Origin of the sequence: Pseudonocardia sp. (assembly GCF_029263155.1) — a bacterium.
GTDB lineage: Bacteria > Actinomycetota > Actinomycetes > Mycobacteriales > Pseudonocardiaceae > Pseudonocardia.
The window spans coordinates 57,672-113,471 of record NZ_JAJCYB010000056.1; the positions used below are offsets into that span (position 1 = coordinate 57,672).

The 55,800-nt window shown below is 73.7% G+C and carries 62 protein-coding genes (2 of these 62 running past the window's edge); 14 read left to right on the forward strand and 48 right to left on the reverse strand.

What is annotated here, in order from left to right; genetic code table 11:
• The 3 genes in view from Q1K26_RS11080 to Q1K26_RS11090 are tightly spaced (at most 6 nt apart) and all read right to left on the reverse strand, a layout consistent with a single transcriptional unit that may run on beyond the window.
• On the reverse strand, positions 1–525 hold the 5' portion of the coding sequence (locus tag Q1K26_RS11080) for a GntR family transcriptional regulator (RefSeq protein ID WP_300010101.1). The gene continues 144 nt to the left of window position 1, outside the view; the window shows 525 of its 669 coding nt (coding positions 1–525); the start codon lies at positions 523–525; its stop codon lies off the left edge, out of view.
• A gap of 6 nt (positions 526–531) precedes the next feature.
• Positions 532–1,239 (reverse strand): maleate cis-trans isomerase, encoded by a 708-nt coding sequence (locus tag Q1K26_RS11085; RefSeq protein WP_300010104.1) that lies wholly within the window; start codon positions 1,237–1,239, stop codon positions 532–534.
• Complete coding sequence (locus Q1K26_RS11090; protein WP_300010106.1) at positions 1,236–1,733, reverse strand: DUF3830 family protein; 498 nt, start codon at positions 1,731–1,733, stop codon at positions 1,236–1,238. The genes Q1K26_RS11085 and Q1K26_RS11090 overlap by 4 nt, the downstream gene beginning before the upstream one ends.
• Positions 1,734–1,896: 163 nt before the next feature.
• Between Q1K26_RS11090 and Q1K26_RS11095 the strand changes: the two genes are divergently transcribed.
• Positions 1,897–2,790, forward strand: coding sequence for a D-2-hydroxyacid dehydrogenase (locus Q1K26_RS11095; protein ID WP_300010324.1), 894 nt, complete (start codon positions 1,897–1,899; stop codon positions 2,788–2,790).
• Positions 2,790–4,196, forward strand: coding sequence for an amidase (locus Q1K26_RS11100; RefSeq protein ID WP_300010109.1), 1,407 nt, complete (start codon positions 2,790–2,792; stop codon positions 4,194–4,196). The genes Q1K26_RS11095 and Q1K26_RS11100 overlap by 1 nt, the downstream gene beginning before the upstream one ends.
• 28 nt (positions 4,197–4,224) lie before the next feature.
• Here the strand turns inward: Q1K26_RS11100 and tatB are convergent, their stop codons facing one another.
• The 4 genes from tatB to sigE all read right to left on the reverse strand — a co-directional run bounded on the left by tatB (position 4,225) and on the right by sigE (position 7,664).
• Positions 4,225–4,632, reverse strand: a complete 408-nt coding sequence (tatB, locus tag Q1K26_RS11105) for a Sec-independent protein translocase protein TatB (protein WP_300010112.1) — start codon at positions 4,630–4,632, stop codon at positions 4,225–4,227.
• A gap of 17 nt (positions 4,633–4,649) precedes the next feature.
• Positions 4,650–6,140: a trypsin-like peptidase domain-containing protein gene (locus tag Q1K26_RS11110; RefSeq protein ID WP_300010115.1), complete on the reverse strand. Its 1,491-nt coding sequence runs from the start codon at positions 6,138–6,140 to the stop codon at positions 4,650–4,652.
• 108 nt (positions 6,141–6,248) lie between these two features.
• Positions 6,249–6,893, reverse strand: coding sequence for a zf-HC2 domain-containing protein (locus Q1K26_RS11115; RefSeq protein WP_300010118.1), 645 nt, complete (start codon positions 6,891–6,893; stop codon positions 6,249–6,251).
• 150 nt (positions 6,894–7,043) lie between these two features.
• Positions 7,044–7,664, reverse strand: coding sequence for an RNA polymerase sigma factor SigE (gene sigE, locus Q1K26_RS11120; RefSeq protein WP_300010121.1), 621 nt, complete (start codon positions 7,662–7,664; stop codon positions 7,044–7,046).
• Between the two features lie 226 nt (positions 7,665–7,890).
• On the opposite strand from sigE, the gene Q1K26_RS11125 reads away from it, so the two are divergent.
• Entirely contained in the window at positions 7,891–8,541 is a 651-nt protein-coding gene (locus Q1K26_RS11125) for an O-methyltransferase (RefSeq protein ID WP_300010124.1), read from the forward strand.
• Between the two features lie 100 nt (positions 8,542–8,641).
• Positions 8,642–9,100, forward strand: a complete 459-nt coding sequence (locus Q1K26_RS11130) for a hypothetical protein (protein ID WP_300010128.1) — start codon at positions 8,642–8,644, stop codon at positions 9,098–9,100.
• Positions 9,101–9,151: 51 nt separating this feature from the next.
• Here Q1K26_RS11130 and Q1K26_RS11135 read toward each other — a convergent pair whose 3' ends face one another.
• The 9 genes from Q1K26_RS11135 to glgC form a co-directional block, all read right to left on the reverse strand.
• Positions 9,152–9,661: a hypothetical protein gene (locus Q1K26_RS11135; RefSeq protein WP_300010131.1), complete on the reverse strand. Its 510-nt coding sequence runs from the start codon at positions 9,659–9,661 to the stop codon at positions 9,152–9,154.
• The gene (locus Q1K26_RS11140) at positions 9,658–10,944 is read right to left on the reverse strand and encodes a hypothetical protein (RefSeq protein ID WP_300010136.1); all 1,287 of its coding nucleotides are present in this window, start codon (positions 10,942–10,944) and stop codon (positions 9,658–9,660) included. Before Q1K26_RS11140 ends, Q1K26_RS11135 begins: the two co-directional genes overlap by 4 nt.
• Positions 10,937–11,764 carry an ABC transporter ATP-binding protein gene (locus Q1K26_RS11145; RefSeq protein WP_300010139.1) on the reverse strand — a complete coding sequence of 276 codons (828 nt, stop codon included), beginning with the start codon at positions 11,762–11,764 and terminating at the stop codon, positions 10,937–10,939. The genes Q1K26_RS11140 and Q1K26_RS11145 overlap by 8 nt, the downstream gene beginning before the upstream one ends.
• On the reverse strand, positions 11,761–13,464 hold the full coding sequence (locus tag Q1K26_RS11150; protein ID WP_300010142.1) for a dipeptide/oligopeptide/nickel ABC transporter permease/ATP-binding protein: 1,704 nt from the start codon (positions 13,462–13,464) through the stop codon (positions 11,761–11,763). The genes Q1K26_RS11145 and Q1K26_RS11150 overlap by 4 nt, the downstream gene beginning before the upstream one ends.
• The gene (locus Q1K26_RS11155; RefSeq protein WP_300010145.1) at positions 13,461–14,447 is read right to left on the reverse strand and encodes an ABC transporter permease; all 987 of its coding nucleotides are present in this window, start codon (positions 14,445–14,447) and stop codon (positions 13,461–13,463) included. The genes Q1K26_RS11150 and Q1K26_RS11155 overlap by 4 nt, the downstream gene beginning before the upstream one ends.
• A complete protein-coding gene (locus tag Q1K26_RS11160) occupies positions 14,444–15,028 on the reverse strand; it encodes a hypothetical protein (RefSeq protein WP_300010148.1) in 585 nt (194 codons plus the stop codon). The genes Q1K26_RS11155 and Q1K26_RS11160 overlap by 4 nt, the downstream gene beginning before the upstream one ends.
• A complete protein-coding gene (locus Q1K26_RS11165; protein WP_300010151.1) occupies positions 15,025–15,672 on the reverse strand; it encodes a hypothetical protein in 648 nt (215 codons plus the stop codon). Before Q1K26_RS11165 ends, Q1K26_RS11160 begins: the two co-directional genes overlap by 4 nt.
• Before the next feature lie 9 nt (positions 15,673–15,681).
• On the reverse strand, positions 15,682–17,346 hold the full coding sequence (locus Q1K26_RS11170; protein WP_300010154.1) for an ABC transporter substrate-binding protein: 1,665 nt from the start codon (positions 17,344–17,346) through the stop codon (positions 15,682–15,684).
• Positions 17,347–17,640: 294 nt separating this feature from the next.
• On the reverse strand, positions 17,641–18,852 hold the full coding sequence (gene glgC, locus Q1K26_RS11175) for a glucose-1-phosphate adenylyltransferase (protein WP_300010327.1): 1,212 nt from the start codon (positions 18,850–18,852) through the stop codon (positions 17,641–17,643).
• A gap of 239 nt (positions 18,853–19,091) precedes the next feature.
• Between glgC and glgA the strand changes: the two genes are divergently transcribed.
• A complete protein-coding gene (gene glgA / locus Q1K26_RS11180; protein ID WP_300010157.1) occupies positions 19,092–20,252 on the forward strand; it encodes a glycogen synthase in 1,161 nt (386 codons plus the stop codon).
• Between the two features lie 223 nt (positions 20,253–20,475).
• Here glgA and Q1K26_RS11185 read toward each other — a convergent pair whose 3' ends face one another.
• The 10 genes from Q1K26_RS11185 to Q1K26_RS11230 all read right to left on the reverse strand — a co-directional run bounded on the left by Q1K26_RS11185 (position 20,476) and on the right by Q1K26_RS11230 (position 27,239).
• Positions 20,476–20,643, reverse strand: coding sequence for a DUF3117 domain-containing protein (locus Q1K26_RS11185; RefSeq protein WP_084211001.1), 168 nt, complete (start codon positions 20,641–20,643; stop codon positions 20,476–20,478).
• 168 nt (positions 20,644–20,811) lie between these two features.
• Complete coding sequence (locus Q1K26_RS11190; protein WP_300010160.1) at positions 20,812–21,546, reverse strand: hypothetical protein; 735 nt, start codon at positions 21,544–21,546, stop codon at positions 20,812–20,814.
• On the reverse strand, positions 21,543–22,430 hold the full coding sequence (locus Q1K26_RS11195; protein WP_300010163.1) for an ATP-binding cassette domain-containing protein: 888 nt from the start codon (positions 22,428–22,430) through the stop codon (positions 21,543–21,545). Before Q1K26_RS11195 ends, Q1K26_RS11190 begins: the two co-directional genes overlap by 4 nt.
• A complete protein-coding gene (locus tag Q1K26_RS11200) occupies positions 22,427–23,077 on the reverse strand; it encodes an ATP-binding cassette domain-containing protein (RefSeq protein WP_300010166.1) in 651 nt (216 codons plus the stop codon). Before Q1K26_RS11200 ends, Q1K26_RS11195 begins: the two co-directional genes overlap by 4 nt.
• Positions 23,074–24,591 carry a hypothetical protein gene (locus Q1K26_RS11205; protein WP_300010169.1) on the reverse strand — a complete coding sequence of 506 codons (1,518 nt, stop codon included), beginning with the start codon at positions 24,589–24,591 and terminating at the stop codon, positions 23,074–23,076. The genes Q1K26_RS11200 and Q1K26_RS11205 overlap by 4 nt, the downstream gene beginning before the upstream one ends.
• Positions 24,588–25,007, reverse strand: coding sequence for a hypothetical protein (locus tag Q1K26_RS11210; RefSeq protein WP_300010172.1), 420 nt, complete (start codon positions 25,005–25,007; stop codon positions 24,588–24,590). The genes Q1K26_RS11205 and Q1K26_RS11210 overlap by 4 nt, the downstream gene beginning before the upstream one ends.
• A gap of 21 nt (positions 25,008–25,028) precedes the next feature.
• A complete protein-coding gene (locus tag Q1K26_RS11215; protein ID WP_300010175.1) occupies positions 25,029–25,541 on the reverse strand; it encodes a hypothetical protein in 513 nt (170 codons plus the stop codon).
• Positions 25,538–26,161: a stage II sporulation protein M gene (locus tag Q1K26_RS11220; RefSeq protein ID WP_300010178.1), complete on the reverse strand. Its 624-nt coding sequence runs from the start codon at positions 26,159–26,161 to the stop codon at positions 25,538–25,540. Before Q1K26_RS11220 ends, Q1K26_RS11215 begins: the two co-directional genes overlap by 4 nt.
• Positions 26,158–26,454 carry an uberolysin/carnocyclin family circular bacteriocin gene (locus Q1K26_RS11225; RefSeq protein ID WP_300010181.1) on the reverse strand — a complete coding sequence of 99 codons (297 nt, stop codon included), beginning with the start codon at positions 26,452–26,454 and terminating at the stop codon, positions 26,158–26,160. Before Q1K26_RS11225 ends, Q1K26_RS11220 begins: the two co-directional genes overlap by 4 nt.
• Positions 26,455–26,600: 146 nt before the next feature.
• Positions 26,601–27,239: a hypothetical protein gene (locus tag Q1K26_RS11230; RefSeq protein WP_300010184.1), complete on the reverse strand. Its 639-nt coding sequence runs from the start codon at positions 27,237–27,239 to the stop codon at positions 26,601–26,603.
• A gap of 139 nt (positions 27,240–27,378) precedes the next feature.
• On the opposite strand from Q1K26_RS11230, the gene Q1K26_RS11235 reads away from it, so the two are divergent.
• From Q1K26_RS11235 to Q1K26_RS11250, 4 genes are read left to right on the forward strand one after another with little or no spacing between them, the layout of a single operon-like run.
• Positions 27,379–27,804, forward strand: coding sequence for a helix-turn-helix domain-containing protein (locus Q1K26_RS11235; protein WP_300010187.1), 426 nt, complete (start codon positions 27,379–27,381; stop codon positions 27,802–27,804).
• 53 nt (positions 27,805–27,857) lie between these two features.
• On the forward strand, positions 27,858–28,406 hold the full coding sequence (locus Q1K26_RS11240) for a hypothetical protein (RefSeq protein WP_300010190.1): 549 nt from the start codon (positions 27,858–27,860) through the stop codon (positions 28,404–28,406).
• Positions 28,399–29,598, forward strand: coding sequence for an MAB_1171c family putative transporter (locus tag Q1K26_RS11245; RefSeq protein WP_300010193.1), 1,200 nt, complete (start codon positions 28,399–28,401; stop codon positions 29,596–29,598). Before Q1K26_RS11240 ends, Q1K26_RS11245 begins: the two co-directional genes overlap by 8 nt.
• On the forward strand, positions 29,595–30,383 hold the full coding sequence (locus tag Q1K26_RS11250; protein WP_300010196.1) for a class I SAM-dependent methyltransferase: 789 nt from the start codon (positions 29,595–29,597) through the stop codon (positions 30,381–30,383). The genes Q1K26_RS11245 and Q1K26_RS11250 overlap by 4 nt, the downstream gene beginning before the upstream one ends.
• On the opposite strand, the gene Q1K26_RS11255 is transcribed toward Q1K26_RS11250, so the two are convergent.
• The 9 genes from Q1K26_RS11255 to Q1K26_RS11295 all read right to left on the reverse strand — a co-directional run bounded on the left by Q1K26_RS11255 (position 30,373) and on the right by Q1K26_RS11295 (position 36,478).
• A complete protein-coding gene (locus Q1K26_RS11255; protein WP_300010198.1) occupies positions 30,373–30,927 on the reverse strand; it encodes a DNA-3-methyladenine glycosylase I in 555 nt (184 codons plus the stop codon). The two genes, Q1K26_RS11250 and Q1K26_RS11255, sit on opposite strands and share 11 nt — an antisense overlap.
• On the reverse strand, positions 30,920–31,384 hold the full coding sequence (locus tag Q1K26_RS11260) for an SRPBCC family protein (RefSeq protein WP_300010201.1): 465 nt from the start codon (positions 31,382–31,384) through the stop codon (positions 30,920–30,922). Before Q1K26_RS11260 ends, Q1K26_RS11255 begins: the two co-directional genes overlap by 8 nt.
• Positions 31,381–31,722: a DivIVA domain-containing protein gene (locus tag Q1K26_RS11265; protein WP_300010204.1), complete on the reverse strand. Its 342-nt coding sequence runs from the start codon at positions 31,720–31,722 to the stop codon at positions 31,381–31,383. Before Q1K26_RS11265 ends, Q1K26_RS11260 begins: the two co-directional genes overlap by 4 nt.
• The gene (locus Q1K26_RS11270; protein ID WP_300010207.1) at positions 31,707–32,666 is read right to left on the reverse strand and encodes a glucosyl-3-phosphoglycerate synthase; all 960 of its coding nucleotides are present in this window, start codon (positions 32,664–32,666) and stop codon (positions 31,707–31,709) included. The genes Q1K26_RS11265 and Q1K26_RS11270 overlap by 16 nt, the downstream gene beginning before the upstream one ends.
• Before the next feature lie 48 nt (positions 32,667–32,714).
• Positions 32,715–33,527 carry a dihydropteroate synthase gene (gene folP / locus Q1K26_RS11275; protein WP_300010330.1) on the reverse strand — a complete coding sequence of 271 codons (813 nt, stop codon included), beginning with the start codon at positions 33,525–33,527 and terminating at the stop codon, positions 32,715–32,717.
• A gap of 181 nt (positions 33,528–33,708) precedes the next feature.
• Positions 33,709–34,260 (reverse strand): TIGR00730 family Rossman fold protein, encoded by a 552-nt coding sequence (locus Q1K26_RS11280; RefSeq protein ID WP_300010210.1) that lies wholly within the window; start codon positions 34,258–34,260, stop codon positions 33,709–33,711.
• 38 nt (positions 34,261–34,298) lie between these two features.
• Complete coding sequence (locus tag Q1K26_RS11285; protein WP_300010214.1) at positions 34,299–35,063, reverse strand: TIGR00730 family Rossman fold protein; 765 nt, start codon at positions 35,061–35,063, stop codon at positions 34,299–34,301.
• A 26-nt stretch (positions 35,064–35,089) separates the two neighbouring features.
• Positions 35,090–36,151, reverse strand: coding sequence for a succinyl-diaminopimelate desuccinylase (gene dapE / locus Q1K26_RS11290; protein WP_300010217.1), 1,062 nt, complete (start codon positions 36,149–36,151; stop codon positions 35,090–35,092).
• A 123-nt stretch (positions 36,152–36,274) separates the two neighbouring features.
• Entirely contained in the window at positions 36,275–36,478 is a 204-nt protein-coding gene (locus tag Q1K26_RS11295; RefSeq protein ID WP_300010220.1) for a zinc-ribbon domain-containing protein, read from the reverse strand.
• Between the two features lie 527 nt (positions 36,479–37,005).
• On the opposite strand from Q1K26_RS11295, the gene dapD reads away from it, so the two are divergent.
• Positions 37,006–37,941: a 2,3,4,5-tetrahydropyridine-2,6-dicarboxylate N-succinyltransferase gene (gene dapD / locus Q1K26_RS11300; RefSeq protein WP_300010223.1), complete on the forward strand. Its 936-nt coding sequence runs from the start codon at positions 37,006–37,008 to the stop codon at positions 37,939–37,941.
• Between the two features lie 90 nt (positions 37,942–38,031).
• Entirely contained in the window at positions 38,032–38,997 is a 966-nt protein-coding gene (locus Q1K26_RS11305) for a CHAD domain-containing protein (protein ID WP_300010226.1), read from the forward strand.
• Positions 38,998–39,069: 72 nt separating this feature from the next.
• On the opposite strand, the gene Q1K26_RS11310 is transcribed toward Q1K26_RS11305, so the two are convergent.
• From Q1K26_RS11310 to fdxA, 3 genes are all read right to left on the reverse strand, one after another.
• On the reverse strand, positions 39,070–40,254 hold the full coding sequence (locus tag Q1K26_RS11310) for an MFS transporter (RefSeq protein ID WP_300010230.1): 1,185 nt from the start codon (positions 40,252–40,254) through the stop codon (positions 39,070–39,072).
• 61 nt (positions 40,255–40,315) lie between these two features.
• Positions 40,316–41,398 (reverse strand): succinyldiaminopimelate transaminase, encoded by a 1,083-nt coding sequence (dapC, locus tag Q1K26_RS11315; protein ID WP_300010233.1) that lies wholly within the window; start codon positions 41,396–41,398, stop codon positions 40,316–40,318.
• A gap of 31 nt (positions 41,399–41,429) precedes the next feature.
• Complete coding sequence (gene fdxA / locus Q1K26_RS11320) at positions 41,430–41,756, reverse strand: ferredoxin (RefSeq protein ID WP_300010333.1); 327 nt, start codon at positions 41,754–41,756, stop codon at positions 41,430–41,432.
• Positions 41,757–41,869: 113 nt separating this feature from the next.
• On the opposite strand from fdxA, the gene Q1K26_RS11325 reads away from it, so the two are divergent.
• Positions 41,870–42,871, forward strand: coding sequence for a GNAT family N-acetyltransferase (locus tag Q1K26_RS11325; protein ID WP_300010236.1), 1,002 nt, complete (start codon positions 41,870–41,872; stop codon positions 42,869–42,871).
• A gap of 13 nt (positions 42,872–42,884) precedes the next feature.
• On the opposite strand, the gene Q1K26_RS11330 is transcribed toward Q1K26_RS11325, so the two are convergent.
• The 8 genes from Q1K26_RS11330 to Q1K26_RS11365 all read right to left on the reverse strand — a co-directional run bounded on the left by Q1K26_RS11330 (position 42,885) and on the right by Q1K26_RS11365 (position 50,853).
• On the reverse strand, positions 42,885–43,643 hold the full coding sequence (locus Q1K26_RS11330; RefSeq protein ID WP_300010239.1) for a hypothetical protein: 759 nt from the start codon (positions 43,641–43,643) through the stop codon (positions 42,885–42,887).
• 18 nt (positions 43,644–43,661) lie between these two features.
• Positions 43,662–44,039 carry a hypothetical protein gene (locus Q1K26_RS11335; RefSeq protein WP_300010242.1) on the reverse strand — a complete coding sequence of 126 codons (378 nt, stop codon included), beginning with the start codon at positions 44,037–44,039 and terminating at the stop codon, positions 43,662–43,664.
• Positions 44,036–44,920: an N-acetyl-1-D-myo-inositol-2-amino-2-deoxy-alpha-D-glucopyranoside deacetylase gene (mshB, locus tag Q1K26_RS11340; RefSeq protein WP_300010245.1), complete on the reverse strand. Its 885-nt coding sequence runs from the start codon at positions 44,918–44,920 to the stop codon at positions 44,036–44,038. The genes Q1K26_RS11335 and mshB overlap by 4 nt, the downstream gene beginning before the upstream one ends.
• A 193-nt stretch (positions 44,921–45,113) precedes the next feature.
• Positions 45,114–46,217, reverse strand: coding sequence for a dipeptide ABC transporter ATP-binding protein (locus Q1K26_RS11345; protein WP_300010247.1), 1,104 nt, complete (start codon positions 46,215–46,217; stop codon positions 45,114–45,116).
• On the reverse strand, positions 46,210–47,238 hold the full coding sequence (locus Q1K26_RS11350; protein ID WP_300010250.1) for an ABC transporter ATP-binding protein: 1,029 nt from the start codon (positions 47,236–47,238) through the stop codon (positions 46,210–46,212). The genes Q1K26_RS11345 and Q1K26_RS11350 overlap by 8 nt, the downstream gene beginning before the upstream one ends.
• Before the next feature lies 1 nt (position 47,239).
• Positions 47,240–48,193: an ABC transporter permease gene (locus Q1K26_RS11355; protein WP_300010253.1), complete on the reverse strand. Its 954-nt coding sequence runs from the start codon at positions 48,191–48,193 to the stop codon at positions 47,240–47,242.
• Entirely contained in the window at positions 48,186–49,109 is a 924-nt protein-coding gene (locus tag Q1K26_RS11360) for an ABC transporter permease (RefSeq protein ID WP_300010256.1), read from the reverse strand. Before Q1K26_RS11360 ends, Q1K26_RS11355 begins: the two co-directional genes overlap by 8 nt.
• A 118-nt stretch (positions 49,110–49,227) precedes the next feature.
• Complete coding sequence (locus Q1K26_RS11365) at positions 49,228–50,853, reverse strand: ABC transporter substrate-binding protein (protein ID WP_300010259.1); 1,626 nt, start codon at positions 50,851–50,853, stop codon at positions 49,228–49,230.
• 707 nt (positions 50,854–51,560) lie between these two features.
• On the opposite strand from Q1K26_RS11365, the gene Q1K26_RS11370 reads away from it, so the two are divergent.
• Positions 51,561–51,806 (forward strand): hypothetical protein, encoded by a 246-nt coding sequence (locus tag Q1K26_RS11370; RefSeq protein WP_300010262.1) that lies wholly within the window; start codon positions 51,561–51,563, stop codon positions 51,804–51,806.
• Positions 51,806–52,183, forward strand: a complete 378-nt coding sequence (locus Q1K26_RS11375; RefSeq protein ID WP_300010265.1) for a MerR — start codon at positions 51,806–51,808, stop codon at positions 52,181–52,183. The genes Q1K26_RS11370 and Q1K26_RS11375 overlap by 1 nt, the downstream gene beginning before the upstream one ends.
• 16 nt (positions 52,184–52,199) lie before the next feature.
• Here Q1K26_RS11375 and Q1K26_RS11380 read toward each other — a convergent pair whose 3' ends face one another.
• Positions 52,200–53,948: an ABC transporter family substrate-binding protein gene (locus tag Q1K26_RS11380; protein WP_300010268.1), complete on the reverse strand. Its 1,749-nt coding sequence runs from the start codon at positions 53,946–53,948 to the stop codon at positions 52,200–52,202.
• Positions 53,949–53,986: 38 nt separating this feature from the next.
• Positions 53,987–55,800, reverse strand: the 3' portion of a protein-coding gene (typA, locus tag Q1K26_RS11385; protein ID WP_300010335.1) for a translational GTPase TypA. It continues 76 nt past the right edge of the window; 1,814 of the gene's 1,890 nt are visible here — the last part of the coding sequence; its start codon lies beyond the right edge, outside the window; its stop codon occupies positions 53,987–53,989.

Sequence of the window (55,800 nt, forward strand, 5' to 3'; positions counted from 1 at the left end):
CGCGGTCTGCTGCAGCGCGGCCAGGCACATGCGCGTCTCGACGAGCAGCCCGTCGGCCATCCGCCGCAGCCGAGGGCTTCCCGAGGCGGCGACGAACTCGGTGTGGAAGGCGTGGTCGGCATCGGCGACGGCGGCCGGATCGCCCGTGGTGGCGGCGACCTCCAGCGCGCCGAGCGCCGCGACGAGCCGGTCGGCCGCGGCGGCGCGGTCGCCGTCGACCAGCAGCAGCCCCGCCGCCCGCTCCACGGACGCGCGGGCGTGGTAGATGTCGCGGACGTCGGTGGCGTCCAGATCGCGGACGAACAGCCCGCGGTGGCGCTCGCTGCGCAGCAGGCCCTCCGCGACCAGTCGCTGCATCGCCTCCCGCAGCGGCCCGCGGCTCACCCCGAGCCGCGCCGCCAGCTCCACCTCGCCGAGCTGGGTGCCCGGCGGGAACGTGCCGCGCATGATCGCGGTGCGGATGCGGTCGGCCACGATGGCCGCGGTGGAGCGACGCTCGACCGGCTCCATGTCCGTGAGGTCCATGCGGGCCTACCCCGCGAAGAGGCGGCCGAAGCCGGGGCGCGGGCCACCCGCCCCGGCGAGGCGCAGCCCCTGCCAGATGCTCACCTGGTTGGCCGTCAGCACCGGCTTGCCGACACGCGCGTCGAGCTCGTCGAGCAGCCCGATCGTGTGCAGCGCGGTGTCGGGCAGCAGCAGGGCCTGCGCGTCGGGGTGGTCGGCCGCCGCCGCGAAGTCCAGCACGTCGGCCGCGGGCAGGGTGCCCACCTCAGCCGCGGTGATGATCCCCCGTGCGGAGAGCTGCACGACGCTGACCCCGGCCCGGGCGAGGAACGCGACGAAGCGCTCGGCCACGTCGTCGGGGTAGGTCGCGCCGATCGCGACGCTCGTGACGCCCAGGTGCGCGCAGGCGTCGGCGAACGCGAACGAGGTGCTCGACGCCGGCACGCCCGCCGCCTTCCCGAGCGCGTCGACCTGCGCGGCCGCCCCGTCCCAGCCGAACACGAAGCTGCCGCTCGTGCAGGCCCAGACGATCGAGTCCAGCGGCTGCGGGAGCGCGCGGGCGCCGGCGGCCAGCACCTCGTCACCGCCGATGTCGAGCAGCGCGTCGACGCGGTGGGCGTCCTCGCGCATCTCGGTGTGCACCAGCGGGAGGCGAGGGCCGTCCAGCATCTTCTCGGCCCGCGGGTAGTCGTCCTGCGCCGAATAGCCCGGGTACAGGATCCCGACGGCGGTCATGACGCGCGCTCGTAGACCAGGCGCTCGCCCACGCTCCCGGAGCGCCACACGTCGTGACACGCCTGCGCCATCACGTCGAGCCCGTCGCGGATCGCGCCGAACACGTTGCCCGGCACCCAGCCGACGTCGCCGTTGATCAGCAGGTTGTTGCGCCCGTAGAAGATCGCCAGGTCGATCGCACCCTCGGCCTGGTCGATGCCCTGGTCGGCCTTGAACGCCGTGTCGAGCATGCCGCCCGCGAAGTCGAACAGGCACACGTCACCCGGGATCGGGGTGACGGTGGTGTTCTCCCGGCCGATGCCCCCACCGAAACGCGGCACCATCGTGTAGACCTCGTTGCGCGCGTACTTGGCGTGCTGGGCGGGCCCGGCGAGCGGGCCGCCGGCCAGCGCGTCCCACACGGCGGCGCAGGTCCGCGGGGCCTCCTTCTCCAACAGCTCGGCGGTGCAGGAGACCCCCCGACGTTCGAGGGAGATGCGGACGAGCTTGGTCATGGTCACCTCGATCTGTTCGATTGTTGACAATCATACGAGCGCTTCCTAGCGTGTCAATCGTCCGCCGCCGTCCCTGGAAAGGATCACGTCTGTGCCCGTCTCCCGAGATCAGGGGCACGATCCCGTCATCACGATCCTGCACTCCGCCGACCGTCCCAAGGGCCTGGACGGGCCGCGTGTGCGTTTCGCCACCGACGAGACGTTGGCGGCGAACCTGCCCGGCACCGAGGTCCTGCTCGTGTGGGACTTCCTGTCCACGGCCGTGCGCGAGGCGTGGCCCGCGGCCGACGCGGTGCGCTGGGTGCACACCGCGAGCGCGGGCGTCGACCGGCTGACCTTCCCCGCCCTGCTCGACTCCGACGTCGTGCTGACGAACTCGCGCGGGGTGTTCGACACGCCCATCGCCGAGTACGTCACCGGCCTGGTGATCGCGATGGCCAAGGACCTGCCGGGCACGCTGGCCGCGCAGTCCCGGCGGGAGTGGCGGCACCGGGAGAGCGAGCGCGTCGGCGGGCGCACGGCCGTGGTCGTCGGGAGCGGGCCGATCGGGCGCGCCACCGCGGCGATGCTGGCCGCCGTCGGGATGCGGGTGGAGCTGGTCGGGCGCCGGGGGGGCGACGGCGTGCACCCGAGCGGCGCGCTGCCGGAGCTGCTCCCGCGCGCCGAGTGGCTGGTGCTCGCCGCACCGCTGACCGACGCCACCCGCGGCATGCTCGACGCCGCCACGCTGGCCGCGCTGCCACCCGGAGCCCGGGTGATCAACGTGGGCCGGGGCGCGCTGGTCGTCCAGGACGACCTGGCGGACGCGCTGGCGTCGGGCCACCTGGGCGGCGCGGCGCTGGACGTGTTCGAGCGCGAGCCGCTGCCGGCCGACTCCCCGCTGTGGGGCCTGCCGGGTGTGATCGTGTCGCCGCACATGTCGGGTGACATCCTCGGCTGGCGCGACGAGCTCGAGGCCCTGTTCGTCGACAACCTCGCCCACTACCGGGCCGGCGAGCCGCTGCGCAACGTGGTGGACAAGACGCTGGGCTTCGTTTCCTCGACCGGGAGTGCATGATGAGTTCCGCTGACCTGTCCGCCGTCGAACTGCTCGCCGCCTACCGCGCCGGGGAGCTCTCGCCCGTCGAGGCCACCCGCGACGCGCTGGACCGCATCGACACCTACGACGGGATCGTCAACGCGTTCTGCCTGGTGGAGGCCGACGACGCGCTGACGGCGGCGAAGGAGTCCGAGGCCCGCTGGCAGCGCGGCGAGCCGCACGGCCTGCTCGACGGCGTCCCGACCTCGGTCAAGGACCTGCTGCTCACGGCGGGCCGGCCCACCCTGCGCGGCTCGCGCACCATCGACCCGGCCGGGCCGTGGACCGTGGACGCGCCCGCCGTCGCGCGGCTGCGCGAGCACCACGCCGTCGTCATCGGCCGCACCACCACCCCGGAGCTCGGGTGGAAGGGCGTCACCGACTCCCCGCTCACCGGGGTGACCCGCAACCCCTGGGACCCCACGCGCACCGCGGGTGGGTCCAGCGGGGGCAGCGCGGCGGCCGTGGCCCTCGGGATGGGCGCCCTGTCGCTGGGCACCGACGGCGGCGGCTCGGTCCGCATCCCCGCCTCGTTCACCGGGACCACGACGATCAAGCCGACCTACGGCCGCGTGCCGAACTGGCCGGCCAGCCCGTACGGCACGCTCGCGCACGTCGGTCCCATGACACGCACGGTGGCCGACACCGCCCTGCTGCTCGACGCCGTCTCCGGCGCCGACCCCCGTGACCCGTGGGCGCTGGCCCCCGCGGGGCCCACCAACGGGCGGCTGGGCGAGGCGCGGGTGGCCGGGCTGCGGGTCGCGGTGAGCGCGACGCTGGGCTACGTCGACGTCGATCCGGAGGTGGCGGCCGCCTTCGAGTCGGCCTGCGACGTGTTCGCGACGCTGGGCGTCGTGCTGACCGACGCCGATCCCGGCTTCGCCGACCCGGTGGCCGCGTTCGAGACGCTGTGGTTCACCGGGGCCGCGAAGTCGATCGAGCACCTGGGGCCCGAGCAGCGGGCCCTCATGGACGCGGGGCTCGTGGCGTCCGCCGAGCAGGGTGCGCGGATGAGCGCGCTGGACTACCTGACCGCGATGGCCGTCCGCAACGACCTCGGGACGCGGATGGGCGAGTTCCACACCCGGCACGCGCTGCTGCTCACCCCGACGATGCCGATCCCCGCGTTCGAGGCGGGCGTCGAGGTGCCGGCGGGGTCGACTCGGGAGCGGTGGACGTCGTGGACGCCGTTCAGCTACCCGTTCAACATGACCCAGCAGCCCGCCGCGAGCGTGCCGTGCGGCTTCACGCGCGGCGGGCTGCCGATCGGTCTGCAGATCGTGGGCCCCCGGCATGCCGACGCCGCCGTGCTGGCGGCCGCGCACGCCTTCCAGCAGGCGACGGACTGGCACCTGCAGCGACCCCGCCCGGCCACGGGACGGTAGGCCGCCCGGGCGTCGGAGCCCGCCGACGTCAGGTGGCGTCGGGGTCGATCGGGGGACGCTCGCCCTTCGACAGGATCTCGGGCACCGCGCCGGTGGCGGGGTGCACCTGGGGCGCGCCGTTCTTCGTCAGGCTCGGCGGCGGCGCGAAGCCGTTGGGCTTCGGCGCGGGTGGGTCGTCGAACAGGGCGCGGGTGGCGGCGGTCCGCGGGTTGAAGTTGCGCAGGCCGCGCAGCTCGTCCAGCGGCTTGCGCAGCTCCTCGAACTCCGGGCCGAGCTCGCCCTTGAGCTGGTCGCGGGCGCCCGTGGCGTACTCCTTGGCCTTGCGGATCGCCTGACCCAGCTGGGCCGCCGCCCCCGGCAGCCGCTCGGGGCCGAGGATGAACAGCCCGGCCACGATCAACACGAGGATCTCGCCCCAGCCGACACTGTCGAACACGGGACCATCGTACGGGGTCAGTCCGAGGCGAGGACCACCGACACCGTCAGCGGCCGTCCCTCGCGGATCAGCTCCACCGGGACCCGCGCCCCGGGGTCGTACTCGCGCACCGCGACCTCGAGCTCGTCGGCCCCGGCGATGCTGCGCCCACCGAGCCGGACGATCACGTCGCCCTCGACGATCCCGGCGGCCGCCGCGGCGCCCCCGACCTGCACGTTCTGCACCTGCGCGCCGGAGCTGGTGTCGTCCTCCACCGAGCGCGCGTTCACCCCGAGCTCGGCGTGGCGCACCGCCCCGGTCCGGATCAGCTCCTCGGCGATCACGCGGGCGTCGTCGATCGGGATGGCGAAGCCGAGGCCGATCGACCCGCCCTCGACGCCGCTGACGCTGCTGATCGCGGTGTTGATCCCGACCACGGCACCGGTGGCGTCGACCAGCGGGCCGCCCGAGTTGCCGGGGTTGATCGCGGCGTCGGTCTGGATGGCGTCGATGACGGCGTTGACCTCGCCACCCTCCAGGCGCACCGGCCGGTTCACCGCGCTCACGATGCCGTCGGTGACGGTGCCGGCCAGCCCGAGCGGCGAGCCGACGGCGATCACCCCGTCGCCGACGGCGAGCGAGGACGACGACCCGATCTGCGCCACCACCGGATTGGTGACGCCGACCCGGATCACCGCGAGGTCGGTCTTCGGGTCCCGGCCGACGATCTGGGCGCGTGTGCGGGTGCCGTCGGAGAAGACCGCCTCGATCGTGGCCCCCTCGACCTCGGCCGCCGGGGCGACGACGTGGTTGTTGGTGAGCACGAACCCGCCACCGTCGATCATGACGCCGGAACCGGTGCCGCCCCCCTCCCCGACCCGGACCTCGATGGAGACGACGGCCGGGACGACCCGCTGCGCGATGTCGGCCACCGAGCCCGGGGGGCGTTCCTTGGCCTCGCTGGTGGCGGTGAGCGTGGCGTCGGGCTGGGTGAGCGCGCCGGCGCCCTCGGCGGTGGCCCGACCGACCAGGCCGCCGACCGCGCCGATCAGCAGCGCCGTGACGGCCAGCAACGCCAGCGCCTGCGGCTGCACGCGCCGGCCGAACAGCACCTCGCGCAGGCTCAGCCGGGCACCCTCGCCCGCTGGCGGCGCCGGCGTCGGCGCCGGGTCGGCAGCGGGCGGCCCGAGCGACACGCCGCTTCCCGGGTCCCGCCACGGGTCGGCCTCGCCCCCCGCCCACAACGGGTCGGCCTCGCCGTCGCCGCGCCGGGTGCCGTCCGGGGCCCGCTGCAGCGAGCCCGCCGCGTCGGCCGGGCGACCGAACGCGGCGGCGAGCGCGGCGGGAGCGGGGGCGGCGAGCGGGGGCGACACGGTCCGGTGCGCGGGCTCGCGCGCGAACCCGCCGTCGACGTCGGACGGCCTGCCGAACACCGAGGCCGCGCCGGGATCGGCGGCCGGACGTTCCAGCGGGCGGGGCGTCAGCCGAGGCGGCCCGTCACCTCGGGACGCGTCGTCCACGTCGGTCATCGGGGGTGATTCATCGTGCAGACGGCTCCTGAGGACGCGGACGGGCCGCGTCGAGCCTGCCCGAGCAGGGGTGAAGTCCGTGTACCGGGCCCCGGCGGGTGTCGAGCCTCAGTGCGTGCCGGGCCCCAGGAACGTGTGCGGCATGCGTGACGACCTCTCGGTGAGCCGCGCGTCGACATCGGCCGCGGTCCGCACCTCGGGCTCGACGCCGAGCCGGGCGATCCCGGGCGAGAGGACCGGACCGCCGAGCACGCCCCGCTCCGGTTCGGTGGCGACGGTGGTGTCCGCGGGCAGCGCGCCGACCCCGAGCGTGAGCGCCCCGATCGCCAGACCGGACACGGCGGCCCCGGCTCCGAAGCGCATCCGCCACGACGACGGATGCCGACGCCCGTCCGCCGGGGCCTCCGCGGGTGCCGTGCGCTCGGGTCGCAGCACCGAGACCAGCCGTCCCTCGGCGGAGACCGCGAGACCGGCGGGCGGGGGCGGGAGCTCGGTGTCCTCGGGGATCGAGCGCAGGCTCGACAGCAGCGACGACGGCAGCGACGGGCAGGAGGCCCCGCGCAGCGCGGTGCGGGCCTGGCGCTGCGCCACGACCTCGGCCGCGCAGTCCGCGCAGCTGTTCAGGTGCGCCGCGGCGCGTGCGTGCGGGCCGTGCGCCAGCTCGCCGTCGACGAACGCGACGACGGCGTCCGACGACAGGTGGGCGGGCCCCCAGTCGGGAGTCGTCACCGTGAACCGCCGACGCTCGGTCACGTCCCCTCCTCGCTGTCGCTCGTCACGGCCGTGCCCGACGGTGCTGCGCCCGATGGTGACCTCGCAAGCTCGGTCACCCCCCCTCCTCGCTGTCGCTCGTCACGGCCGTGCCCGACGGTGCTGCGCCCGATGGTGACCTCGCAAGCTCGGTCACTGGTCCCCGACCTCCTCCGCTCCGGCACGGTCGCGCTCGATCGCCGCGCGCAGCGCGGCGCGGCCCCGGTGGATCCTGCTCCGCACGGTACCGAGCTTCACCCCGAGCGTGGCGCCGATCTCCTCGTAGGACAGGCCCTCCACGTCACAGAGCACGACCGCGGCCCGGAACTCGGGGGCCAGCTCGTCGAGGGCGGACTGCAGCGCCGGGTCGAGGTGGGTGTCGGAGAACACCTGCTCGGGCTCGGGTCCCCGGCCGGGGATGCGCTCGGAGTCCTCCGGGAGGGCCTCCATGCGGATCCGCGCGCGGCGCCGGACCATGTCCAGGAACAGGTTGGTGGTGATCCGGTGCAGCCAGCCCTCGAACGTGCCGGGCCGGAACGACGCCAGGTTGCGGAACACCCGGACGAACGTCTCCTGCGTGAGGTCCTCGGCGTCGTGCGGGTTGCCGGTCAGGCGGTAGGCGAGGCGGTAGACCCGATCGGCGTGCTCCCGGACGACCTCGTCCCAGGTGGGCGGGGTCCACTGCGCGCCCTCACCGGGCAGGACCGTCCGGCTCGACGCCACGGGGACGGACGCCACGGGGACGTCGGCCGCGGTGGCCAGGCCGTCGCTCATGATCTTTTTCTCTACCTCCCGGCGCGGGTCGTGCTGTTCGTGCCAACGTCCTGCGCGGCCGGAAGTTCCCGGTCGTGCGGTGCACCGGTCGACGACCCCGACCGATCCGGCTACCACGGTGCCCGACCGCGGTGAGCGACGGGTGAGAACCGACTGAGAGGATCCTGTGAATCGCTGGGTCACTGTGAATGCGGGCCGGGGACGGTCGACCCAGTAACCTCCCATCATGACCGTCCGCACGGACGACGGCCACCCCCCGTGGGCCGTTCGCGACTACGTCGAGGGCTACCTGGCCGAGGACGACGTGCTGCGCGACGCCCGCACCCGCGGCGGCACGCTCGGGTGCGCCCCGATCGGCCCGGGCGGAGGCGCCGGGATCCGCTTCCTGGCTGCGAGCATCGGGGCCAGGGCGGTCGTCGAGGTCGGCACCGGGGCCGGGGTCAGCGGGCTGTGGCTGCTCGGCGGGATGGCCGACGACGGCGTACTGACCTCGATCGACGTCGACCCGGAGGCCCAGCGGGCGGCACGGGCCTCCTTCGTCGCGGCCGGGTACGCCCCCGGGCGGCTGCGACTGATCAACGGCATGGGCCTGGAGGTCCTGCCCCGGCTCACCGACGGCGGGTACGACCTGGTCTTCGTCGACGCGCTCGACACCGACTACCCGCGCTACCTCGACGAGGCGGTGCGGTTGCTGCGCCCGGGCGGCATCGTGGCACTCGCGGGGGTGCTCACCGCGGGCGCCACCGACCCCGACGCCACCGACCCCGGCAGCGTCGCGCTGCGCGAGGTGGCGCGGCAGATGCGGGAGGACGACCGGCTGGTCTCGGTGCTCCTGCCGCTCGGCGACGGGCTGCTGGCCGCCGTCACCACGACCTGATCGCCCCCGCCTCCCCCCGCACGGCCCCCGACGATCTTGCATTACCTTCTCGTGCGCGGACGGGTGAACCGGCCGCGGAACCCGAAAGGACCACACCCTCGTGACGCAGACCCTCACTGCCATCCTGCTGGACCCGACGCGGCGCGGAGGCGTCGTGACGGACCTCCAGACGCTGGTCGACCAGGAGGTCTCGGACTCCGGCGGTGTCTCCGGCGCCGTGATCAAGACCGGGTACGCCACGGTCAAGAAGGTCAAGCCGGGCATCGTGACCAGTGCCGTGGACAAGATGCTCCCCGAGTTCGCCACCGCACTGGAGCCGTTCTACGCCGACTACCGCGCGGATGGCTCCCACCCGGACTTCGGTGCCTACCTCTCGGCCCGCCCGGCCGAGGCCGCCGACGCGCTGCTGGGCGTCAGCGACGCGCGCGCCGACCGCAGCACCTCCGACACGATCAAGAAGGTCTACGGCAAGCTGCGCCCGCAGGGCCAGAAGAACGTCGAGCAGGCGCTGCCGCGCCTGGGCCGGCTGATCGACCAGCACGCCGCCACCTCGGTCTGACCGGTCTCGTGCGCGGGGCCCGCGGCCCCGGCCGCGGATCCCGCGCACGGATCACCCGTCGACGTCGTAGACCTCGTCGGCGGGCACGGCGAGCAGCCGGTCGGCCATCTCCTGCTTGAGCACCGCCAGGTGTGCCTCCTCGGTGGCGGTGCGCCCGCGCACCCGGCTCAGCGCGATGAACTCGTCGGTGACGAAGCCCTCCCGGATCGACACCGTCACGGCGCGCTCCCCGAGGGCGAACCGGAACACGTAGCGCTCCAGCGTGGTGCCTCGTTCCGGCCGGGCCAGGGCCGGGTCGAGGACATAGCGGTCCTCGGTCACCGCGCGGGTCACCAGCTCGATACCGTCGCGCGCACCCGGCCCCGGGAACGCGGTGACGACGCGGATCTCACGGCGTTCCGGGATGCCGTCGGCGACCAGCAGCGGCAGTGCCCGTTCCATCGCCGTGAACCCGTGCGCGACGCCGCCGGGGAAGAGCGGGCCGTGGTACCGCATGAGGTCCTGCACGCCGAACCGCACGACGGTGCCCTGATCCCGGACGACGATCGGGCCGCGCGTCACCGCGTGCTCCGCACGACCGCGCCGCCCAGCCACGGCAGGAAGCCGTCCAGGAACCGTTCGGTCGCCGGCATGAAGTGGCCGCCGTAGTGGCTCAGCGGATCGAGGGTCGCCACCACCAGGGTGCCCGGGGTGCTGACCCGGTCGACGTAGAGCAACGCCTCCCCGGTGGGCAGCGCGACGAGGGTGTCGGCCCCGTCCGGTGGGGTGAGTGCGCCGTGGTAGTGCCAGGTGCAGTCGCGCAGCGACAGGTGGTCGAACAGGGCATGGTCGGGCGACGGGGACGTCAGGCCGAGGTCGGCGCCGGGTTCGAGCCACCACCAGTAGTTCGTCGGGCGGGGGTCGAACCGCACCCCGGGCAGGAAGTCGGGTAGCGGCTCGCCCCCGGCGAACGCGACGACGGCGCCGCCCGCCTCCAGCAGCTCCCGCAGCCGGGGGGCGGCGGCCGTGAGCAGCCCGCGGTGCATCCGCTCGGGCAGGACCACCCCGTCGTATCCGGTCAGGTCCGTGTCGGCGAGTCCGGGCAGGTAGAGGAGCCCCCCGGTGAGGTGCCGGGCGTACTTGGGCATGGTCAGGGCGCGGTGGTGCGGCGCGGACCCGCCGTAGACCGCGGCCAGGCCGGACCCCGTACCGGTGTCCGGCCCGGGCCCCGGTTCGCCGTGATCGGCGGGAGCCCCGGTATCGGCCCGGTCCGCGGGTCGCCGGCCGGATTCGCCCCGCGCCCAGTCCAGGAACTGGCCGGGCAGCCGGGCGGCGGTGCTGTCGGTCTGCCCGCCGTACCCGAGCAGGTCGCCGTTGGCGTGCACGACGATCGTGCCCCGGGTCGAGACGCGGTCCAGGTAGGTCGCAGGTTCCCCGCCCGCCAGGCGCGCCAGCACCTCGGCGCCCGGCGGGGGCGGGTGGTGGCCGCGGGCGAAGAACCCGGCGACCCCGCGGCGAAAGGTCAGATCGTCGGGTTCGACGCCGTCGAAGATCGGGTGCGGGGCGAGCTCGGCGACCCGGTAGGAACGCAGCGACGGCGGGTCCAAGGCCACGAACCGGGACGCGCCGGGCAGCCAGTCGCGGTGGATCTGCCCGCAGAACAGCAGTACCCCGCCACCGTCGAGGTAGCGGTGGATCACGTCGCGGTGCCGGGCCAGGTGTTCCTGGTCGGCCATCCCGGGCACCACCAGCACCCGGTAGCGGCCCAGGTCGGCGCGGGTCAGGTCGTAGAGGTCGATCCGGTCGCCGGGCGCCCCGCGTTCGGCGGAGCGGATGTCCATGTCGAGGATCGCGACGTCAGCCATGGGGGTCCTTTCGACGGGAGGCACCGGACGCCGCCGCGACCAGCGCGGCGGTATAGGGGTGGGCGGGCGCGCCGAGCACGTCGCCGGTACGGCCGGATTCGACCACCCGCCCGGCCCGCATGACGACCAGCCGGTCGCAGCCGTGCTGGGCGAGCGCCAGGTCGTGGGTGACGTGCAGGACGGCGACCCCCGATCCTCGAACCAGCTCGCCGATCAGGTCGACGAGCTCGCGGCGCAGCGAGGCGTCGAGCATCGCGGTGGGTTCGTCGGCCAGGATCAGGCGTGGCCGGGTGACCAGTGCCCGGGCCAGCGCGACCCGCTGTCGCTCGCCACCGGAGAGCTGGTGGACGTGGCGGGTGCGGTGGTGGGCGGACAGGTGCACCGCGGCCAGCACCTCGTCGACCCGGCCGTCGCGTTCCGCGCGGTCCCCGATCTGGTGGATGACCAGCGGCTCGGCGACGACCTCGGCCACCCGCAGGGTCGGCGGCAGCGACGCGTAGGGATCCTGGAAGACCAGGTGCAGCGTGCGACGGAGGCGCCGCGCCGCGCCGCGGCGAAGACCCACCAGGTCGCTCCCGCAGAGCCGGATCGCGCCGCGGTCGGGCCGGACCAGTCCGGCGACGGCGCGCGCGACCGTCGACTTCCCGGCGCCGGACCCGCCGACGAGCCCCACCGTCTCCGCCTCCGCCACGGTCAGGTCCACCCCGGTCACCGCCCGGACCCGGTCGCCGCCCCGGTGACCGAAGCTCACCGTGAGCTGCTCGATCTGCAGCACCGTGTCAGCCGGAGCGGGATCGACGGTGCTCGTCGCCCGGCTCACGGGGCGGCCACCGGCGGCCGCAGTCGCGGGGCGGCGGCGACCAGCCGGCGGGTGTGAGGGTGTCGCGGGGAGCAGGCGACGTCCCGGGCGTCCCCGATCTCCACGAGCCGCCCCTCGTGCAGGACCGCGATCCGGTCGGCGATCCGCTCGACGACCGGCAGGTCGTGCGAGACGACCAGCAGCGCCAGGCCGAGGCGGTGGCGCAGGTCGTCGAGCAGGTCGAGCACCTCGGCCTGGACGAGCACGTCGAGCCCGCTGGTGGGCTCGTCGGCGATCACCACCGCCGGCTCGCAGGCCAGGGCCATCGCGATGACGACCCGCTGGCGCATCCCGCCGGAGAGCTGGTGCGGGTGGTCGTCGGCGACGCCCGCGTCGAGACCGACCAGGTGCAGCAGCTCCTCGGCCCGTCGACGTGCCGCGGACCGGCCGAGCGGCCGGTGGGCGCGGACGGCCTCGGCGAGCTGGGCCGCGATCGACCGCACCGGGTTGAGCGCGCTCATCGCCTCCTGCGGGATCAGCGCGATCCGGTCACCGCGCAGGGCCCGGCGCTGCTCGGGAGTCAGGGTCGCGAGGTCGTGCCCGGCCACCCGCACGGTGCCGCCGGTGACCGTCGCCGCGGCGGGGAGCAGGTCGAGCGTCGCGGCCGCGATCGTCGACTTGCCGCTTCCGGACTCGCCCACCAGCCCGACCAGTTCCCCGGCGGCGACGGTCAGGTTCACCCCGCGCACCGTGGTGACCGGGCCCCGGGCCGACCGGTAGGCCACAGTCAGATCCGTGATGACCAGCGGCGGCGGCTCGTCGACCGGATCCGCCGGGGATGTCGTCACCGGGGACGACACGCCGGGTCGAGGGGCCCCGCTGTCCCGCAGCGACGGGCGGGCCCACTCCTCGAAGGCGTAACCGAGCAACGCGAACGCCAGCACCGTGGCGGCGATCGCCAGCCCGGGCGGCACCACCCACCACAGCCAGGCATCGGTGAGGAAGGCGCTGCGGGCGTGCGCCAGCGAGAGCATCGTGCCCCAGCTCTTGGCCGTGATGTCGCCGAGCCCGAGGAACGCGAGCGAGGCCTCCAGCAGGATCGCGGTCTTGGTGGCCAGGACGAACTGCGGCACCACCAGGGGCGCCACGGCGGGCAGGACATGGCGCAACAGCACGTACCCGGTCCCGGCGCCCATCGTCCGCAGCGCCTGGATGTGATCGCGTTCGCGCAGCGAGAGGACCTGCGCGCGCAGCTCCCGGGCGACCCCGGCCCAGATCACCGCCGCGATGACGACGATCTGGGTGAGCAGGCCCGGCCCGGCGAACACCCCGATCACGATGGTCAGCGGCAGTACCGGCAGGGCCAGCACGACGTCGACGAACCGCATCAGCGCGGTGTCCACCCAGCCCCGCAGGTAGCCCGCGGTGAGCCCGACCGAGACCCCGATCACCGTCGCGGCCAGTGCGGCGACGAGACCGACGAGCAGCGAGATCCGGGCGCCGTGGATCAACTCGGAGAGCAGGTCGTGGCCGACGTCGTTGGTACCCAGCAGGTGTGCGGCCGACGGCGTGGAGAACGGCCGTCCCACCCGCTCGGTGGGGTCGTAGGGGGACAGCCATGGCGCCGTCAGACCGACCAGGACGAGCATCCCGAGCGTGCCTGCCCCGACCGTGGCGAACCCGCGGGCGCGGTGCGATCCGGACGTGGGGGATGTGTTCATGCCGGCACCACCGGCCGACGGGAGACCCTCACCCGGGGGTCGAGCAGCGGGTAGGTCAGATCGGCGAACAGGTTCGCCGCCACGATCCCGAGCGTGACGATCAGGAACCCGCCCTGCAGCAACGGGTAGTCCCGCGCGGTGACCGCCCCGAAGATCAACCGGCCGACCCCGGGGTAGGCGAACACCGTCTCGACGACAACCGCCCCGGACAGCAGCGTGCCGACCGCGAGGGTCAGGTTGGTGTAGACGGGCAGCAGCGCGGTGCGCAGCGCGTGGCCCAGCGCGACCCCCCGCTCGGACACCCCCTTCGCCCGGGCCAGGCGCACGAACGGTTCGTCGAGCACGCCGACCATCGCCGCCCGGGCCAGCAGGAAGAAGCCACCGAGGGTGGCGAGCACCAGCGTCGCGACCGGCAGCACCATCCGGGCGACGACGGCGCCGAACCAGGCCGTGCCCTCGCTGTCGATCGGTGCCGCGCCGTAGGACGGGAACAGGCCGAGCTGCACCGAGAACACCGCGATCAGGATCATGCCGATCCAGAACGCCGGCATCGCGTCCAGCAGCAGCACCCCGACGACCGACCCGGCGTCGCGGCGGCTGCCGCGCCGCCACGCCGCCCAGGCACCCAGCAGGGTCCCGATCACGAACGCGAGCAGGGTCGAGACGGCCGCGAGGGCCACGGTCCACGGCAGCACGTCGAGCAGGACGTCGACGACCGGCCGGTTGAACTGCACCGAGGTCCCCAGATCGCCGCGCAGCAGGCCGGCCCAGAACGACCCGTACTGCTCGATCAGCGGGCGGTCCAGGCCGTAACCGGCCCGGACCTGCTCGACGAGTTCGGGGGCCAGGCCCAACGCCTCGCCGCCGTAGAGGTACTGCACCGGGTCGCCGGGAGCCAGGTGCGGCAGGACGAAGTTCAGTGTCGCTGCCGCCCAGAGCACGAGCACGTACTGACCCACCCGGGAGAGCACACCCCGCGTCACCGGCCACCGCACTGGGCGAGAACGTCCTGCACCCACGGCAGGAGCGCATCGAGGAAGCGGGCGCACTCCGGTGATCCGGTGTGCCCGAAGTGCGCGAGCGGATCGACCGTACTGACCAGGGTGACGCCGCCGGACGGTATGCGGTCGAGGTAGGCGACCGGCGCACCGTCGGACGTGCGGAGCAGCACCTCGGCGCCGTCCGGCGGGTCGAGGACGCCGTGGTGGTGCAGCTGCTGCACGGCGCTGCCGACCTCCGTACCGGTCCACGCTCCGGCGGTGCGGGTCCGGCCCGCGCCGCCGGCCGGCCGGAAGGTCCAGGATGCCGATCCCGGCCAGCCGGACTGGTGGTCACCGAACAGCAGCACCATGCCGCCCCGCCGCAGTACCGCGTCGAGCTGCGGGGCGGCCGCACGCAGGCGACGGCGCGGGGTGCCCTCGGGCACCCACACCGCGTCCGCCCCGGTCAGGTCGGGATCGGCACCGCTGTAGACGACCTCGCCCAGGTACCCGAGGTAGCGAGGGTCGCCGAACGTCGTCGTCTCGGCGGCGGAGCCGCTGCTCAGTGCGACCAGGCGGGTCACCGGGGGCCTCCGGCGATCCACTCGACGAGCTGCGGCACGATCCGGGTGGCGCTGCCCGTGCTCGTGCCGTTGGCCAGCAGGTTGGCTCCCCCGTGCAGCAGCACGGCGCCCGGCCCGACCCGCGCGACGTAGGCGCCGGGGACGCCGTCGGCCCGCCGCGCGATCACCTCGGCGCCCTCGGGCGGCCGGTGGTACCCGTCGCGGTAGAGGAACGACGCCCCGAGGTCGGCTGGCTCGATGCCGGCGAAGACCGGGTGGTCGGTCAGCTCCGGCGGCCCGACGGCGGGACCCGGGGCGCAGCGCTCGAACGGGGTGGCGGACGGCAGCCACCGGTGGGTCAGCTGACCGCTGAACACCACCACCCCGCCCCGGTCGAGCAACCCCATGATGCGGCCGGCCATCGCGCCGAGCAGCTGCTGGTCGGAACGCCCGGACAGCACCAGCCCGGCGTAGTCGTCGAGGTCGGCGGTGGGCAGGTCGTCCATCTCGATCAGGGACACCGGCATCGCGTCCAGGGCGGCGTCCCGGCCGTCGACGCCGTCGGCGCCCTGCCAGCCCCGGATCACCGCGTCCCAGTCCGTGGCGGTCGCCGGATCAGCCGTGATCGCGACCGCGACCTCGTGGAGCCGCAGATAGCACGTCATGGCGCGGCCTCAGCCGTTCTCGACGATGGCCTGCGCGTCGCGTGCGACCTCGCGCGGCAGCAGCGACCACTTGTGCACGATCCCGAACCCGGGCGACTCCGCCCAGCCCGCGAACGCGTCGGGCCGGAACGCCCAGTACTCGTCGGGGTAGTACAGCGGGATCGAGGTCGGCTGCCGGTTGAACATCTGCTGCATCTCGAACGCGACGTCGCGGCGGTCGGAGATGGTCGTGGTGGCCGCCCAACGCTCGTAGAGCTGGTCCCACTCGGGGTAGGGAAGGTCGGGCGCATCCCACAGGTAGCCCGAGCGGTGCGACATGATGAACTGCGTCGGGTCGGCGGTGCCGTGCGCGGTGATGCTGCTGATCTGCAGGTCGTACTCGCGCGATGTCGACAGGTCCGCATAGGACCCGGCGTCCATCGCCTGCAGACTCGCCTCGATGCCGACCTCCCCGAGCTGCTCGGCGGCGAGCTCACCGGCCCGGACCTGCACCGGGTCGGCGCCCGGGGCGATCATCGTGAAGCTCAGCGGCCCGTCCGGGCCTTCCCGGACCCCGTCGCCGTCGGTGTCGGTGAACCCGAGCTCGTCGAGCAGCGCCGCCGCCCGCGCGGGGTCCGACGGGGTGGACAGGGTCGGATCCGTCCACGGCGAGTCCGGGTGCGGGTAGCCCCGGTCGGCGACCCGGCCCTGCCCCAGGAAGACGACGTCGAGCATCTCCTGGCGGTCCACGGCCAGACTCAGGACCTGCCGGAACCGGGGCTCGTCGAAGGGTGCCCGCTGGTAGTTGAGCCTGAGCTCGGGGAACCGCAGCGGCGCGGTCTGGATCATCCCGACCGCGGGGTCGGCGGAGAACTGCTCGATCAGCTCGGGCGAGACCGGACGGTAGGCCGCGTCGACCTCCCCCGAACGCAGCGCGGTGAAGGTCGCCGACGGGTCCTCGATGATCGGCATCACCAGCTCACCGACGACCGGAGCCCCGGCGAAGTAGCCCTCGTTCGCCTCGAACCGGTACCCGGCCGTCGGGCTGAAGTCGACGAGGCGGTACGGGCCGGTGCCCACCGCCAGGTCGTCGTACTCCTTCACCTCGTCCGCGGGCACCTGGGACCAGATGTGCTCGGGCAGGATCGGCAGGTCGGCCAGGGTCACCGGGCCCAGCTCCGGGCACGGGAACGCGCAGCCGAAGCGGACGGTCCGCTCGTCGAGCTGCTCGACCGAGCTGACGTCGGGGATCTCGTTGATGTGATGAGTGAACCGGCCGGTCGGCGCGTCCTGCGCGTACTGGAAGGTGAACACGACGTCCTCGGCGGTCAGCGCTTCGCCGTCGTGCCAGGTGACGTCGTCGCGCAGCGTCACCTCCCAGGTGCTCGGGTCGACCTGGGTCACCGCCTCGGCCAGCCACGGCTGCGGGTCCCCGACGTACGGCGAGGGTGAGAGCAGCTTGTCGTAGACCAGTTCGCTGAGCTGTTCCTGGAAGGTGACGAACGGGTTCAGCGGACCGCCGACCTCCGCCGGGATCGCGATGGTCAGGCGCTCGGCGGCGTCGGGGCCGTCGGTCGGTGCCGACGCGGCCGATCCGCCGCAGGCGCTCGTCAGGAGCGTGGCGGCGCAGGTGAGGGGAAGTGCGACCCGACGGGACGTTCGCGCCTTCGTGCGGGGTCGGTGCCGACGGGCCACGGTGAAAGCTCCTCACGGTCCGTCGCCGTCATTAGGTTAGGCGACGCTGAGTTGTGTGAGGGCAACCTAAATCACGCGCCGGAGAGTGGCAAGGGCCCAGCCCTGCTCGAGCTGTCGGGACAAGCGGCGCGACCGCGCCTCTCCAGCGCGAGGTCTACGCGGCAGGCGGCTCGGGCCCGGTCCGGAACCCTCGTCCAGGTCGAGGTGGAACCAGCCCGCTCGTCGACGAGTGGGTCCCCGGCGTGCGGACCGAGACGCGGCCTCACGTTCCCGACCGCTGGACCTCGACGAGCTCTACAGCGCGGTCATGCCCTTGCCGAGGACCACGACCCCGCCCGGGCTGACCGTGTAGCGGGCCCGGTCGGTGGCCAGGTCCACACCCACGAGCGCGCCGTCGGGGATGTTCACGTTCTTGTCCAGGATCGCGCCCCGCACGACCGCACCGCGACCGATGCGCACGCCGGGCAGGATCACCGAGTCCGACACCTCCGCGCCCGCGTGGACCAGCACGTTCGGGCTGATCACCGAGCGGCGCACGATCGCCCCGGAGATGATCGTGCCGGAACCGACGATCGAGTCCTGCGCGATGCCGCCCTCCACGAACTTCGCCGGCGGCAGCGGGGCGGTGGCCGTGCGGATGGGCCACCGGTCGTTGTACAGGTTGAAGATCGGGTGCACCGACCACAGGTCGTTGTGCGCCTCGTAGTAGGCGTCGATGGTACCGACGTCGCGCCAGTACCCCGAGTCGCGGTCGGTGGCGCCGGGCACCACGTTCTCCGCGAAGTCGTAGACCGCGGCCTGCCCCTCCTGCACGAGGCGCGGGATGATGTCGCCGCCCATGTCGTGGTCGGAGTCGCCGTCCTCGGCGTCGGCGCGCAGCGCGTCGAGCAGCACCTCGGTGGTGAAGATGTAGTTGCCCATCGAGGCGAACGTGACGTCGGGATCGTCGGGGACCGACGGCGGGTCGCTCGGCTTCTCCAGGAAGTCGACGATGCGGCCCGACTCGTCGGCGTCGATCACCCCGAACGCCTTGGCCTCCGCCCGCGGCACCCGGATGCCCGCCACCGTGACGCCCGCACCGCTCTCGATGTGCTGGGTGATCATCTGGCTCGGGTCCATGCGGTACACGTGGTCGGCGCCGAACACGGCGATGTAGTCGGGGCGCTCGTCGTAGACGAGGTTGAGGCTCTGGAAGATCGCGTCCGCGCTGCCGGTGTACCAGCGGCGGCCGAGGCGCTGCTGGGCAGGGACCGTGGTGATGTACTGCCCCAGGACGCTGGACAGTCGCCACGTGGTGGAGATGTGCCGGTCGAGGCTGTGCGACTTGTACTGGGTGAGCACGCAGATGCGGTGCATCCCCGCGTTGACCAGGTTGGACAGCACGAAGTCGATCAGCCGGTAGTTGCCCCCGAACGGCACGGCGGGCTTCGCGCGGTCGGCGGTGAGCGGCCACAGCCGCTTGCCCTCGCCGCCCGCCAGCACGATGCCCAGCACGTTGGCCGACAGGCCGCGCGGCGCCGCGGCCGAGAGCCGGGCGCCGGTCACAGCGGCCGTCCCCACGGCGCCGACCCGCACGGCGCCGACCCGCACAGCGCCGATCCCCGCACTGCCCGTCCCCGCAGCGGCAAGCTCACGATTCCGACCCTAGTGGTCCCGGACCGTGCCCGGCCACAGCCGTCCGGGGTGCAGAAGTCGACGGGACGGTGACGTCCGCGACGGCCACCCGGGCGACTAGCGTGCACCGGGTGCGCATCGGCCTGCTCACCCGCGAGTACCCACCTGACGTCTACGGCGGGGCAGGGGTGCACGTCGAGCATCTCGTGCCCGCGCTGCGCGCACTGATCGACGTCGACGTCCATTGCTTCGGGGAACCCCGGGAGGGCCTCGCCCAAACCCGCGCGCACCGGCCACCCGGAGCACTGGCCGGGGCGAACCCGGCGCTGCAGACACTGGGCGTGGACCTGTCGATGGTGGCCGCGCTGGAGGGCGTCGACCTCGCGCACTCGCACACCTGGTACGCCAACATGGCCGGGCACCTGGCGAAGATCCTGCACGGCGTGCCGCACGTCGTCACCGCGCACTCCCTGGAGCCGCGCCGTCCGTGGAAGGCCGAGCAGCTCGGCGGCGGCTACCGGCTCTCGTCGTGGGTGGAGCGCACGTCCTACGAGTACGCCGACGCGGTCGTCGCGGTGAGCGCGGGCATGCGCACCGACGTGCTGGAGTGCTACCCGGCGCTGGACCCGAGCCGGGTGCACGTGGTGCACAACGGCATCGACACCGATTTCTACTTCCCCGATCCCGCCCGCGACGCCGTGCTGCGCGCCGGGGTCGACCCGGACCGCCCGATGGTGGTGTTCGTCGGGCGCATCACCCGGCAGAAGGGCCTCGGGCACCTGGTCGCGGCGGCACACCGGATCGACCCGGCCGCGCAGATCGTGCTGTGCGCGGGCGCCCCGGACACCCCCGAGATCGCCGAGGAGACCGAGAAGGCGGTGGGCGCGCTCGCCGCCGCCCGCGACGGGGTGGTGTGGGTGCGCGGGATGCTGCCGACCCACGAGATCCGCCAGCTCCTGACCGCCGCCACCGTGTTCGTCTGCCCGTCGGTGTACGAGCCGCTCGGCATCGTCAACCTGGAGGCGATGGCCTGCGGCACCGCCGTGGTGGCCTCGGACGTCGGCGGCATCCCGGAGGTCGTCGACGACGGCGTCACGGGCACGCTCGTGCCGTTCGCCGAGCACGCCGAGGAGGCGTTCCGCACGGGGATCGCCGACGCCGTCAACGCCCTGCTGGCCGACCCGGGTCGGGCGGCCACGATGGGGGCGGCCGGCCGCGAGCGGGCCGTGCGCGAGTTCGCCTGGGAGACCGCCGCGGCACGGACGGTGGAGATCTACGAGTCCCTGCGCTGACGCGCCCGTGAGTGCGTAGAGGCACTGCGGGTGGCCGGCCGACCAGGCACCGGGTCGTGTCGTCGCACATCACGTCGCAGGGGTGGGTGCCCTACCGACGCTGCGTGTGCGGAGCCGTCTTCGTGCAACCGGCGTCACCCTCCCCACAACGACGGACGGCACCCGCACACGCTGATCGCGTGCGGATGCCGTGTCGGTCGCGGGCCGAGTAGCCCGTTCGGATTCAGCCGGATGCGGCCTTGAGCGCGTCGCCGAGGTCGCTGGCCTCTTCGGCCGACATCTCCACTACCAGCCGGCCACCGCCCTCCAGCGGGACGCGCATGACGATGCCGCGGCCCTCCTTGGTCACCTCGAGGGGACCGTCACCGGTACGGGGCTTCATAGCCGCCATCTCGTACTCCTCCGTCGTCCAGTTCCGCTCCGGCGCCGCCGCGCCGGGGAGTGCGCGGGCCGGGCTGCCCGATGACATCCTTCCTCATCGGATGGACAGGGTCGCAACCGGAGCGATCAATCGTTGCCATGTTCACGCTGCGGAGCGGCCCTGTCACCGTCGACGCGGTCACGGTCGGCGCGCCTGAAGGGCCGCGCCGCCCAGCAGCAGGGCCGCCGCCGCCCATCCCACCATCAGCACCGCGGCGCCCGCCCCGCCGACGTCGAGCATCCCGTTGGCGGCCGCATGGGGCAGCCATGCCGCGACCCCGGGCCGGACGGTCGCGAGCAGCGGCAGCACGAGGAGGATCGCCAGTACTGCAGCGACCGCACCGGCCGCCGAGCGCAGGACGGCCGCGGCGCCGAGCGCGAGGACCGCCACCAACGCCGGCTGCGCGGCGGCAGCGAGGACCAACCGCAGGCACTCGGCCGGAGCGGGGCCGGGCCCGGGGAGTGCGAGGTCCACCATGACGAGCACGACGCCGCTGACCAGCCCGACGGCGAACACGGCCCCACCGAGCACCACCGCCTTCGCCAGCAGCAGACCCGGTCGCCACGGGCACAACCGCAGCGACAGCAGGATCTGCCCGGAGGCGAACTCGTCGGCCAGCACGAGCACGCCCAGCGGGACGACCACGAGCCGGGCGAGGTTGACGGCGAGGAACGACGCGTGCAGGTTGCTGTCGGCCAGCGGTGTGCCGCCGATGCCCCCGGCGGCCGACAGCCCCGCGTACCCGCAGCCGAGCAGCACCACCAGACCCCCCAGCGCGGCCAGCAGGTACCGGTAGGTCGGGGTGGCGGCGAACTTCGCGGCCTCCATTCCCACCACGCGTCGGCTCCGGTCCCGCAGCGCGCCGCGGATCATGTCGACACCAGCCGCAGGTACGTCTCCTCCAGGGTGACGCGCAGGGGCGTCAGCTCGTGCACGGCGAGGGCGTGCGCCACGAGCAGCTCGCCGATCGCACCGGGGTCGAGACCCGTGACCACGACCGCACCCCCCGGTTCGGACGCGACGATCCCACCGGCCCTGCCGAGGACGGTTCGCAGCACGTCGAGCTGGTCGGGCCGCACCCGCACCCGCACGCCCGCGTCGTCCCCGTCCGCACACAGCGTCGCGGTGTCGGCGTCGGCGCGCACACGCCCGCCGTCGAGCACGACGATCCGGTCGGCGACGCACTGCAGCTCGTGGATCAGGTGGCTCGACACCAGCACCGTGCGTCCCCGGTCGGCGTGTCCGCGCAGAAAGCCCCGCAGCCACCGGACCGACACCGGGTCCAGGCCGTTCATCGGCTCGTCGAGCACGTAGACCTCGGGATCGGCCAGCGCCACCGCGACGATCCCGACCCGGGACGCCGTGCCCAGCGACAGCTCGCCCGCGCGGCGGCGCGCCACGTGTTCCAGTCCCGCCTCGGCGAGCAGCTCGGCCACCCGGTGCCGCGGCGCCGCCGCCCCGATCGCGACGGACGCCAGGTGCCGCTCCACCGTCCGGCGCGGATGCCACCCGCGCTGCTCCAGTGCGGCACCGACCACACGGGCGGGACAGGGCAGGTCGGTGTAGCGGCGGCCGTCGACGGTCACGGTGCCGCACTCGGGCCGGTCCAGCCCGACGACCGAGCGCAGAGCCGTCGACTTCCCGGCCCCGTTCGGCCCGACCAGCCCGGTGACCTCGCCCGGCCGGGCCGTGAACGTGACGTCGTCGAGGACCGGATGCCCGCCGAGCCGCACGGTCACCCCGCGCAGCGCGATCACCGGGGCCCCGTCCGCACGGCCTCGGGCACCGCGGGCCCGCCGATCCGCACCGTGCACCCGACCAGCTCGCGGAACGGCTCGGGCGGGTCGTGGGCGACGACGGTGACCGAGCAGCCCGCGGCCGTCCAGGCGGCGATGTCGGCGGCGAGGGCGTCGACGCCGTGGCAGTCGAGACCGTTGAACGGCTCGTCGAGCACGAGCAGCTCGCCGGGTGCGACCGTCGTCAGCAACAGCCAGGCCTTGCGGACGTTGCCGGTCGACAGGCCCGATACCGGCGTGTCGAGCCACCGGGCGAGCCCGTGCACGCGGGCGCGGGCCGCGAACGCGTTGGGATCGGCACCGATCAGCGACACGTGCTCGGCGACGGTGAGCACCGGGTAGAGGGCCGGGGTCGCGCGGCACACCGTGCGCCGGGCCCGCAGCTCCGGGGTGTCGGCCGGGAGGCCCAGCACGGTGACCGACCCGGCGCGGGGCGCCAGCGTGCCGGCCACCAGCTCGACGACGGTGGACTTGCCGCTCCCGTTGGGCCCGGTCAGCAACGTGGCGCCGGTCGGGATCCGCAGGTCCAGTCCGGTCAGCACGTCGTCGCCGTGCCGGTAGCCCACGGAGACACCGCTCAGCTCGCAGGCGGGTCGGTCGGGGTTCATGCGAGCACCTTCCGGTCGAGCAGCACGGCGGCGGCGCCCAGCAGCGCCGCGGCGAGGACGGAACCCGCGACGACGGACGCCGGGTGGGGCAGCACGGCCCACGGAGCGATCCCCGCCGCGACCACGACGATGCCGACGGCCGCGCCCGCCGCGGTGCTCTCCGTGGAGGCGTCGGCCCCGGATTGGCTGCCGCCCTCCCACAGGTCGCCGAGCAGTCCCGACGCCGCCGTGACGAGGACGACGCAGGCCCCGAACCCGAGCACCGTCGGGTCTCCGGTGAGCAGGGCCAGCCCGGCACAGACGAGTGCGACGGGCAGCAGCGGCCGCAGCGAGCCCAGCGTGTAGCCGGCGACGAGCGCGCGCCGGTCGACGCCGCGGTCGACGGTCCAGCGCAGCTGCCGCGCCCAGCCGGCCGGGCCGGTGAGCGCGCGCACGAGGCCACCCAGCACGAGCCCCACGGCGAGCAGCACCCCGCCGCCCGCGACGCCGTCCACGCCCGAGCCGGCGAGGTCGAGCCGGCCGGGGGCCGCCACACCGGCCCCGACGAGACCAGCACCGGCGACGGTGAACAACCGACCGGCCCGGCGGGCCAGCACCGCTCCCCCCTGCTCGCTGCGGCGCACCGCCACCATGACGAGGTCCACCGGCCGGCAGCGCCCGGCGGTGTCCACCGCCCCGGGCCGGGGCGCCAGCACGGGCCGCCAGCGGCCCGCGCCCCCGCGCAGCAGGGTCAGAGTCGCGCCGACACCCACCGCGAGCGGCACGGCGACGGCGAGCGGACCGGCCGCGACGACGGCGACGGCGACGACCGAACCCACCGCCGCGACCCGGGAGATCAACGCGGGCGCGCCGGCCGCAGCGAGCAGCTCGGCTCCGGCGATCCCGGCCCGACCCACCAGCCAGCCGAGCGCGCCGGCGACCAGCAGGCCCGCCACGGCCACCGACCTGCCCGGCTCCCGTCGCTCGACCGGTGGTCGAGCGGCCGTGGCGACGGTCAGCGCCGCGCCCGCGACCGCCAGCGCGGCCACGCATCCCAGCCACACCGGCGACATCGGGCTCCCGTACCCGCGACCGACCCCGACCAGCACGGAACCGGCGAGGACCGCACCGGTGACCCCGCCGGCCACCGCCGGAGCCGCGACCCGGACGGCGAGCACGGCCGCCGTCGAGATCTCGAAGTGCCGCAGCACCGCGACGTCGGGCGGCGCGAACACCCGGGCCCGCGCCCCGGCCGAGTTCCCGCGCACCGCACCGGCGAGCGCCCGCGCCGCGGCGACGACCAGTACGGAACCGGACACCGCGTCCGCGCCGACACCCAGTGGCGTGCCCAGCGCGGCCAGGGCGAACCCGAGCAGGAGGCCGGCCGCAGGCAGCACGACGACGATCCCGACGGCGGCGACCAGCACGGTCGGCCGCAGCAGGTTCCGCGTCGGCGTCAGGTTGTTGCGCAGGCAGAACTGCAACGTGTCGGCCCGCAGGACGAACCTCAGGTCGGCACGTCGCAGCGAGCTCACGTCCGGCCCCGGGTCCGGCCCACCGCAGGCGCCGCCAGCACGGCCACGACCGCCGCCAGCCCACAGACCACGGCCATGGCGATCTGGACCGAACCCCAGACCGGTCCCGACGCCCGCCAACCCACGACGAGGGCCACCCCCGCGACGCTGAGCACGGCAGGCAGGACCCACGGCAGCATCCCCGGGCGCAGCGCGAACGGGAGCGCCACCACGGCGCAGGCCAACGCGGCGACCACCGCGCCGCGGGCCAGCCCGGTGGCGGCCGCAGTGTCGGCCACGTCGGCCCCACCGAGGTCGTTCCACATGACCAGCCCGATCACCGCGACAACGGCCAGCAGCCCGATCGCGCCGACGACCACGAGTGCCCCCCACCGTTCCGACGCCGGCGCCGCATTCGTTCTGTCACCATTCTTCATGCTTTCTCCCCCGCCCGATCTTCACACGCCGAGAACCAGTAGGACGCTACCGCCGATGACGGCTGCGATCGAGCCGGCCAACACGTTCGTGGCAGTGTCGACCGATCGCCGGAATCGGCGGTGGGCAAGAAACACCGGCCCCGCGACAATCAGGGTGGACACCAGCGGCAGCGCCGTGCCCAGGCGGGCCGTGTCGACGTCGCGGACCAGGTCCGCGGCCAGTGCCGCCACCAGCAGCAGGTCGACAGTGACGCGGCAGGCGACGACCGGCGTCGTAGCCATCCGCTGGAGCAGGCGGTCCCCGAGGCGCCCCAGCAGCTGCAGCGATCCCAGCAGCACGCCGTAGCCCAGGCCCCCGAACGTGAGCGCCGCCGCAATGGCGACGCCGCGGTACTGCGGGTCGACGGCCGCACCCTGGTCGACCTGCAGTGCGACGAGATCAACCCGTGCGGCGAGTGCGAAGGCGGCCAGCACCCAGGCCGCCACCGTCAGCCCGCCGAGCCCCAACCGGGCCGCCCTTCCGCAGGCCGTCACAGGGGGACCCCGGACCAGGCCTCGACCAGCGCGGCGACGAGCAGCAGGGCACCCACGAGCGGCATGCGGTACAGCGTCGACCCGGCCGAGCCGAGGTAGGCGGTCGTGGCGGAACGGATCCGCGACCACGCCGCCCCGCCCGATGACCGCCAGGTGCACAGCGCGACCCGGGCCGGGCCCAGCCCACAGGCCGCCGCCAGCACGAACGCCGCCAACTCGAGGACGACGAACGGGACCAGCAACGCGACCGCGGCCGGCCCGCCGAGCGCTCCGACGGCCACCCGGAACACCACACCGACGTAGATGCCCAGGACCGGAAGGGCGACGAGCGTCGAGATCCCCGCCGTCGCCACCCCGGAGAACAGCGTGGCGGCGACGATCGCGTTGCGGCCGGCGATCGCCAGGACCAGGTCGAGATCGGCGGCGCGGAGCACCTCCCTGTCCACCGGCAGCCGCACGTCGGCCGCGGCCGACCACCCGATGGCGACCGCGGCGGCCAGCAACACGCCGGCGACGGCGACACACACGGGGTCAGGTGCGACGACGGACCACCACCCGCCGCGGGCCGGGCGGTGGTCCGGGACGGGCCAGGCCTCGACCCGTCCCGGACCGGTGATCACGCCGCGGCCTCCTTGCGGCCCAGCTGGCTGACGGCCCACCGGATGGTGGCGATCGCCGCCGCGCCGACCCCACCGGTGATCACCGCGGCGACGGCGGTCGCCACCGCCGATCCGGCCAGGATCGCGTCGACGATCTTGAGCGCGGCGGTGGTCTCGATGCCCAGCAGCGAGACGATCACGAAACAGGCCGTGCCGCCCGCGACGAGGGCGACCACACCCAGCGACAGGGCGACCAGTCCGGTGACCCGGTCTCGGCCGGTCGGGTCCGCAGGGACGGAATGAGAAATTGCCATGGAACGGCTCCTTGAGGTGTCGAGGATGACGCGGTGACTCGTTGTCGATACCGTTTTCCGGTTCCGTGTCCCCTCATTTCTAGCGGCCGTACCGCAGCGCCGGCAATGCCCGTGTCCGGTTCCTGCCAGACATTCGCCAGACAAATTCATGCACATTCATCCGGCGTGCCGACCCACCCGCGGCTGGCCGCGAGCATCCCGGCCTGGAACCGGCTCGACGCACCCAGTCGCGCCATCAGCTCGGCGACGCGACGGCGGTAGGTGCGGGTGGACATGTTCAGCTCACGGGCGGCGCACTCGTCGGTCGAGCCACCACCCAGAGCGCGGAGCACCTCGCCGTCGGTGACCGGGCCCGCGTCCACGGACTGCTGGGAGTGCGCCCACATGCCCGCGAAGGCGGTGGCGCAGGCCTGCACGACCGACGGCTCGTCGACGACGGTGGGCGGCGTGCGCGGCGCCCGGGACGACAGGAGGGCCACTGCCCGGTCGGCGACGATGATCGCCTGCGGCACGCGGTCGACGGTGCGGACGATCGCCGGGGCCGGGAACGACGGCACCGGTCCGCCGTCGTGGACGATCCGGACCAGCACGCCGCAGGCGCCGCGGCCGCACAATGCGGAGCGCAGCCCGTCCGCGGCCGGGTGTTCGGCCGGGAGGAGCGCGACCAGATGCGTCGTCGCCCGGCCGAGGACTGCCCGCACGGCCCGGTCGAGATCGGCGGTGTGGCCGAGCGGGGAGGCCGCGACCGGAGGGTCGGCCGTGCGGGTGCATCGCAGGACGTCCACGCCCACCTCCATGCCAGTTGATCGATGTCCTCGAAAGTATGCTGGCAGCGAATCAAGGTCAACGCGTCGTATGAATCTTCTGGCAAACTTGAGGTTCGCCTGTCAAGCTGGAGCTCGCCCCGCCAGTGAGGAGCAGGACATGGAGGACGCCGGAGCGTTCGCAGCGCGGCTCGACCGTCTGCTGGCCACCGTGCATCCCAAGGATCGCGGCCCGTACACCTACGAGGAGATCGCCGACGGCATCCGTGCCCAGGGCGGACCGACGATCTCGGCCCAGTACCTCAACCAGCTGCACCGGGGGCGGCGCGACAACCCCACCAAGCAGCATCTGGAGGCGCTCGCCACCTTCTTCGGCGTGCCGGTCGGGTATTTCTTCGACGAGACCCAGGCTCGCCTGGTCGACGAGGAGATCGCCCTGCTCGCAGTCATCCGGGACGCCGAGATCAAGGACCTGGCGCTGCGGGCGATCGAACTGGGACCCGAGGCCCGCCGATCCATCGCCGCGATCATCGGCGAGCTGGCCCGATTCCAGGAGCGGACCCGTCGCCCGAACGGGCGACAGTGAGCCGAACGGCCATCTCGCTGAACTGATCGGCCTAGTCTCGGTGGGAGCCAAGGATGGGGGGACCGGTGGGCTTCGGGGAGCTGAACCGGAGGGCCCGGGCCCTCGTGCGGTCCCTCGACGCCGACGTGGGGATCCCGCGTCCGCTCGACGTACCGGAGCTGCTGGCCGGGCTGGCCCGGCACCGGGGTCGCCCGATCGACCTGTTCGCGACCGTGAACACCGCGGGTGGCCCGTGCGGAATGTGGCTGCGCCAACCGGACCGGGACGTGATCGTCCACGCGGCCGACACCAGCCCGCTGCATCAGGCGCACATCGTGCTGCACGAGATCGGCCACATGATCGCCGACCATCCCGGGACCTGCTGCCTCCCGCTGGACCTGGTCCGCCGCATCCTGCCCGGGGCCGGCGCGACCCTGGTCGGTCACCTGTTCGCGCGGTCGACCTACGCCACCGACGAGGAGCGGGAGGCCGAACTCGTCGCCAGCCTGATCGGGTCCGCCGCGCTGGGATCCGCACGGGGATCTGCGGCATCGGGGACCGGCCCGGGAAGGCGCGACCGGGCGCCCTCCGACCTCTGGATGGAGGAGACCTTCGGTGCCTGACCCCCGCGCGCCCGACCTGCTGGCTCTGGCCACGGCGGCGGGCGAACCGGTGCTGGTCGCCGGCGTCGTCACGCTGTGGATCGTGGTGCTGCTGCGGCTCCCCACCACCATCGGCTCGGCGCCGCGCCGCCGGCTGCTGGTGGCCGTCGCCGGACTCGCCGGGTCGGTCACCGTGTACCTCGACCCGGTCACCGCGCTGCTGAGCAGCTCCGTGCTCGCCAGCAGCTGCGGCATCGTGATGAACCTCTGGGGCGTGCTCAGCGCGGCGTTCATCCTGGACTTCGTGCTGGCCGCCTTGAGCAGGCGTCGTCCGTGGCCGGTCTACGGCGTGGCGGTCGCGGTCTGCGTCGGGCTGGTACTGCTCGACCGCGCCGACGGCGGCGCCCAGGCCGGTTGCGTCAGCTCGCTCCAGGTGCCCTGGTACAGCCCGTTCTGGTGGCTGCTGTGCCTGGCGCACGTCGCCGCGGTCGTGCCTGCGGTGCTGGTCACCGCACGGTCCGCGAGCAGGGCGGAGTCCCGGTCGGTGCGGGTCGGGCTGGCACTGCTGTGCGCGGCGTTCGTCTCGTCGACGTTCTTCTGGGGCGTCGTCGTCATCGCCCGGCTGACGACCGGCGCGGGCTGGATCGGTGGGCTCTTCAGCCTCAACATCGCCGTCACGACCTGGCTGATGGCCGCAGGCACCGCGGTGCCGCTGGCCGTCCACGCCGGCCGGTGGGCCCGCTCGTACTGGCTGCGATGGCGGCTGCGCGGGCTGTGGCGCGCGCTCGTCGCCGCGGTACCCGGGGTCCGGATGCCGGGCGGTCCGCTGCCTGGCCTCGGCCGGTCGTCGGCCGATCTGCGGCTCTATCGGCGGGTCATCGAGATCCGGGACGCCCTGCTCGTCCTGCGGCACCGCGTCGACGGTCCGACGGCCGACGCCGCCCGCTCGCACGTGCGCCGGGCCCGGCCCGGCGTCGACGAGGAACCGGCGGTCGTGGCCTGCTGGCTCGCCCTCGCCCTTGAGTCCGATGGCGGACCACCGGCGGCCACCGGGTGGCCGGCCGACCCGGCGACGCCGGCGCAGGACATCTGGACCAGCGAGATCGCCTTCCAGGTCGCGCTGGCGCGGTTCCGGACGCAGCCCTTCGTCGTGGCGTTCGCCCGGTCCGTCCGCACGCCGGGCAACGAGCTCGCCGGTGGGGTGCGGCGATGATCGGGCCGCAGGGGAGCTACGCCTCCGGCCTGCTCGGCGGCGACGCGACCGCCGAGCGCGAGCGTCTGGGCGGCATCCAGGACAGCGTGGACGGGTTCACCCGGCAGACCCTCGTCGGGCTGGGCCTCGCGCCCGACTGGACGTGCCTGGAGCTGGGCGCCGGTGCGGGCTCCGTCGCCCGGTGGCTGGCCGGGTACTGCACCGCGGGCAGCGTGCAGGCCGTCGACATCGACACCGCGCTGCTCGGTCCCGCGGACGACCCACGGCTCACGGTCCGCCGGGCCGACATCACCGACGCGTCGTTCCGGCCCGGCCGGTTCGACCTCGTCCACGCCCGCTTCGTGCTGTGCCACCTGCCCGACCGCGACGCGGTGCTCGCCAGGGCCGTGTCGTGGCTGCGACCGGGCGGCCTGCTCCTGGTGACCGACCCGTACCAGCTGCCGGCCGAGGACTCCCCGTTCCCGTCGGTCACCCGCCTGATGAGCGCCTACGAGGCCGCGCACGTCGCCGTCGGGGCGGACCTGACCTGGTCGCGCCGGGTGCCGGCGCTGCTGGCCCGCGCCGGGCTGCGCGACATCGGCTTCGCCGCCCGGCCGGGCTGCCTGGGCAACGGGCCGGGAGACCGCTGGCGCCCGCTGGTCGACGGCGCGGCCCACCGGATGATCGGCAGTGGGATGGTCGGCCGGGCCGACATGGACGCGTTCCACGCCGACCTCGCCGATCCCGGCTTCGTCGACATCCCGCAGATCACGCTGGCCGTCTGGGGCCGGCTGCCTACGCCGTAGCTCCCGCGCGCCAGCAGTCCGCGACGTGGTCGTCGACGATCCCGGTGGCCTGCATCAGCGCGTAGCACGTGGTCGGGCCGACGAAGCGCAGGCCGCGGCGCTTGAGGTCCTTCGCCATCGCCACCGATGCGGGGCTGGTGGCCGGCACGTCGGCGAGCGTCGCGGGGCGCACGTGGGTGTCCGGCGCGTAGGACCACAGCAGCTCGTCGAGCGGGGTGTCCAGGTCGAGCACCGCCCGGGCGTTGCGGACCGCCGCCTCGATCTTGGCCCGGTTGCGGACGATGCCGGGGTCGGCGAGCAACCGCGCCACGTCGTCGTCGTCGAAGGCGGCCACCCGCTCGGGCTCGAAGCCCGCGAACGCCTGCCGGAACGCCGGGCGCTTGCGCAGGATCACGATCCAGGACAGCCCGGACTGGAAGGCCTCCAGGCTCACCCGCTCGAACATCGCGGTGACGCCGCGCAGCGGGCGGCCCCACTCGTCGTCGTGGTAGGCGCGGTACTCGGGGGCCGAGCCGGCCCACCCGCAGCGGATCGGCTCACCCACTCCGGCGGTGCTCCGCCTCGCACTGCTGGGCCATCCTGCGCAGGGAGTGGGCCACCCCCGCCCGGAAGGCGGGCCGGACCAGCGGCCATCCGACGCGGCCCAGCGCACCGAGCGGGAGGTCGAGCAGCTCCGACCACAGGAACCGCGACCGCTCCGGGCCCAGCTCGACGACCTCGAACACGCCGTCGCCCTGCACGACCTTCCCGAGGTGCCGCACGACGCAGCGCTTCGGCGGGTCCCACTCGACGACCTCGATCGGGTCCCACACACCCAGCGGGCCGACCCCGGTGAACGCCCGGAACCGGGCCCCGAGGTGCCGGCCGTCGCCCGCTCCGTCGACCTCGATCCGGGTACCCAGCATCCACTCGCCCTGCCCCGGCCAGTCGGTGATCTTCTGCCAGACCGTCTCGGCAGGGGCGTTGACGTCGACGGGGACGGTGAGCTCGACGCGGTTCATTCCGCAATGTTCCCAGGCGCGGCGCCGGCGCGCGCGGCCTCCAGCTCGGCGACCCGGCCCGCCAGCCCGTCCCGCTCGGCACCGATGCGGTCCAGCTCGTCGGCGAGCCGGTCGAGCACCCAGTCGACCTCGGTCATCCGGTAGCCGCGCACGGCCTGCGGGATCCGCAGCGACCGCACGTGCTCGCCCGCGATCTCCCCCGACGGCAGCCGCGTCGGGGTGGCGTCCGGCGCGAGCGGCGCGAGCTCCTCCCCGCGACCGAACACGAGGGCGGCGACACCGAAGAACGCGGCCGCCACCACCACGACCACCAGCAGGTAGATCAGCGCTGTCCCCACCCGGTGATGGAACCACGCCGGGCGAGCACGTCCCGCAGGGGCGGCCGCTCGGCCACCGGGGCGGACGTGGTGGTGGGCAGCCACTCGCCGCCGACCTGCCGGAACTGGGTGAGCTCGGCGCCCGCGTCGGCGAGCCCGCAGCGGGCGAGCGCGGCGGCCACGATCTGGCGCGACATGACGCCGAGCTGCAGCAGCGACCGGTTGCGGTGCTTGCGCACACCGAGGTTGACCTGCGCCAACGCGTCCAGTCCCGCGCGGGAGTGGGTGTCGAGCAGCAGCCCGATCTCCACGCCGTAGCCGGTGGCGAACGGCACCGACTCCAGCAGCTCGCGGGTGGCCGCGTACTCCCCGCCCAGCGGCTGCACGATCCCCGAGAGCTCGGGGCGCAGCGCCGCGAGCAGCGGGCGCGCCACCAGCTCGGTGACCCGCCCGCCGCCGGTGTCGTGCTGGGTGGTCTCCATCCGCAGCGGCCGCCGGTAGAAGCCCTTGACCAGCGCGACCCCGGGCACGGTGAGCAGCGGGCCGAGCAGGGCGGGGACGAAACCGGCGTCGAAGTCGACGAGGTCGGAGTCCAGGAAGCAGACCACGTCCCCGCTCGTCGCCGCGAGCGATCGCCACAGCACCTCGCCCTTGCCCGGCAGCGGCTCCAGGCCGGGGAGGACGTCGGTGCGGTGCACGACCCGGGCCCCGGCCGCCGCCGCCCGCTCGACCGTGCGGTCGGTCGAGCCGGAGTCCAGGACGACGAGCTCGTCGACCAGCGGCGCGGCGCCGTGCGTCAGCGGGAGGACTGCGGCGACGATCGCGCCGACGGTCTCCTCCTCGTCGAGCGCCGGGAGCACGACCGACACCCGCCGCCCCGCCTTGGCGGCCACCAGGTCGCCGACCGACCAGCTCGGCTCCTGCCAGGTCCGGCGCGGGAACCACTGCTGCGCTGCGGGATGCATGCCCCTCCGGGGGATGAAGGCCGACCGGGGCCCGGGTGTGGGCGGGACTCAGGCCAGTGCGCGGACGGTGCGAACCGGGGGGCGGCTGCCCACGATCGCCGCGACCATGTCCACCGTACGGCGCGTCGCGGCCACCTCGTGGGCCCGGAACACCCGGCACCCGGCCGCCGCGGCCAGCGCGGTGGCCGCGAGGGTGCCCTCCAGCCGCTCGTGCAGCTCCACACCGAGCGTCTCGCCCACGAAGTCCTTGTTCGACAGGGCCATCAGCACGGGCCAGCCGGTGGCCACGAGCTCGTCGACGCGGCGCAGCAGGGCGAGGCCGTGGAAGGTGTTCTTGCCGAAGTCGTGGGTCGGGTCGACGAGGATGCCCTCCCGCGGCACCCCGAGGGCGACGAGCCGCTCGGCCTGCCCGCAGACCTCGGCGACGACGTCGGCCACCACGTCGGCGTAACGCACGCGGTGCGGGCGACGCCGGGGTACCGCCCCGCCGGTGTGCGAGCACACGATCCCGGCGCCGGTGGCCGCCGCGACCTCGCCGAGGGCCGGGTCGGCACCCGCCCAGGTGTCGTTGAGCAGGTCCGCCCCCTCCGCCACGGCGAGCTTGCCGACCTCGCCGCGCCAGGTGTCGACGCTGATCACGACATCCGGGTACCGGTCGCGGACGGCGGCGACGAACGGGATCACCCGCCGGATCTCCTCCGCCGCGTCGACGTCGTCACCCGGGCCGGCCTTCACCCCACCGATGTCGACGACGTCGGCGCCCTCCGCGACCGCGGCGTCGACCTTCGCCATCGCGGCGGCGTCGGTGAACGTGGCCCCGCGGTCGTAGAAGGAGTCCGGGGTGCGGTTGACGATCGCCATCACCAGCGCGCGGTCCTGGGCGGGCTCGCGGGCGCCGAATCGGATCACGACTCCGATCCTGACACGCTCCGCGGGCCACCGCGCGCGACGGAGCGGACGGGTGGGCGGGACACCCGCTGGACGCATGATCGCCGGCCCGGTGCGCGGACGGCGAGATCCCGCCGCCGCGCCGAACCGACGATCACGCACCCCCCGGGGCGGGGACCGTGCTCGCGCAGGCGTCCAGGGCCGCGGCGACCGTCGTCGTCACCCGGAGGTGGGCCAGGGCCACCGGCTGCACGAAGCCGCGGTCGCCGAGGCCGCGGACCCAGTCCAGCAGGCCGGTCCAGTGTCCGTCCGGATCGAGCAGGACGACCGGCTTCGCGTGCAGGCCCAGGTAGCCCGACGTCCACACCTCGAACAGCTCCTCACAGGTACCCAGGCCGCCGGGCAGGGCGAGGAACGCGTCGGCGTGGGCCTCCATCAGGGCCTTGCGTTCCCGCATGGTGTCGACGACCAGCAGCTCGTCGGAGTCGTGGTCGGCCCACTCGCGCTCCACCATCGATCTCGGGATGACGCCGGTGGTGCGCGCCCCGCCCGCCCGCGCGGCGGTGGCGACCGCACCCATCATCGACCGCCGCCCGCCGCCGGACACCAGCTCCCAGCCGCGGGTGGCGATCTCGCGGCCCACGTCGGCCGCCAGCGCCGGGTAGTGCGGCGCGATCGTCTCGATCGACGCACAGTAGACGCACACCCGCACCGGTGCCCGTCCGCCGGCCCCGCCGTGGCCCACTAGTGCGCGTCCTCCCACGCCCGGTAGGCCTCGTGGACCACCTTCACCGCGTCGTCGACGTCGTCGGTGAGGTGGAGCAGCGCCAGGTCCTTCTCCCCGATCTTGCCGCTCCCCAGCACCGTCTTCGCGATCCAGTCGTAGAGCCCGCCCCAGTACTCCGTGCCGAGGAGCACGACGGGGAACTTGGTGACCTTCTTCGTCTGCACCAACGTCAGCGCCTCGAACAGCTCGTCGAGCGTGCCGAACCCGCCGGGCAGGCACACGAAGGCCTGCGAGTACTTGACGAACATGGTCTTGCGGGCGAAGAAGTAGCGGAAGTTGATGCCGAGGTCGACCCAGTCGTTGAGGCCCTGCTCGAACGGCAGCTCGATGCCCAGGCCCACGCTGAGCCCGCCGGCCTCCGAGCAACCCTTGTTCGCCGCCTCCATCACGCCCGGCCCACCGCCGGTGATCACCGCGTAGCCGGCCTCGGCGAGCGCGGTGCCCAGCGCGCGGCCCTGGGCGTACTCGATGTGGTCGCGCGCCGTGCGGGCCGATCCGAACACGGTGACGGCCCGGGGCAGCTCCGCGAGCATGCCGAAGCCCTCGACGAACTCCGCCTGGATGCGCAGCACCCGCCACGGGTCGGTGTGCACCCAGTCGCTGGGCCCACGGGAGTCCAGCAACCGCTGGTCGGTGGTGGTGGCCTCGTTGCGCAGGCCGCGGCGCAGCACCACCGGCCCGCGCTGCTTCTCATCGGGGTGCCCGCCCCCGCCGGCTGTCATGGTGACCAGCGTAGTGAGGGCGGCCGCTACCCCAGGAAGCGGCGCAGGACATCCGCCGCCTCGGTGATCTGGCGGGTGTCGACGTGCTCCTCACGCTTGTGCGCCAGGTTGGGGTCGCCGGGCCCGAAGTTGAGCGCGGGGATGCCGAGGGCGGAGAAGCGGGAGACGTCGGTCCAGCCGTACTTGGCCGAGGGGGGCGTGCCCGTGGCCGCAATGAACTCGCGCGCGGCGGGCTCGGTCAGGCCCGGCAGCGCGCCCGGCGACCGGTCGGTGATCACGACCTCGAAGCCGTCGAACACCTCGCGCACGTGCTCCTCCGCGGCCGCGCAGTCGCGGTCGGGCGCGAACCGGAAGTTGACGGTGAGGACGCACTCGTCGGGCACGACGTTGCCCGCGACCCCGCCGGTGATGCGCACGGCCTGCAGCCCCTCGCGGTACACGCAGCCGTCGATGTCGACCTCGCGCGCCAGGTACGCGGCGAGTTGCTGCAGCGCCGGCGTGGCGGCGTGGATCGCGTTGTCCCCCAGCCAGGACCGCGCCGAGTGCGCCCGCCGCCCGCGGGTGGTGACCTCCGCCCGCAGCGTGCCCTGGCAGCCGGCCTCGACGCCGGCGTTGGTGGGCTCGCCGAGGATCGCGAGGTCGGCGGCCAGCCAGTCGCGGTGCTCGCGCTCGATGCGGCCCAGGCCGTTGCGCTGCGCCTCCACCTCCTCGCAGTCGTAGAGGACCAGCGTGAGGTCGTGGCGCGGCTCGGTGAGCGTGGCGGCGAGGTGGGCGATGACGGCGTCGCCCGCCTTCATGTCCGACGTGCCGCATCCGTGCAGCAGGTGACCGTCGCGGCGGCTGGGCAGGTTGTCGGCGATCGGGACGGTGTCCAGGTGCCCGGCCAGCAGCACCCGCTGCTCCCGACCCAGGCGGGTGCGCGCCAGCACGGCGTCACCGGTGCGCAGGACCTCCAGGTGCGGCGCCTGTTCCCGCAGGGCCGCCTCCACGGCGTCGGCGATGGCGGCCTCGCCCCCGGAGACGCTGGGCAGGTCGACCAGCGCGGCGCACAGGTCGATCGGGTCGGCGGTGAGGTCGAGGCGGGTCACGCGGCTGACGCTACCCGGGCACGGTACGGGTCCCTCGCCGTGCCGGCGACCGCGCGAGGCGCAGTCGCTGCCGCACCTGCACGTCGAGCCGGTCGGGTCCGAACCGCGGCGAGGACGACCGGCTCAGACCTCGACGGCGGCGCCGCAGATGCCGCAGGCCTCGAACCGCCGGTGCTTCCACCGGGCGACGGGCACGAAGAACAGCGTGAACTGCCGGAACTCCCGCATCCGCGCCCACTGCGTGGTGTTGTGGCACCGCGGGCAGGTACGGGTCTCCCCCGGGCCGACGTGCTGTCGCCTGGTGCCGAGGCCGAAGAGGAAGAACACCGTCCCACCCTACGGTCGGCCACTGGCCGGGCACGGGTGGACCGGGTGGGACGGGGCCGGGCACCGCTGGGCCGGGCGCGCGTTCTGCTGCGACCGGTGATCACCGGCTCGGAACCGGCAGGCGCACCGATCCCTCGTTGATCGTCGTCCCGGAACCCGGAGCAGCACGGGGGACGCCTCCCGGTTCCGAGCCGGTGATCACGGGGACGACACCGATCCGGGCCGGCCTCACGAACCGCATGAACCGCTCGCGGCACACAGGCCCCGGAGGCAACGGCCGGGTGCGCCCCGACACCCCGGTCCGGCGATCACCGCACGACCACCCCGGCACGGACGGGTGCGCCCCGGACGCCCCGGACCGCCCCGACCGCCCCGACCGCCCCGACCGCATCCTGAGCCAGGTGCGGATCGACCGGGCCACGCATGCCGGTCGATCAGGCCCGGGCCGGCCCGCACGCGGTGGCGCCACCTTCCGCACCGCACCCGGCGATCGGCCCCGCCCGACGCGACGGATACCGTCGGGCGCCGTGAGCACCGCACCGCGCCGCGAGGGCGCCTCCGGCACCGGCCTGGCCACCGTCTCCACCGACGGCACGGTCCTGGACACCTGGTACCCCGCCCCGGCGCTCGGGCCGGACGCCCCCGACGTCGCCGCCGACCTCGACCCGATGGCCGGCGTCGACGAGGCCCGCGGGGTACGGACCACCGTCGTGCGCGCCGGGATCGGCTCGCTGGCCGACCCTCCCACCGACGCCTCGGACGTGTACCTGCGGCTGCACCTGCTCTCGCAGCGCTCCGTCGCCCCGCACGAGATCAACCTGGACGGGGTGTTCGGGCTGCTCGCCAACGTCGTCTGGACCGACCGCGGCCCCTGCCCGGTGCCCGGATTCGAGCTCGCCCGGATGCGGATGCGCGCTCGGCGCCCGGTGATCGTGTACGGGGTCGACAAGTTCCCGCGGATGGTCGACTACGTGATCCCGTCCGGCGTCCGGATCGCCGACGCCGACCGCGTCCGGCTCGGAGCGCACCTGGCCGAGGGCACCACCGTGATGCACGAGGGCTTCGTCAACTTCAACGCCGGCACGCTCGGCGCCTCGATGGTGGAGGGCCGGATCTCCGCCGGGGTCGTGGTCGGCGACGGGAGCGACGTCGGCGGCGGTGCCTCGATCATGGGGACGCTGTCCGGCGGCGGCAAGGAGAGGATCTCGGTCGGGCGGCGGTGCCTGATCGGCGCGAACGCCGGGATCGGGATCTCCCTGGGCGACGACTGCGTCGTGGAGGCCGGCCTCTACGTCACCGCCGGGACGAAGGTGACGCTGCCCGACGGGAGCACCGCGGCGGCACGCACGCTGTCCGGGCAGAGCGGGCTGCTGCTGCGCCGCAACTCGGTGACGGGAACGGTGGAGGTACTGGCCCGCACGGGCGAGGGCGTCACGCTGAACACGGCCCTGCACGCGAACTGACCGTGCACATCTGAGGTGCACCGTGCACACGCCGGGGCGTGTGCACGGGGGCGCCGGGGTGTGCACGGGGGGCGCCTATCCTCTCCCCTCGTGCCCACTGCCACGCCCCGCCGGTCCCGCAAGCTCTCGATCGAGGCGCTCGACCTGCCCGCGCCGGTCGTCGCCACCCCCGCGGACGCTCCTCCGCACCACGTTCGGGCCGCCCTCGACCTGCGGCTGCGCGCGCTGCTGACGCACGACCCCGGCACCCGCACCGGCGCCGACATCGAGGATCTGCACCAGATGCGGGTGTCCGTGCGCCGGATGCGGGCCGCGCTGAAGGCCGCCCGGCCACTGCTCGACGCCGCCTGGGCGGACGGGCTGCGGACCGAGCTGGGCTGGCTGGGCGGCGCGCTCGGCCCGGTGCGCGACCTGGACGTGATGATCCTGCACCTGCGCGCCGAGGTGGACGTCCTGCCCGCCGCCGAGCAGGACGCCGGGGGCGTGCTCGTGGACGCGCTGGAGACGGAACGGGTCGCGGCCCGCACCGAGATGCTCGCTGCGCTCGACGCCCCCCGCTACCCCGCGCTGCTGGAACGCATCGCCGACGCCGTGCGCCTGCCACTGCCCACCCCGACCGCCACGCAGGCGCAGCCCGAGCTGGTCGACCTGATCCGGGCCGAGGCCCGCAAGATGCGCAAGGCCGTGCAGAAGGCGGGCCCGGACCCCGTCGACGAGGTGCTGCACGCCCTGCGCATCCACGGCAAGCGCGTGCGCTACACCGGTGAACTGGTGCAGCCTGCGCTGCGCGGCACACCGGCCGGCAAGGCGGTGAAGAAGCTGCTGCGCGTCACCGAGGAGCTGCAGGAGGTGCTGGGCGACCACCAGGACGCCTGCGTGGCCGAGACCCGGATCCGGCAGTTGCTCGACGGCCTGGCCGACGGACCGGACGGGGAGATCGACGCCCACGTCGTGTTCGTCGGGGGCCGCCTGGTGGAGCGCGAGCGCGCCCGCGCGGAGGCCAAGCGGGCGCAGTGGTGGGCGGCCTGGGAACAGGTGGCCGCGGTCTCCGTCTGAGCCCTGCCCGCACTTCGGAGCCATACTGCCGTTCCGGAGCCCCGGAACCAGCGCTGTGGCTCCGAAACGCCGTCAGGCGGGCGGGCGGTCACCGATGCGCAGGATAGCCCAGGCCTGGAGGGCGCCGGCCAGCAGCAGCACCGTGATCGCGGGCGGGTACGCGCCGGTGATGTCGATCAGCACGCCCATCAGCAGCGGCACGATGCCGGCCGCGGTGTAGCCGACTCCGAGCGCGAACCCGGTGGTGGCGGCGCTGGCGGTGCCGTCCGGTGTGCGCCAGGCGATCACCGTGAGCCCGAGCGGGAAACCCGCGCCGACCCCGATGCCCATCAGCACCGCCCACGTCCACGGCCCGAGCACCGCAGGCATCGGCAGCAGCATGGCGCCGACCGTGCCGGTCAGACCGCAGGCCAGGGTCGTGGTCGCCCAGAACCGCCAGCGTCGGCGCCGCTCGGCCAGCGCCGGTCCCAGCAGGGCCGCCGGGATCTGCGTGACGCTCCACACCGCGAGCAGCACGCCCGCCTGCGTGGGGCTCCACCCCTGGCCCTCGTAGTACGGCGCGAGCCAGGTCAGCCAGCCGTAGAACATCACCGACGTGCCGGCCTGGTAGCAGGCGGCGAGCCGGGCGAACGGGTCGCGCCAGGGCAGTCCCGATCCGGAGTCGGCGCTGCGGGGTACCGGGACGCGCCGGGCGATCGGCGTCCACACCGCCACCGCGAGCACCGCGGGCACGGCCCACACGGCCAGGGAGAACGACCATCCGCCCAGCCCGACGGCCAGCGGCACCGCCAGCCCGCTGGCGACGGTCGCGCCCACCATCATCGACACCACGTAGCCGCCGGTGGCCACCCCGGCGCGCCCGGCGAGGTGCTCCTTGACGACGCCGGAGATCAGCACCCCGGCCAGGCCGATCCCGGCCCCGACCAGGAGGCTGCCGCCGATCAGCGCCCCGAGTGCGGGCACGCCACGCAGCAGACCGCCCGCGGCGACGAGCCCGACCGACGCGCCGAGACCCCGCTCGCGGCCCCACCGCCTGCCGACCACCGGGCCGGCGAACGATCCGAGCGCCATCATCAGGACGGCGCCGGCCTGCACCAGCCCGGCGACCCCTGCCGAGATGCCCAGCTCGTCCCGCACGGTCTCCAGCAACGGCGGGTAGCCGGCCAGCGAGGCGCGCAGGTTCGCGGCGAGCGCGAGCACGCCGAGCAACACGATCCACGGCGCCACGGCCGGTCGGACGCCGGTCGGGTGACTCATGCCCGCGCCCGGCCCGCACACGTCCGCGACGCGGCACCGGGCGGCGAGCCCGCCGTCCCGCTCACGGGGACAGCCGCGCCACCGCCGCGTCGATGCGTTCGTCGCTCGCGGTGACGGCGACGCGCACGTGCTGCGCCCCCGCCGGACCGTAGAACTCCCCCGGCGCCACGAGCACGCCGTGGCCCGCGAGCTCGCGCACCGTCGTCCGGGAGGGCCGCCCGGCCGTGGCCCAGAGGTAGAGGCCGGCCTCGGAGTGGTCCACCCGCAGGCCCGCCTTCTCCAGCGCGGGCCGGAGCGTGGCCCGCCGCCGGGCGTACACGGCGGCCTGGGCGCTGACGTGGCCGTCGTCCGACGCGGCCGCGGTCATCGCGGCCTGCACCGGCCGCGGGACGATCATGCCGGCGTGCTTGCGCACCTCCAGCAGGGCCGCGACCAGCGCGGGATCACCGGTGACGAACCCGGCGCGGTACCCCGCGAGGCTCGAGGACTTCGACATCGAGTGCACGGCGAGCAACCCGTCGTGGCTGCCGCCGCAGACGTCGGGATGCAGCACGGACGCGGCCCCGTCCGACAGCGACAGGTAGCACTCGTCGGACGCCACGACGGCACCGCGCTCGCGCGCCCAGTCCACGACCTTGCGCAGGTGCTCGGGTGGCAGGACCCGGCCGGTCGGGTTGGACGGCGAGTTGATCCAGACCAGCGCGACCCGCGCCGGGCCCAGCGCCGCGGTCGAGTCGGCGCGCGCGACGGAGGCCCCGGCCAGCCGCGCCCCGACCTCGTAGGTGGGATACGCCAGCTCCGGGACGACGACCGTGTCCCCCACCCCGAGGCCCAGCAGCGTCGGCAGCCACGCGACGAGCTCCTTGGAGCCGATCGTCGGGAGCACCGACACCGGGTCGACGGTGATCCCGAACCGGCGGACCAGCGACCCCGCAACGGCGGCGCGCAACGACTCGGGGCCGTGCGTGGTCGGGTAGCCGGACTCGTCGGCCGCCGGCCCCGCGAGCGCCGCCCGCACCACCGGCGCGACGGGGTCCACCGGGGTCCCGACGGAGAGGTCGATGATGCCGTCCGGGTGCGCCCGCGCGAGGGCGGCGTCCTCGGCGAGTGAGTCCCAGGGGAAGTCGGGGAGCCGCGCTCTCACTGTGCTGATGGTGAAACCCGGCGAGCGGGTGTCACTCGTCGTGGGCCTGCGGGGGCAGGCTCAACGCCGGCTCGACGTCCCGCTCGACCTTGCCGACCTTCGACGCGCCGCCGGGCGAGCCCAGCTCGTCGAAGAAGTCGACGTTGGCCTTGGTGTAGGCGGTCCACTGCTCGGGGACGTCGTCCTCGTAGTAGATGGCCTCCACCGGGCAGACCGGCTCGCAGGCGCCGCAGTCGACGCACTCGTCGGGGTGGATGTAGAGCATCCGGCCGCCCTCGTAGATGCAGTCCACCGGGCACTCTTCGATGCACGCCTTGTCGAGGAGGTCGACGCAGGGCTCGGCGATCACGTAGGTCACTTCGGTGGGATCCTTGTCCACTCGGGTGGTTCTCCGGCACCCGACAGTATGTATCCCCACCGGCCTCGACACCCACCCGGGGCCGGTGTGACGCGTGCCGCGAGAATGCTCGCGTGCACGGGCTGGAGGACGTCGACGGGCGCCGGGCCTCGGTGCGCTACCGGATCGGCGACCGCCACGGCCGCCCCCTCTACACCGACGCCGTCGGCGAGCTGACGGTGGACGGGGACACGGTCACCGTGGACACCCGCCGCGGGACGGTGCGGATCGCCCGCGCGACCGTGGTGGCGGTGCGGGCCGTGCCGCCCGCACCGCCGCGGCGGGCGTCCTGGGCCGCCGTCGTCCACATCGAGGAGCTGTGCGCCGACGCGTGGCCCGCGCTGGTGGACACCCGGCTCGGCGCCTGGCGGATGCGCGCCGCGGGCGGGTACACCGCGCGCGCCAACGGCACCCTCGCGCTCGGTGATCCCGGTGTCGCGCTGCCGGTCGCCCTCGACGCGGTCCGCACGTTCGCGGCCGCGAACACGATCCCGCCCCGGGTGACGGTGGCGGCCGGGTCCCGCTGGGACACCGCCGTGTCGCGGGAGGGGTGGGTGCTCGACGTCGACCACGCCGCGGGACCCGAGGCCGTGGTACTGGTGTCCGGTCTCGCCGATCTCGCCCGCCCGGTGCCCCCGTCGATCACCCTGCCGGAGGAGCCCGACCCGGACTGGTGGTCGCTGGGCCTGCGCGGCCCGGCCGCCCGCTCCGGGGCGCCCGGGTGGGACGGTCCGTCCCCCGCTGTGCCGACGGCCGTGCAGCGCCACGTGCTGCGCCCACCGGCACGCACCGCGTTCGCGCTGGCCCGCGACCCGTCCGGCACGGCCGTCGGGCAGGTCCGCGCCACGATCGTCGAGGACCACCTGCACCTGTCGTGGCTGACGGTGGTCCCCGCCGCCCGTCGCGCGGGACTGGCGACGGCGCTGGTCGCGTCGGCCGCGACCTGGGCTCGCGGTCTCGGTGCCCGGTTCGGCGTGCTCCAGGTCGCCGAGCACAACGGCCCCGCCCGCGCGCTCTACGCCCGCACCGGCTGGACCGAGCACCACCGCTACCGCCACCTGGTGCCGCCGCGCTGACGGGGCCGCCGCCTCAGGCCACCTTCAGCCGCTGCTCCGCCTCGCGGGCCGCACGCTTGAGCCCGGACCACTCCCCGAGGTACTTGCCCACGGCTCCGACCACGGGGAAGTTGCCGATGAAGCCGTGCAGGGCGTTGCCGTGCGGGCGCTTGTCCAGCTCGTCCTCGACCGCGAACAGGGTCCGACCCAGGCGCCACACGGCCGAGCCGACACGGTGCAGCGTCGGCCGCCGGTCCGGCCCGGTGAGGTCACCGGTCAGCTCCGCGGCACGCGCGTCGGCCGCGGCGTCGGTCGCCGCGTCGGGCGCCTCGACGACGAGCTCGCGGCGGAACAGCACGGCACCCAGCAACCCGACCAGCTCCGCCTCCTCGCGGACGCCGTGCTCCCCGGCGATCGCCACCAGCACCAGGCCCTGACCGGCCGCGCCGAGCGCCGCGGACACGGGCAGCCGGTTGGCCAGCGCGCCCCCGATCCCGGGGACGGCGGCGACCAGCGTGGTGAACCGCCCGACGCGGCGCACCCACCAGCGGCTGCGCTGCGGCGGGTCCATCGCCGCCCACGCCGCGGTGCCCGGCACCTGCACCGTCGCGAGCAGGTCGAGCACGTTCTCCCGAACGCCGCGCTCGTCCTCGGGCCCGCCCGCCTCCTCGGCGAGGCGCGCGCGCAGGCCGAACGGATCGGTCTCGCGCAACCCGTCGAGCACCGGGCGCGTGGCCCGCACGAACGGGCGCAGCACCGCCACGATCGCCCCGTCCGAGATCGCCTGACTCATGTCGGAGCTCCCCCACCGTCACTGGTCCACCACCTGGCGCAGGGCCCACAGCCCGGCACCGACCCCGCCGAGGAACAGCAGGCCCGACTGCCACGTCACCGGCAGCATCACGTCGCCACCCGGCCCGGCGACCGCGAGCACCGCGACGACCAGGAACCAGGCGATCAGCGGGGCGGCCGCCGCAGCGGGACGGGGATCGATCTCACCTGCCCGCAGCACCAGCCACGGCAGGATCAGCACCGTGAACACCACGCCCATCGGCACCGGGAACCCGCCGGCGTACATGGGGGTGAACGCCAGACCGAACGCGCCGAGCAACGCGCCGTCGAACGTCAGCAGGGCCAGCGCCGCCACCCCGGTCAGGCGCGACGGCGTCCGCGGGGCGAGCTCGGTCATGGCGCGATCCCGGCGAACAGGTCGTCGCCCGGCCCGCAGTCGGCCACGCTGCCGTGGTCGACCACGCTGTACTCCTCGACGTCGAGCAACGGCTGCGCGACCCCGTTGCTCATGGCCAGCGCCACGGTGTCCCCCCGCTCCCATACGGCGATCTGCGTGGCGTGCGCCCGCATCGCCCCCATCCTCGCCCGCCGGGTGCCGCGGACGTCCACCCGGGTGTGGACCGACCCGTCGGGCACGCTGGGCAGCTCGTCGGGCTCGGGCATCCGGAACGGCATCCCGTCCACGCCGGCCAGGGCCGCGAGGCCGGCGTCGAGCGTGGACCGGGCGATCACGGTGAAGGCGAGCCGGGCCGGGCGCATCCGCCCCGGCATGCGCTCGACCGCGGCCACGGTGATCCGGTGCGCGCGGACGTGGTCGGGATGGCCGTACCCGCCGTCGGGGCCGTAGGTGACCACGACCTGGGGCGCCACCTCGGTCAGCACGGCCACCAGCGCGTCGACCTGCTCGTCGAACGCCTCCGGCGCGGCGAACGCCCGCGGGTGGAGCACCTCGGGCGTGGCGGCGCGCACGCCGTGCCCGGCCAGCGCCATGCCGGAGTCGCGCCAGCGCCCGGCCCCGCCGAGCAGCCGGTGATCGGTGACGCCCAGCGCCGCGCAGGCCGCCGCGAGCTCCCCGACCCGGTACCCGCCGAGCTGGTCGGCGGCGTCGGGGCCCAGCTGCGCGAGCTCCGGCGGGATCACCTCGCCCTGCTCACCGAGTGTGCAGGTCACCAGCGTGACGGCGGTGTCGGGCTCCGCGGCGTAGCGCGCGATCGTGCCGCCGGTGGTCAACGTCTCGTCGTCGGGATGGGCGTGGACGAGGACGAGGCGGCGAGTCACGAGGTGTGAGCGTATCCCGGGCCGTCATTCGGCGCGGACCATACGTCGAACACTCCGAGGACGGCCTCGGGAACTTCTTCGAGTTCGACAACCGCAGCAGATTCGCACTGCCTGTCACACCGCCTCGCACCGAGACGAGCTAGGTCGGGAGCCGGCTTCGCTTCGCCTCTCCTGGTGCCGGAACCGAGAACGATCAGGTCGGTTTGCGCAGGGGATCGTCGAGCACGCCGAGCGACCCCTCATCACCGTGGACCACGTCGACCGGCGTCGCGAAGTGGCACGCGGCACGGTGGCCGGCCTCGTGCTCCCGCAGCACGGGGTACTCCTCGGCGCAGATGTCCTCCGCCTTCCAGCATCGAGTCCGGAAGTGGCACCCGCTCGGCGGGTCGGCGGGAGAAGGCAGGTCGCCCTGCAGGACGATCCGCTTCTTCTTGCCCCGCAGCGCGGGATCGTGCGACGGCACCGCCGACAGCAGCGCCTGCGTGTACGGATGCGAGGGCTGCTCGTAGACGTCGGAGTTGCTCCCGCTCTCGATGATCCGGCCCAGGTACATGACGTTGACCCGGTCACTGATGTGCCGCACGACAGACAGGTCGTGCGCGATGAACAGGTACGACAGCCCGAACTCCGCCTGCAGGTCCTCCAACAGGTTGATGACCTGTGCCTGGACCGACACGTCCAGGGCCGACACCGGCTCGTCGCAGACGATGATCTCCGGCTTGAGGGCGAGCGCGCGAGCGATCCCGATCCGCTGGCGCTGACCGCCGGAGAACTGGTGCGGGTAGCGATTCACGAAGTCCGGGTTCAGCCCGACACGGTCGAGCAGGTCGCGGACGGCCTGGCCCCGACCCTTCTTCGGCTCCACTTCGGGATGGATCTCGTAGGGCTCCCCGACGATGTCGCCGACCGTCATCCGCGGGTTCAGCGACGTGTAGGGATCCTGGAAGATGATCTGGATCTGCCGGCGGAGCTGGCGCAGTTCCTTGGGACCCATCGCGAAGATGTCGCGCCCCTTGTAGAACACCTGGCCCGCGGTCGGCTTCTCCAGTGCGAGCAGCACCTTGGTGACGGTCGACTTGCCGCATCCCGACTCGCCGACCAGACCGACCGTCTCCCGCGGGTACAGATCGAGGTCGACCCCGTCGACCGCCTTGACGTGACCCACGACCCTCCGGCGCACGATGCCGTACCGGATCGGGAAGTGCTTGGCCAGGCCGGTCACCTTGAGCAGGGGCTCGCCGCTGCGGTCGACGACGGGGGCGCCACCCTTCTTCGCCACGCTGACCGGCTCAGACATCGAGGACCTCCTCCGCGAAGTGGCAGGCACTACGTCGCCCGTCGCCGACGTCGCGCAGGGCAGGGGCGTCGGAGGTGCAGACGTCCCGGGCGCGCGGGCAGCGGGGATGGAACGCGCAGCCTGCCGGGATCGCGGAGAGGCTGGGCGGGGACCCGACGATGGGCGAGAGCCTGCCGCCCATCTGGTCGACGCGCGGCACGCTGTTCATCAGGCCCACGGTGTACGGGTGCGACGGGCGTCCGAAGACCTCATCGATCCGGCCCGTCTCCACGATGGCACCGGCGTACATGACCGCGACGCGATCGGCCGTCTCGGCGACGACCCCGAGGTCGTGCGTGATGAGCACGATGCCCATGCCGTTCTCCCGCTGCAGGTCCAGCAGCAGGTCCACGATCTGCGCCTGCACGGTGACGTCCAGGGCCGTGGTCGGCTCGTCAGCGATGATCACCGTCGGGTCGAGGGCCAGCGCCATCGCGATCATCACCCGCTGCCGCATGCCTCCGGAGAACTGGTGCGGGAAGTCCTTCACGCGGCCCTTCGCACCGGGGATGCGGACCCGGTCCATGAGCTCGGCGGCCTGGTCCATCGCCTCCTTCCTGGACGTGCCGCGGTGCACGCGGAACATCTCGGCGATCTGCGACCCCACGGTGAACACCGGGTTGAGGGCCGAGAGCGCGTCCTGGAAGACCATCGAGATCTGTGCACCGCGTACGGCCCGCTGCTCGTCGGCCGACAGGGTCAGCAGATCGGTGCCCTGGAAGCGGATCTTCCCGTCGGTGACCCGCGCGGGCGGGCTCTCCAGGATCCCCATGATCGCCTGGGCGCTCACGCTCTTGCCCGATCCGGACTCTCCGAGGATCGCCAGGGTCTCGCCCTCGTCCAGGTGCCAGCTCACGTCACGGACGGCACGCACGATCCCGTAGCCGGTGTGGAACTCGACGGACAGGCCGTCGACCTCGAGGAGGTGATTGCCGGAGCCGCCGTCGCGGCGGGCGTCCGGTGTGGTCAGAGGGAGGTTCACGTCAGCGCAACTTCGGGTCGAGGGCATCGCGCAGCGCGTCGCCGAGCGAGATGAACGCGAGCACGGTCACCGTCAGGAACGCACTCGGGAAGATCAGCAGATGCAGGGACGTCCTCAGGTAGTTGCGCGCCTCGGAGATCATCAGCCCCCAGGAGATGGACGGGAGCTGCAGACCCACACCGAGGAACGACAGCGTCGCCTCCGCCGAGATGATCACCCCGACGCTGATCGTCGCGTAGACGAGCACCGGGGCGAGCGCGTTGGGCAGGATGTGTCGCGTGATCAGGCGTCCGTCACTGGCTCCGAGTGCCCGCGCCGCCTGCACGTAGTCCGCGTCCCGGACGGCGATGACACTGGAGCGGACCAGCCGCATCGGGGTCATCCAGACCAGCAGCAACAACGCCCCTCCGACGATGAGCACCGTCCGGCCCTGGAACTGGTACAGGATGATGATCGCACCGAGAATGAGCGGCAGCCCGTAGACGATGTCGGCGATCCGGGCGACGAGATTGTCCACCCAACCGCCCCGGAAACCCGCGATCGCCCCCAGGACCAGGCCGATGAGCAACGCGCCGAGCACGACGTAGAGCCCGATGCTGATGGAGACCCGCGCACCGTGGATGACATTGGCGTAGTAGTCGCAGCCCAGGACGTCATAGCCGAACCAGGCCTGCGCGCTCGGTGCCTGGCGGCTTCGCGACAGGTCACAGGCGCGCGGGTCGATACGGGTGAACAGCTGCGGCACGATCGCCATGACGGTGAACAGCCCGACGACCACGGCCCCGAAGAGGAACTTCGGGTCCCGACGGAGCTGCCGCCAGACGTCGCCCCACAGACCGGTCTGCGCGACCGAGCCACCCGCCGCGCCGACGAGGCCCGGCGCGTCCCCGGCGTCGACGTCCGTGGCGACTGCGGAATCAGTGTCACCGCGGCCGGCGGGTCTGGTGCTAGTCAAGGCGGATCCTCGGGTCCAGGGCGGCGTAGAGCACGTCCACCAGGAGGTTGAAGAAGATGTAGACGAAGATGAAGAACGTCGTGATGCCGACGACGACGGATCCCTCCTGCGACTTCACCGCGTCGAAGACCGCTCGGCCGAGACCCGGGATGTTGAAGATCCCCTCCGTGACGATGGCCCCGCTCATCAGCGCCCCGAAGTCGGCTCCGAGGAACGTCACCACCGGGATGAGGCTGTTGCGCAACGCGTGCTTGCCGACCACCGTGCGCTCCGGGAGCCCTTTCGCCCGCGCCGTGCGGACGAAGTCGGTCTGCATGTTCTCCGCGAGACTGGTCCGGGTGAGGCGGGCGACGTAGGCCATCGAGGCCGAGGCCAGCACGAATCCCGGCAGGACGTAGCTGACCCAGCCGTCGTTGACCGAGCTGATCGGGAACCAGCCGAGCTGCACGCCGAGGAAGTACTGGGCGACGTAGCCGAAGACGAAGACCGGGATCGACACCAGCAGGGTCGTGCTGACCAGCACGAGGTTGTCCAGGTAGCCGTTGCGGCGGATCCCGGCCAGGATGCCGGCGACGAGCCCGATCACGGCCTCGATGACGAGGGCGGCGACCGCCAGCCGCGCGGTCACCGGCAGCCGCAACGCGATCGTCTCGCTGACCTCCCGTCCGCTGAAGTCGATGCCGAGGTCCCCGCGGAGCAGGTTGCCCATGTACTTGAGGTACTGCACGAGGACGTTGTCGTCGAGGTTGAACCTGTCGCGCAGCTCCGCCTCGACGCCGGGCGGAAGCGGGCGGTCGCCCGCCAGCGCCCGGATCGGGTCGCCCGGTAGCGCGTAGACCAGCAGGAACACGATGAACGACGCGCCGATGATGACCGGGATCGCCAGCAATAGGCGGCGCGCGACGAAGCGGGCCAAGGTGGGTTCCTCAGACTCGCCGGAGTGGGCCGGCGGATAGCGGGTGAGTGTGCAGGGAGCCTAACGGGCAGCGCGGTACCGCGGCCCGGTGCGACCGGGCCGCGGTACCGCGTCGGACTCAGCCGTTGACAGTGACCTCGGTCAGCACGACGTCCGTGGCGAACGGGCTGAACGCGACGTTGTCGACGTTCTCCGAGTGCCCGCCCTGGGAGAAGCCGAAGAAGATCGGCATCATCGGCAGGTCGGTCAGCAGGATGTCATCGGCCTGCTGGTACAGAGCGATGGCCTCGTCGTTGGAGGAAGCCGCGTTGCCTTCGGCCACCAGCCGGTCGAACTCCGGGTTGGAGTAGAACGTCGAGTTCGAGCCGGCCGGCGGCTGCGCCGCGGTGGTGAACAGCGGGGCCAGGAAGTTCTCCGGGCTCGGGTAGTCCATGCCCCAGCCGAGACGGAACGGCCCGGTCATGCCCTGCTCGTCGGCCAGCGGCAGGTACTGGGCGAAGTCCAGGTCGCCACGCAGCGTGTAGGTGATCCCCAGGTTCTGCTGCAGCTGGTTGCCCACCGCCTGCACCCACTGGTCGTGACCGGCGCCGGAGTTGAACCACAGCTCCACCGGCTGGGAGGTGTCGAAGCCGCTGTCGGCGAGCAGCTGCTGCGCCGCCGCCGGGTCGTACTGGCAGAAGCCGCACGCGTCCGGCCGGTGCCCGTCGATGGTCGGCGGGATCACGTCGTACGCCGGCACGCGGGTACCGGAGAAGATGGCATCGGTGATCGCCGGACGGTCGACGGCCATCGAGAACGCCTGACGGACCCGCGGGTCGGCGAACCGCGCGTCGTAGAGCGGGAAGCCCATGAAGGTGAACGAGGAGGACACGCGCTCGAAGTACCGGTCGCCGAGCTCGTCCGGCGCGATGGTGGCCAGCTCCGGGGGCAGCGAGTAGCGGTAGACGTCGAGGTTGCCCGCGAGCAGCTCGTTGTAGGCGGTGTTGATGTCCGAGATGACCCGGATCTCGACGCCGGCAGCGGTGGCCGCGTTCTCGCCCGCGTACTCGTCGAAGCGGGAGAGCGTGATGCCCTGGCCGGGCACGTACTCGGTGTCGGCCTTGAACGGGCCGTTGCCGATCGGCTGGCGGCCGAACGCCGCCGGGTCGGCGAAGAAGGCCTCCGGTAGCGGCGCGAACGCCGTGTACCCGGTGATCAGCGGGAACTGCCGGAACGGCTCGTTGAGCTGCACGGTGAAGGTCAGGTCGTCGACGACCGCCAAGCCCTCCATCGCCGGCTTCGGGTTCTCGCCGTCGTAGCCGACGATCTTGCTGAAGAAGTAGGCGCCGCCCTGTGCGTTCTCGACGTTGGCGGTGTAGTTCCACGCGTCGACGAACGACTGCGCGTTGACGGGCGTGCCGTCGTGGAACGTCCACCCGTCCTTGAGGACGACCGTCCAGTTGATGTTGTCCGTGGACTCGATCGACTCGGCGGGCCCGGAGTACTCGACCTCGACGGTCTCGTTGTTGTACTCGACCAGCGGGGTGAACAGCGCGCGGGCGACCTGCGCCCCTTCGCTCTCGGTGGTGTCGCCGGGGACCAGCGGCTTCTCCGGGTCGCTGTTGATGTTGATGGAGTAGGTGCCGCCTCCGGGCGCCGCTCCCCCGGGATCCGCCGGGGTACCCCCGCCACCGCCACACGCCGCGAGCGCCAGCGCTGATGCTGCGCCCAACGCGACGATGGACGCCGCCCTCGATCTCCTCATGCTTCTTCCTGACCTTTCTCTGCAGGACGGCCCGGTCGGGCGTCCGTCTAGGCGCGCTGTCGGCGCGACGCCCATGTCGTGGGACGGCGCACCGACCCACGGCACGGTAGAAACCGCCAGACCACCAGTCACCCGGGAACAGGTCATCGTGACCAAAGGGTGACCAGACCTGAACCGTGGGGCACCGAACGATTACTTGTCGGTAACTACGGGGCGGAGACTACGCCACCGACAGGTCCGGTCGGGACAAGGGTGTGATGACGGGCACGCCCGGACTGCGCCCCGTCCGACGTCCCTTCGCCGCGGCTGGAACAGCGGCAGCGCGGGCAGCTGCGCCCACAGCAGCGACTCGGCCGTGGCGAACCGCTCCGGGTCGACCGGGTCGTCGCCGGTCGCGAGCGACTCCAGCGCGAGCTGCAGGGCCAGGAAGCAGAAGCCGTGGACGGTCACCTGGGTTCCGCAGCGGGGTGTCGGCACGGCGCCGGTGCAGCACGTGCTCGCCGTCGCCGACGGGTGCGGTGACCGTGTCGACAGGGCGGGCCAACGCTCCGGCCCGGAACCTGTACGGGCGCTGCGGGTTCGTGGTGCAGCGGCACGTCGAGGTCGAACCCGGGCTCTGGATCACCGAATATCGCTGCTCAGCGCGTCCAGTCGACGGGAAGATTGTCGGACCACCCGGCTAGAGTCATACTGTGATCAATCGGAGGATGTCTGCTCGGCAGGTCGTGGCGCTCGTGCGCTCGCTATGCCGTCGCCACGGGTTGACGCTGGACGAGCTGCGAGGTCGGGGAAAGGGAAGCCACCGCGTCTACGCGGTGCGCGACGCGGCAGGAGAGGAGTTGGCGCGGATGACGATCACCGATCACCCCGGCGACCTGTCGTGGGCCGTCCTGCGCGACATCGAGCAGAAGCTCGCCCACCTGTTCGGCGAGAAGTGGACGGAGAAGCGCTGATGACCACCTACGACGTGATCGTGTTCCGCGAGGACGAGCTGTGGGTGGCCGACATCGTCGATCTCGGCGTCACCGACATGCTCCACTTCACCGAGTTGGACGCGCAGGTCCGCGACTACGTGTCCGGCATGACCGACGTCGAGCCAGACTCCTTCGAGCTGCGCTGGCACTACCGCGCGGGGGACGACGAGGTCACCGAGCCGATCCAGGAGCTGTCGAAGGTGGAGGCGGCGCTGGCCGAGCTCACCGCCCGGCACGACGCGCTGCGCCGGGAGATCATCGCCCGGATGTCGGCCGCCGGGATCTCGCAGCGGGCCATCGGCGACGTGCTGGGACTGAGTCACCAGCGCGTCAACCAGCTCGCGAAGGCATCCTGACCCGCATCGGACCTCGCTATTCCGCCGGGGCGCGCCACTCCGCGGCCCCGGACAGCGGGCCCTCGGTGAGGGGGCCCGCGCCTATGCCGGTGCTGGCGTCCGCGGCCGGGCTGCTCACCACCAGCGACACCGGCTGGAACAGCGGCAGCGCCGGCAGCTGGGACCACAGCAGGGACTCCGCGGTGGCGAACCGCTCCGGGTCGACCGGGTCGTCGCCGGTCGCGAGCGACTCCAGCACGAGCTGCAGGGCCGGGAAGCAGAAGCCGGTGGGCGGCAGCGGCGGATCGCGCACCACCGCGGTCGGCAGCGCGCAGCCGTAGTCCGAGGCCAGCTCGGTGGCGCGGTCCCCGCCGACGGTGCGCGGGCCGACGAGCACGTCGACGGGGCCGGCCACGACCGGTTCCTCCGCCGCCACAGCGGTCGTCGGGGCCGGTGTGGTCGGCGTCGGCTCCGGCGAGGTGGTCGGGGCCGTGCCGGACGCCGACGGGGCCGTGTAGAGGTCGATCGCGGGCCGTTCCACGACGGTGGTGCCGATCCCCGCGACGGCGAGCTGGGCGGCCACGAGCTGTCCCACGCGACGGTCCTCGGGGCGCTCCTCCGCCGCGGCGATCACGAGCTGCACGGGCTGCCCGTCGGCGATCCAGCTGCCCTCGGCGTCGCGCGTCCAGCCTGCGGCGCCCAGCAGCTGCTCCGCGGCGATCGGGTCGGGCCGGGCGGGGGCGCCGTCGGGGGCGGTGGACGCGTAGCCGGGCTCCGACGGCGCGAGGCCGAACGCGTCGGCGCGCAGGGCCTCCGGCGCCACGGCCTGCCGGATCCCCTCGCGGTCCAGCAGCGCGGCCAGCCCGCGGCGCGCGCGGGGGTCGCGCAGCGGGCCGTCGCCCGCGCGGAGCCCGAGTTGGGTGACGGTGGGCAGGGCGGCGGGCTGGACCCGCGGCGGCGGGGTGACCGTGCCCAGCGCGTTGCGGACCGCCGGGTCGGCCTCGGGCAGCGCCACGTCGACGTCGCCCGCGGCCAGTCCGGCCGCGACCGCGCCGTCGTCGAGCCGGCGGAACACGAGCGTGTCGAGCACGGTGGGGGTGTCCCAGTAGGTGTCGTTGCGGGCGAGGACCACCTCGCCGCGGCCGGGGTCGACCGACGCGATGCGGAACGGGCCTCCGGAGGCCGGCACCCCACCGGTGAGCGCTCCGACCCAGGAGCCGGGCGCGTCCTTGAGCAGGTGGGCGGGCAGCAGGTCGGAGAACAGCGTCCGCCACGCCGGGTACGGCTCGTCGAACACGACGTCCACGGCCTTGCCGCCGGCCCGCGACCGCACCTCGGTGATCAGCCGGTAGCCCGCGGCGTCCGCGACACCGGGTTCCGCGCGCATCTGTTCCCACAGGTAGACGAAGTCCTCGGCCGCGATCGGCGTGTTCGTCGACCAGGACGCCTCCAGGTTGAGCTCGTAGCTCACCGTGAACGGCTCGTCGGAGACGACCTCGGCGCTGGTGGCGATGGTGGTGTCGAGCTGCAGCCTGCCGTCGGGGTCCGGGCGGAACACCGAGGGGAGCACCAGCGTGGCGATCCCCGTGGTGAGCGGGGAGGAGTGCGCCAGCAGGTGCGGGTTGAAGCCGGCGCCGAGATCCTCCATGCCGACGACCAGCTCGGTGGGCTCGGGTCCGGCCGTGGGCTCGGCCGTCTCGGGCGCCGGCTGTGCGAGCGGCACCTGGGTGCACCCCGCGAGCACGGCAGCGAGCAGTCCGAGAACCACCGCTCGCGCACGCTTCACCCGCGACATCCTTGCACCAGCGGGTGAAGGGCTCGCCGTCAGACCGCGGCCTTGGCGCGCGAACGCATGCGGTTGCGCAGGTGGGAGTCCAGCTCGACCTTGCGGATCCGCACCGACTCCGGCGTCACCTCGACGCACTCGTCGTTGGCGCAGAACTCCAGCGCCTGCTCCAGGTTCAGCACCGTCGGCGGGGTGAGCTTGACGAGCTCGTCGCTGGTGGACTTGCGCATGTTCGTCAGCTTCTTCTCGCGGACGATGTTGACCTCGAGGTCCTCGCCGCGCGTGTACTCACCGATGACCATGCCGCCGTAGACCTGCGTGCCCGGCGGGATGAACAGCACGCCTCGGTCGGCCAGCTGCTCCACCGCGTAGCCGGTGACGGGGCCGGACCGGTCGGCGATCAGCGAGCCGCGCAGCCGGTTGTTGATCTCCCCGACCCACGGGCCGTAGCCGTCGAAGACGTGGCTGACGATGCCCGCGCCGCGGGTGATCGTCAGGAACTCGGTGCGGAAGCCGATCAGGCCGCGGCTCGGGACCCGGTAGTCGAGGCGGACGCGGCTCTCGCCGTGCACCATCTGGCTCATCTCGCCCTTGCGCCCGGCCAGCAGCTGGGTGACGGCACCGAGGTGCTCGGTGGGCACGTCCGCGGAGAGCTGCTCGAACGGCTCGTGCGTCTTGCCGTCGATCACCTGGGTGACGACCTCCGGCTTGCCGACGGTCATCTCGAACCCCTCGCGGCGCATCGTCTCGACCAGGATGGCCAGCGCCAGCTCGCCACGGCCCTGCACCTCCCACGCGTCGGGACGCTCGGTGGGCAGTACCCGCAGGCTCACGTTGCCGACCAGCTCGGCGTCGAGCCGGTTCTTGACCTGGCGAGCGGTGAGCTTGGTGCCCGGGTGCGGGTCGCGGCCGACGAGCGGGGAGGTGTTGATGCCGATCGTGACCGAGATGGCCGGCTCGTCGACGTGGATGCGCGGCAGCGGCACCGGGTTGTCGGGATCGGCGAGCGTGTCGCCGATGGTGACCTCCGGGATGCCGGCCACGGCCACGAGATCGCCCGCGAAGGCCTCGTCGGCCGGCACCCGGGTCAGCGCCTCGGTGCGCAGCAGCTCGGTGATCTTGACGCGGGTGACCTTGCCGCCGTCCTGGCACCAGCCGACCTGTTGGCCGCGGCGGATCACACCGGCCCGGACCCGGCACAGCGCGATGCGGCCCAGGAAGGACGAGGCGTCGAGGTTGGTGACGTGGGCCTGCAGCGGGGCGTCGACGTCGTCGGCGGGCGGCGGCACCGTCTCCGCGATCACGTCGAACAGGCTCTCCAGGCCGGGCTCGTCGGGCAGGTCGCCGTCGGCGGGGCGGTTGCGACTCGCCCGCCCGGCGCGGCCGGAGGCGTAGACGACGGGGAGGTCGAGCAGGCGCGCGGTCATGGTCTCGTCGAGCTCGAGTTCGTCGGCCAGCTCCAGGAGAAGCTCGAGGCTCTCGTCGACGACCTCCTCGCAGCGGGCGTCGGGGCGGTCGGTCTTGTTCACGACCAGCACCACGGGCAGCCCGGCGATCAGGGTCTTGCGCAGGACGAAGCGCGTCTGGGGCAGCGGGCCCTCGCTCGCGTCGACCAGCAGCACGACGCCGTCGACCATGGACAGGCCGCGCTCGACCTCGCCGCCGAAATCGGCGTGGCCGGGGGTGTCGACGACGTTGAGCGTCATCCCGTGCCAGTTGATCGCCGTGTGCTTGGCGAGGATCGTGATGCCCTTCTCGCGCTCGAGATCGCCGGAGTCCATGACCCGGTCCACGAGGGCGGCGCGCTCACCGAACGCGCCCGAGGCGCGCAGCATGGCGTCGACGAGGGTGG

Bases quoted from the DNA above. Each gene is read 5' to 3' on its own strand.
- Q1K26_RS11140 (WP_300010136.1), bottom strand. From the start codon at position 10,944: ATGGCTGACGTCGCGATCCTCGACATGGACATCCGCTCCGCCGAACGC.
- Q1K26_RS11370 (WP_300010262.1), top strand. From the start codon at position 51,561: ATGTCTGCTCGGCAGGTCGTGGCGCTCGTGCGCTCGCTATGCCGTCGC.
- Q1K26_RS11310 (WP_300010230.1), bottom strand. From the start codon at position 40,254: ATGAGTCACCCGACCGGCGTCCGACCGGCCGTGGCGCCGTGGATCGTG.
- sigE (WP_300010121.1), bottom strand. From the start codon at position 7,664: ATGAGCGACGGCCTGGCCACCGCGGCCGACGTCCCCGTGGCGTCCGTC.
- Q1K26_RS11210 (WP_300010172.1), bottom strand. From the start codon at position 25,007: ATGAAGAATGGTGACAGAACGAATGCGGCGCCGGCGTCGGAACGGTGG.
- Q1K26_RS11235 (WP_300010187.1), top strand. From the start codon at position 27,379: ATGGAGGACGCCGGAGCGTTCGCAGCGCGGCTCGACCGTCTGCTGGCC.
- Q1K26_RS11100 (WP_300010109.1), top strand. From the start codon at position 2,790: ATGAGTTCCGCTGACCTGTCCGCCGTCGAACTGCTCGCCGCCTACCGC.
- Q1K26_RS11150 (WP_300010142.1), bottom strand. From the start codon at position 13,464: ATGAACACATCCCCCACGTCCGGATCGCACCGCGCCCGCGGGTTCGCC.
- Q1K26_RS11285 (WP_300010214.1), bottom strand. From the start codon at position 35,063: ATGACAGCCGGCGGGGGCGGGCACCCCGATGAGAAGCAGCGCGGGCCG.
- Q1K26_RS11365 (WP_300010259.1), bottom strand. From the start codon at position 50,853: ATGAGGAGATCGAGGGCGGCGTCCATCGTCGCGTTGGGCGCAGCATCA.
- Q1K26_RS11190 (WP_300010160.1), bottom strand. From the start codon at position 21,546: ATGATCCGCGGCGCGCTGCGGGACCGGAGCCGACGCGTGGTGGGAATG.
- Q1K26_RS11345 (WP_300010247.1), bottom strand. From the start codon at position 46,217: ATGTCTGAGCCGGTCAGCGTGGCGAAGAAGGGTGGCGCCCCCGTCGTC.
- Q1K26_RS11335 (WP_300010242.1), bottom strand. From the start codon at position 44,039: ATGACCGAGCTCGCCCCGCGGACGCCGTCGCGCCTGACCGGGGTGGCG.
- Q1K26_RS11090 (WP_300010106.1), bottom strand. From the start codon at position 1,733: ATGACCAAGCTCGTCCGCATCTCCCTCGAACGTCGGGGGGTCTCCTGC.
- folP (WP_300010330.1), bottom strand. From the start codon at position 33,527: ATGGCGATCGTCAACCGCACCCCGGACTCCTTCTACGACCGCGGGGCC.
- Q1K26_RS11125 (WP_300010124.1), top strand. From the start codon at position 7,891: ATGACCGTCCGCACGGACGACGGCCACCCCCCGTGGGCCGTTCGCGAC.
- Q1K26_RS11240 (WP_300010190.1), top strand. From the start codon at position 27,858: ATGGGGGGACCGGTGGGCTTCGGGGAGCTGAACCGGAGGGCCCGGGCC.
- Q1K26_RS11375 (WP_300010265.1), top strand. From the start codon at position 51,806: ATGACCACCTACGACGTGATCGTGTTCCGCGAGGACGAGCTGTGGGTG.
- Q1K26_RS11225 (WP_300010181.1), bottom strand. From the start codon at position 26,454: ATGGCAATTTCTCATTCCGTCCCTGCGGACCCGACCGGCCGAGACCGG.
- Q1K26_RS11085 (WP_300010104.1), bottom strand. From the start codon at position 1,239: ATGACCGCCGTCGGGATCCTGTACCCGGGCTATTCGGCGCAGGACGAC.
- Q1K26_RS11185 (WP_084211001.1), bottom strand. From the start codon at position 20,643: ATGGCGGCTATGAAGCCCCGTACCGGTGACGGTCCCCTCGAGGTGACC.
- Q1K26_RS11270 (WP_300010207.1), bottom strand. From the start codon at position 32,666: ATGCATCCCGCAGCGCAGCAGTGGTTCCCGCGCCGGACCTGGCAGGAG.
- Q1K26_RS11250 (WP_300010196.1), top strand. From the start codon at position 29,595: ATGATCGGGCCGCAGGGGAGCTACGCCTCCGGCCTGCTCGGCGGCGAC.
- Q1K26_RS11330 (WP_300010239.1), bottom strand. From the start codon at position 43,643: ATGAGTCAGGCGATCTCGGACGGGGCGATCGTGGCGGTGCTGCGCCCG.
- Q1K26_RS11260 (WP_300010201.1), bottom strand. From the start codon at position 31,384: ATGAACCGCGTCGAGCTCACCGTCCCCGTCGACGTCAACGCCCCTGCC.
- Q1K26_RS11110 (WP_300010115.1), bottom strand. From the start codon at position 6,140: ATGACCGACGTGGACGACGCGTCCCGAGGTGACGGGCCGCCTCGGCTG.
- Q1K26_RS11165 (WP_300010151.1), bottom strand. From the start codon at position 15,672: ATGACGTGCTATCTGCGGCTCCACGAGGTCGCGGTCGCGATCACGGCT.
- Q1K26_RS11200 (WP_300010166.1), bottom strand. From the start codon at position 23,077: ATGAACCCCGACCGACCCGCCTGCGAGCTGAGCGGTGTCTCCGTGGGC.